The organism is Terriglobus sp. 2YAB30_2, from assembly GCF_052114765.1.
In the GTDB taxonomy this organism is placed as follows: Bacteria; Acidobacteriota; Terriglobia; order Terriglobales; family Acidobacteriaceae; genus Terriglobus.
Window position 1 is genome coordinate 230,687 of record NZ_JBFRFJ010000005.1, and the last position, 57,671, is coordinate 288,357.

Consider the following 57,671-nt stretch of genomic DNA (forward strand, 5'->3'; position numbering starts at 1 on the left):
GATGTTGCGGAGCACTGAGAGGTCGTCCTCGACCTCTACCAGAAGAGCATCCGCCGGTACGCCGCGCCAGTGGTCGGAATCGATGAGCGTAAGCGCGAATTCGGGAGCCAGCAGGGCATGCTGTATAGCGGCTGACGCGGCCTGAGACGCCAGGATGGCGGCCACGCGGGTTGGCAATGTCTGGCTCATGACGAACGGAGTGCTGGAGCATTTTCCCTGTAGGTCCAGAGTAGGGCTTCCGCATCCAGGGGGCGTTTTCTGCAATGAAAACGCCGCTGCACGCCTCTCTGGGATACCCAGCAACCGGGAAATGCTCTAAGCGCATTTTATGCGGAAATACAGAGCGATTGGGAGTTTGTGGAGGGGGCGAATAAGAGTCTATGCATCAATGGCTTGCATCCAAAGCCCAGCGACGATACCATACGCGCGATTAGAAAAATGACTTCTTCCTCACCGAACCTCGCCCTGCAGTCGCTGCGTTCGCGTCTTGGCCGTGTCTGCGTTGCTCTGCAGGGTGCAAGCCCGGCCGAGCTTTTCCAGAAGGCTGAAGCTGCGGCTCCGGAGCATCCGTTTCTGGAGTTCCGGCTGGATTCACTGCCGAATCCCGCTGCCGCATTACCGCGCCTGAAAGCGTTTCTGGAAGCAAATCCTCTAGTGACCGCGATTACTACCTGCCGCCGGAAACCGAATGGCGGTGGATTTACAGGAAGCCTCTCAGAGGAGGCAGAGATCCTGGCAAAGGCAGCGGCAGGCGGAAGCCAGTTGATCGATCTTGAGATCGAGTCGGCCGAAGCGATGAAGCATGCCGACCTGGACAAGCTGCGGGCGGCCGGTGCTGCAATCATCATCAGCTATCACGATTTTGAAACGACCCGCGACCTCGATTCCGTCTATGAACGGATCCAGAAGTTCCAGCCGGACTTCATCAAGGTGGTGCCGACGGCGCGTTCGCTCGCGGATAACCTGACGCTGTTCTCGTTTCTGGAGAAGTACGGTGAGGCGGGGAATGTCATCGGCATCTCGATGGGAGAGTACGGTGTCATCTCGCGTGTGCTGGGTGTGCGTGCCGGCTCAGCCTTTACCTTTGCCGCTTCGAGCGTGGAAGATGCCACCGCTCCCGGTCAGATTCCTGCACGTGCCCTGGTAGAGAACTACAGGATCGATCACATTGCGGCCGGAACCAAGATCTATGGTGTGGCTGGAAATCCGGTGCGGTCATCGCTCTCGCCCCTGATGCTGAATACCGCCTTCCGCCGCGAGACGGTAAACGCGGTCTATCTGGCGCTGCAGACGTCCAAGCTGACCGATCTTTTGAAAATGGTGCAGACGGTACCGATTCACGGGCTCTCGGTCACGATGCCATTGAAGCAGGAGATCCTGGAGCACCTGGAGCGGACCGATCCGCTCTCAGCCAAGATTGGCGCGGTGAACACCATCGTGCGTGCCCAGGACGGGAAGCTCTATGGCTTCAATACGGATGTAGGCGGCATCGTCGGCCCAGTTGAGCGCCGGCGGCCCATCCGCGGGCTCAAGGTGCTGGTGCTGGGCGCGGGTGGGGCATCACGCGCGGCGGTCTTCGGCCTGAAGGAAAAGGGCGCGGATGTAACCATCTACAACCGCACGTTGGAGACAGCACAGAAGTTGGCCAAGCAGGCCGGGGCGAAGACCATCAAGCGCGAGCTGATCGGTAAGACGCACTTCGACCTGATCATCAATTCGACCCCCGCGGGGATGAAGGGCAATAAGCTGACCCACATCCTCGAGCCCGGAGAGATGCACGCGGATCTGGTCTTTGACCTTGTCTACAACCCGGTAGAGACGCCTTTTCTGCGCACGGCGCGGGAGAAGGGCATTCCGGTTATCACCGGTGTAGAGATGTTTGTCCACCAGGGAGCAAGGCAGTTCGAGATCTGGACAGGTAAGCCTGCTCCGGAGGAAGAGATGCTGCGTGTGGTGGTGCATGCTCTGAGGCAACAGCAAGCAGAGGCTCAGGCCCAGGCCCAGGCTGTGGCGAAGGAAGAGCCGAAGCATGTGGAAGCGCCCAAACCTGCAGTGGTGAAGGTGGAACACAAGCCAGAACATAAGCCGCAACCTGCAAAGGTATCGCCGGCCAAAACTCCGGTGACGGCTCCGGTTGCGAAGAAGCCGGCGGCAACGGCCGCGCCGGTCAAAGAAAAGGCTCCTGAGAAGAAGGCTCCGGTGCCGGTGAAGAAGAGCGTAGTGAAGGTATCGCCAACAAAGCCTGCTGTGAAAGCGCCAACAAAGGCTATTGCGAAATCGCCCGTGAAGAAAGCGGCGGCTAAGCCGGCGCCCGCAAAAGCTGCAGCAAAGGGCGCGAAGAAGGCTGTCGCGAAAGCTCCGGCAAAGGCTGCAAAGAAGAAATAGTCTCTAAGGCGTATCGACAAATCCAGCGAGCGAATACACTGGGTGCCCCATCCATCACAACGTGATGGGTGGGATATCTTGGCGCCCGGTGAAAGGTGTGGGTAGAGAAGCAGATTTCTCCACTCCCTGCGGTCGCTACGAAATGACAAACAAAAACCGTCGCGTACCGTGCGAGACAATCCCACCCATCGCGTCGCGATGGATGGGGCACCCGGTGCATGGGTTCTCGCTATGTTGTCTGCGTTGATGGAATACACGTCAGCAGATATCCACGCACGAGCACAAGTAGCTCTTCGCGCAGGGGAGCGAGTTCGCGTTCCGGCGACTTCGCCTCCAGCAGTCTGCGTGAGACTCCGTTGAGCGCCGCCATCACCATGGTGGCGACAACCTCCGGATCTTTGGTGAGACCTTCGCTTGCGGTTGCGAAGAGTTCGGCGACAACGCGGCGTCCGCGTGCGCCGGCGGCCTTGGCGATCGCGAGGCCATCCAGGTCAGAGCTGACGGAGTAGAGCGCTGCGCTCTCTTTAACGTTGTGCATCTTGGCGCTGAGATAAGCACCGATGAGCGCCGTGCCCATCGTGAGCAGGCTGGCGGAACGGTATTCCTTGCAGACGTGATCGACGGATGTGCTGACACCGTGCATATGGCGCTTCAGACTGGCCTGTAGCAGCGCGCTCTTGTTGGGGAAGTACTGATACAGCGTTCCCACGGAGACGCCTGCGCGCATGGCTACAAGTGTCGTGGTCAGCCGTTCCTTGCCGACCGAGACCAAAACCTGAATAGCCGCTTGCAAAATGGCATCGACGGTGGCGGCGGAACGCTCCTGAACGGGCATTTTTCGCGGCTGCAGCGTGCGTGGAGAGGTCGTGGGCAAATGCGAACTCCAAAGCTGAAGGTTCCTTCATCTAAACACACGTCGCAGCAATTTGGAGGGAAAGCATGAGCGAGAGACAGCAGACAACATTCACACTTTCTGGAACCGGCATCACCCTGAACCGCATGGGCTATGGCGCGATGCAGCTTGCCGGGCCTCACGTCTTCGGTCCACCGAAGGATCGCGCCATGGCGGTAACGGTGCTGCGGGATGCAGTGGAGTGGGGTGTGAATCACATCGATACGGCGGATTTCTATGGCCCCCATGTCACCAACCAGATTCTGCGCGAGGCGCTGCATCCCTACACCGGCCTGACGATTGTGACGAAGGTAGGTGGTGTCCGCGGGCCGGCGGGTGAATGGCTGCCGGCACAGGAGCCTGCGGAGCTGGTGCAGGGCGTCCACGACAATCTGCGCAATCTCGGTGTCGATGTACTGGATGTCGTGAACCTGCGTGTGTGGGGCGGCGTGAGCTCGCCGACCGAAGGTTCCATTGCGGAGCGCTTCGAGGCTCTGGCGAAGCTACAGCAACAGGGCCTGATCCGGCACCTTGGATTGAGCAATGTGACCGCCAGGCAGGTCGAAGAAGCGCTGACCATTGCTCCGGTTGTCGGCGTGCAGAACCAGTACAACCTGGCATCGCGGGAGGATGACGCGTTGATCGATGATTTAGCTGCGAAAGGAATTGCCTATGTGCCGTTCTTCCCGCTGGGTGGATTTACGCCGCTGCAATCTTCGACGCTATCGGAGGTCGCGGCAAGGCTGAATGCGACACCGATGCAGGTGGCTCTGGCATGGCTGCTGCATCGCTCGCCGAACATTCTGCTGATTCCAGGAACCTCATCGGTAGAGCATCTGCGGGAGAATCTGGCGGCGGCGGAACTGGTTTTGCCGGAGAACGAGTTGCAGCAGCTTGATGGGATTGGTGCGCTCGCGAAGCAGTGATTTATTGAGGAACTCGCGAAGCAGTGATGTCCTGTGGACACAGAAAAGCCCGGAGCGCTCCGGGCTTTTTTCTATTGTGTCAGCGAGTACTTTGCTAGTAGATCAGTTTGCGGCGGTTGCGAACAACCAGGTAGTTGATGGCGGCGACAACAGTAATGACTGCGATGATGGTCTGGGACCAGACGCAGTAGATGCACCATTTTTCGAGCACAAAGGCTTCGAGATAGCTGAGGATGCCAGCAAAGAACAGGCCGATCTGTGCGGCTTCAAAGGCAAAGAAATCGAGTTTGGTGAGAGCAAGAACGGCGATGAGGAGGTAGCCGCCCAGGCCGAGAACTGCGACTGGAATGTGTTTCCCATGACGCGGGTCCTCTCCGAAGGATGCGGCGGGAAAAACGGCAAAGCGGGAGTGATTGACGGCTCCGCAGTCCCACTTTTCTGTTACGGCACAGGGTGGAGCGGCGTTGGGGTCTTGGAGATGGACACGAAGCGCCAACCCGGAGACCACCATGCCACCTACTGCCAGCAAAGCAATGAGATAACGCAGAAAAGCCATTGCGAACAGGGTACGCCCGTAACCATCGGTAACGCCAGCTTTCTGAGTGGCAACTGTTGCACTGGTAGGCACTTGCGTGCTTTTGGTGATGAATCGCATCAAAGAGAAAGGAGACTCATTTGGAGACGCAGGAGAGTATTGCGGAGAGCCCCAAGAGGCCGGTGCACGGCTTTGGGCCGTTACAGATACCTCTGTTTCGCGACCGCTGGATCGCCTCCACGGTCAGCAATCTGGGGACCTGGATGCAGGACACGGCGGGCACCTGGCTGATGACGGTACTCTCGGCCGGCTCGCCCCTGCTCATCGCGCTGATGCAGACCGCCGCCAGCCTTCCGGTTTTACTGCTGGGGTTGCTGGCGGGAGCCACTGCTGACATCTTTGAGCGGCGCCGACTCCTGATCTTCTGGCAGAGCTGGATGCTGGTGACGGTCGGACTGCTGACGGTGCTGACCTTTGCCGGCGTTGTGGGACCGTATCAGCTGCTGGTTCTTACCTTTCTGATGAATATCGGCGCCGCAATGAACAATCCGGCATGGCAGGCGATTGTGCCGGAGCTGGTGCCGCGCGAACAGATTCCCGACGCCGTCAGCCTGAACTCGGTCAGCAATAACCTGGCGCGTGCTCTGGGGCCTGCACTGGGCGGTTTGATGGTGGCGGCCTTTGTGAAGGCCTCCACCGGTGCGGGATGGGTCTTTGCACTGAATTCAGCATCGTTTGCTGCGGTGATCTGGGTGCTGTGGCGGTGGAAGCGTAAACCGCTGTTCAAGAGCGCTCTGCCGGCGGAGCGGATAGCCGGCTCCATTCGCAGCGGTCTGCGCTATCTGCGCTTTGCTCCGGAGCTGCAGGCAAGCCTGATACGCGCCTTCCTCTTTACCTTCTTTGTCAGTGCCGTATGGGCTCTGCTGGCAGCGATTGCCGCCCGCGAGCTGAAGCAGGGAGCGATGGGATACGGCGTGCTGAATGGAGCCTTGGGGGCTGGGGCCGTGGTTGGTGCGGTGCTGCTGCCACGCATCCGGGCGCGATTCAATGCAGATTCCATTCTGCGCGTCACTTCAGTGGTCTATATCGCCATTCTGCTGCTGCTGGCCTGGGTGCCGATTCCGGCGGTGGCGATTGCCGTGCTACTGGTGGGCGGCTTCTGCTGGACCTCCACGATGAGTACGCTGAACACCAGCGTGCAGCTGGTCTCGCCTGCCTGGGTGCAGGCGCGCGCGCTGGGAGCCTATCTCACGGTCTTTCAGGGAGGACTGGCGCTGGGGAGTGCTGTGTGGGGCTATGTGGCGGAGCACAGCTCGGTGCCCGTCGCGATGACAGCCAGCGCGATTGGCATGGCTGTGACGCTGCCGTTTGCGCTGCGGTTCCATATCCTGCAGGGCAAGCTGCCCGATCTTGGGCCGTACGTATGGCGCCGGCCGGCACGGGAACTTGTCCTCGAGCCGGAGCTCGAGGATGGGCCGGTGCGTATCGTGATTGAGTACTTTGTCGCTCCGGAAAACTACGCCGAGTTCACCCGCTTGATTCACAAGATGGAGAATGTCCGGCTGCGGACCGGCGCCATCCGCTGGGGAGTCTTTCGCGATGCTGCCAACCCGGAGCGCATGGAAGAGACCTTCGTCATGGAGAGCTGGCTCGATCACCTGCGGGCCCGGGAGAGGATGACCGCTGCGGATGCGAAGGTCCGCGATCGCCTATGGGAGCTGCATAAAGGCGAAGCTCCGCCGCGTGTGGAGCACCAGCTCTATGTGAAGGAAGTCACTTCTTAATTAAATGAAGGAATAATTGAATCATTGAATAAGGGGAATGTACGGCTGGTTATTCAATCATTCAATTCTTCAATTAACCAGTTGAATGGTTGAATCGTTGAATAGTTGAATGGTTCTGTGACGAAATGGTTGCGGTATTCCCTGGGAGCGCTGGCTCTTGTGGTCGTTGTGTTACTTGCGAGCTGGCCTTGGGTTAAGGCTCGGCTGCAGGCGGTAGCGGTGTTGAAGACGCTTAGTCATGAGCCGATTCCGTTGCCGGTGAGGGCGGTGACGGCTTCAAATGTTCTGACGCAGGATGTTGCTGTCCCCACGGCAAATGGCACATTGCGCGGGCGGTTGTATTCGCCGGCGGGGGTAAGCGGCGCGCCTGGCATGGTGATTGTGCATGGGGTCCATCACCTTGGGATGAACGAGCCTCGGCTGGAGCTCTTCGCTTCAGCAATGGCGAGTTGCGGGCTGCAGGTGCTGACCCCAGAGCTTCCGGCGATTGCGGACTACCGCATCGGGCCGGAGAGCGTTTCCGCGATAGGTGAGAGTGCGCGATGGTTTGCGCAACAGACCGGCGGCAAGGTGAGCGTGCTGGGACTGAGTTTCTCAGGTGGACTTGCATTGTTGGCCGCGGAGCAGCCCGCGTACGCCGCAGAGATGAAGATGGTCTTCGCTGTCGGGTCGCAGGCCAATATGCAGCGGGTGGCGCGGTACTACCGTACAGGACAGGACATTCGTCCCGACGGATCGGTCCAGACTCTAGCGGCGCACGAGTACGGGCCCCTGGTGATGGAGTACGAACACATGGAGGACTTCGCCTCGGCAGCAGATCGGGTGGCGTTGAGCTCCGTTCTGAAGGAGCACCTCTACGAGGACGACGCGGGGGAGCAGAAAGCGTTGCGGACATTGACACCCGCGCAGCGCGTAGTTGTAGCGCAATTGCTGCGGACAACTGATGCGCGAACAGTCACCCTGCTCGCGGCGAACGAGAGGAAACATGCCCGGGAGATGGAGGTGGTCTCGTCGGACCGCAATCTGCAGGCTGTGCGCGTACCAGTCTTCCTGCTGCATGGTGAGGCCGACAATGTGATTCCGTCGGCGGAGACACTGTGGCTGGCGCAAGGGCTGCGACCCCAGGTGCTGGAGGGTGCTCTGGTCAGTCCGTTGATCTCGCATGTAGAGATGGGGAATTCGCCGGGCGCGACAGATGCGTGGCGGCTGGTGGATTTCATCGCCAGGATGATGCGCCGGGCGGAGCAGTAGACTCTGTAGAGAAGGGGAACGAGAACGATGATCGCGACGGAGTTGATCGGGCTGACGGAGATTGAGGCTGCGCAGAAGCGCATTGCCGGGGTAGCGGTACGGACCGGGCTGTACAAGCTCGAGGGGGAAGCCGCATCGAAACTTCCCTACGAGATCTGGATCAAGGCCGAGAGTGAGCAGCCGATCGGCAGCTTCAAGCTGCGCGGCGCCTTCAACAAGGTCGCATCTCTGGACAAGGAATCCTTGAGCCGCGGCGTCATTACCTACTCCAGCGGCAACCACGCCCAGGGTGTGGCTTATGCCGGGCGGGAGCTGGGATCGAAGGCTGTCATTGTTATGCCGGAGAACGCTCCGATCGTGAAGCGTGAGGCGACCCTTGCTTTGGGAGCAGAGGTAGTGCTGGTCGGTCCCGCCAGCAAAGAGCGCAAGGAGAAGGCCGAGCAGCTCGAGGCTGAGCACGGATACACAATGGTGCCCCCCTACGACGATCCATACATCGTGGCCGGACAGGCGACCTGCGGTGCTGAGATTGTGGAGCAGGCTCCGGATGTCGACGTCGTACTGAGCCCGGTGAGCGGTGGCGGTCTGCTGAGCGGTATCTCCACAGCGGTGAAGCTGATGAGGCCCTCGGCGAAGGTCTTCGGTGTTGAGCCGGAGGTGGCTGGAGATGCTACCGAGAGCTTTGCCAAGAAAGAGCTGGTGGAGTGGCCGGCGGAGAAGACAGTGCGTACCATTGCGGACGGCCTGCGCACGCAGAGCCTGGGCGTGCTGAACTTCGCCCACGTACTGGAATACACCGACAACATCTTCACCGTGAGTGAAGAAGAGATCGTTGCGGCGCTGAAGGTTTATCTGAACGAGACGAACCTGGTACCGGAGCCGAGCGGTGCAGTGACGCTGGCGGGCGCCCTCTTCCACCCGGAGAAGTTGCCAGCCGGGACGAAGAAGGTTGTTGTGGTGTTGAGTGGCGGTAATATCGATCCGGCATTGAAGGCGCAGTTGCAGGGGCGCTAGGGCGCTCTCACCTTGCGTCGGGATGACGTGTGGACCGTCTATAGAGGTATGACGATGAAGCGGCTTGTGATTGGGATGATGATCTGTGCCGCCTCTGTGTGCGGCGCGCAGAAGAAGTCGAAGCTGCCGCCGCAGTACCAGGGCGCGGCGCGGGCGACGGTGTTGCATACGGCGAATGTGTATGTGGCCGCCGAAGATGGATCGCAGCGCGTGAGCGTTGTGACACCCGGACACGAAGTCACCATCATGGACCGTTCTCCGGGATGGGTGCGTGTCTTCGCTAATACGGACGAGCCGGAGCAGAATGACTACGACGCTCCAGAGATTCAGGACGACAGCCAATCGTCGCCGGTGAGCGGATGGATCAAGGACAAGGGAGTCGTCGGTCCTGGGACTCCGAACGGTGACAGGTTGATCTTCGGCGCGGCAGTCATTGCTGAGTCGCAGGCATATGCACCGCATGCGCCGAGGGACGCGGCTGCGGTGGCCCATTTCCTGTACAAGCGCATGTTCGAATATTTCCCACAGTCTCCACTGGCGGGAGAAGCAGCGTGGAGATCGGCGGATATCCGCTGGCAGATACAGAAGGCAGATTTCGCAACGCTGCCGTCGGCTAAGGAGCAGGATCCCAATCTGCGTCCGCGTCTGTATGAGGATGAGCTGAAGAAGGTCATCAAGTACTTTCCCGGTTCGAAGTATGCCGCCATGGCGGCGTATGAGTTGATCGACCAGAAATTATGCGGTGACTGGCAGGGCCTGCCAAAGTGTCCCGATAAAGAGACCGAGCACTACGAGAAATATGCCAAGGAGTATCCGGACGGTCCGAAGACGGCTGAAGCGCTCTGGCAGGCGGTCTATCGTCAAGGTGTCGTGAGCAGCATGTATCTGGCAGAGGAGAACAAGAAGAAGGCCGATAACGCGGCCTCTCATGCCAGCTCGTTGAATGACCAGTTACAGTCTCGCTTTGGCTCGACAGATTGGGCTGCGCGCGGCTCGGCGCTGATCTACAGGTTGCAGCAGGGGATTCCTGTCTACGGAAACGACCGCGATTAAAGCTTTTTCCTGCAGGTGTAGTGTAGGGCTTGCGCATCTATGGGCGTTTTCGGCAATGAAAACGCTGCTGCACTCTTCTACCGGAATACCCTAGCAACAGGAAAAATGCTTTAAGCAGCAGTTAATGCCCTTTCAGGTAGGCTGGAGTGAGAACGATTCACGTACTCTGGCAGCCGGAGGGGCTATTTGAACGATTATCTGTTGAGTGTCATCCTTGGCATCGTCGAAGGATTGACTGAGTTTTTGCCGGTGAGCTCCACCGCTCACCTGCGTATTACAGAGGCGTTGCTGCATATTTCGCTCGATGACGCCTATTGGAAGATGTACACCATCGTGATTCAGCTTGGCGCCATTCTGGCGCTTCTGCTGCTCTTCCGGCATCGCATCATCGGCTACCTGCACACCTTCCCCAAGGGTAAGCGCGGCGATAAGACGGTGCTGACTCATCCGGTCTCACTTACACTGATTGCTTTTGTCTGCACGGCGATTCCGGCAAAGATTCTGGACAAGGTGATTGGAAAGAATCTTGAGAATCTGGCGGTGATCGCCTGGGCGCTGGTGATCGGCGGTGTCGTGATGTGGGTTGTCGATACATGGGCCTCGAAGCAGACCTCACGTACCAACCATGTGGACAATATGTCCCTTGGCCAGGCCATCTGGGTCGGTCTATGCCAGGTCCTCAGTGCGGCTGTACCGGGCACTTCGCGTTCGATGTCGACCATTGCCGCCGGCCAGCTTGCAGGAATGAACCGCGAGACAGCGTTGGAGTTCAGCTTCCTGGTCTCGATCCCGACGATGATCGCTGCGACCGGCTATTCGCTGCTGAAGGCGCTGCATCCCAAGGCGGAGGCCGGCGAGACGCTCACTCCGCTGGTGATGACCGGACACGACTGGGTGGTGCTGGCGATTGGCTTCGTCGTGTCGTTTATCGTTGCGTACGGCGTCGTGGCATGGTTCCTCGCGTGGGTGCGGAACCGTGGATTTACGCCGTTTGCCATCTACCGCATCATCGTAGGTGCAGCACTGCTGGTGTGGCTAAAGATGCACGTGTAGAGCATTTTCCCTGTTACTGGGTATCCCGTGAGGGACGTGCAGCGGCGTTTTCATTGCGGAAAACGCCCATAGATGCAGAATCCCTACACTACACCCACAGGGAAAATGCTCTAGCTGTTCAATAGAGAAGACGAAGGCCCGCCATCGAGCGGGCCTTTTGTCTTCTCCCTTCACATCTTTGTGCAGAAGAAACCGGATATCGGGAGCGAAGGCGATGGCCTCAACAGAAGCAACGATACGGTTGGCGAGCTACGGAACCCTGGCGCCGGGTAAACCCAACCACCACGAACTGGCGGGGCTCAAGGGGCGCTGGCTGACGGGTGTTGTTCGCGGCCATCTTTATGACAGCGGTTGGGGTGCGGCACTCGGCTATCCCGGACTCATTCTCGACAAGAACGGACCGGAGGTTGCGGTGCACATCTTCGAGTCTTCTGATTTGCCCGCTCATTGGGGGCGTCTTGATGAGTTTGAAGGCCCTGGCTATGTGCGCGTCGTGGTGCGAGTGAACACTGACGAAGGAGTTCTTGAAGCGTATCTCTATGCACTTGCCCCGGAGGCATCCGGTCCTCATCGGTAAGGAGTTGACGGAAGGGGGCATCGTCGTCTATTGTCTTCCCCTAAGATGATTAGGGAAGAAAACGCCGATTCCGGCTCACTGCTCCAGGGGACTCTGGAGATGCTTGTTCTGAAAGCCCTCGCGCGGGGACCGCAGCACGGTTATGCTGTCGCGGAGTGGATTCACCATGTCTCACACCAGTTGCTGAAGGTGGAGGAAGGAGCGCTTTATCCTGCGCTCCATCGGCTGGAGATGCGCGGCTTTCTCAATGCAGAGTGGGGCGCCTCTGATAACAACCGCCGCGCCAAGTTCTACCGGTTGACGGCTGAGGGAGCGAAGCGGCTCGATTCGGAGTCGCAGCGTTGGGCACGGCTCTCGGCGGCAGTCGCGTTCGTCATGCAGTCTTCCTGAGGAGGAACTACGATGCTCCCTGCAGTCAGTGCATTTCTTGGGCGTTTGAGTTCTCTGTTCCGAAGGCGTCGTATGGAGAGTGAGATGTCCGAGGAACTTGAGTTCCATCGGGAGCGGCTGCGGGAGAAGTATCTCCGGGAAGGTATGTCGGAGCCCGCGGCAGAACGTGCCGCCCGCGTACGGCTCGGCGATACACATCGATGGCAGGAACGCCTGCGTGAGGTCTGGAGCTTTCGAATTGTCGAAGAGCTCACGCGTGACGTCAGGTTCTCTCTGCGTCTGCTTTGGAAGTCACCTGGATTTACTTCTGTTGCTCTGGCGACCCTTGCGCTTGGGGTGAGCGCGAATACGGCAGTCTTTTCGCTGATCGATAGCCTTTTGTTGCGGCCGTTGCCGGTACCGCATGCCCAGCAGATGGTGGTTCTGAGCACTCAGGAGGGAGGCCCGCAGCCCGGCTACTCCTTCTGCACCCCGTTCTTTCGTGGCCTCGAAGGCAAGGGCGACGTCTTCCAGAATGTATTCGCATTTGTGAATGACACACTCCAGGTGCGGGGAGAGTCGGGGAACATCAATGTCCACGGTGTGATGGTGAGTGGGCAGTACTTTCCTGCCATGCAGATAAAGCCGGTGATGGGGCGTTATCTTACGCCGGTTGACGACCAGGAAGGCGGCGGTTCTTCAGGGTTCGCCGTGGTGATCAGCGAAGACTTCTGGAAGAGCTGGTTCAATGGCGTTCCGGACGTAGTCGGTCGACGTTTGGTGATTGCGAACGCATCGTTTACGGTGGTAGGCGTTATCCCTAAGAGCTTTACGGGAGCAGACCCGACGCACCAACCGCAGATCTACGCACCCCTGTCCGCCGATCCGATCATGGATGCTCCGCGAGACCACCTTCATGGCGGCACACACGCCTGGTGGTTGACGGTGATGGCACGGCTGCAGCCAGGCGTCGATCTACAGAAGGCGAATGCTGCCTTGCAAGCCGTTTCGACGGGGGTTTTGCATGCGTCGACAGGCGAAGCCGACTGGATCAAGGATGAAGAGCAGCATCATTTCCATTTCGCAGCCGAACCCGGATCGAACGGGTTTGCCTATGTCCGCTCCGTATTTCGCAAACCTCTGCTGATGATGTTTGGCATGTGTGGCGGGTTGCTGTTGCTGGCATGCCTTAACCTGGCAAGCCTTTTGTTGGCGCGGGGAGCCGTGCGAGAACGGGAACTGGCGACGAGACGGGCTCTGGGGGCCACAAGATCGCGGTTGATTCGGCAGCTCATGATTGAAAGTCTGTTACTGGCGGCGCTGGGAACCGGGCTCGGCATGGCATTCACTCCGATTGTGGGCCATGTACTGGCGGCGATGCTCTCTGGAGGAAGCGGACCTGACAGCATGGTGCTGGATATCTCTCCGGATTGGCGTCTCTATGGTTTTGCCGCCGCGGTCGCTTTCATTGCTGCTGTCCTGATTGGCCTGATGCCTGCGTGGCGCGCAACCGAAGGAGATCTGAATGAGCAGATCAAAAATGGCCAGCACGCGCAACAACAGCGCAGACAGACGAGATTGATCCCGCGTCTGCTCATGACCTCCCAGGTGGCTCTGGCGCTCATTCTGGTCTCGGGTGCGGCGCTGCTGGCCGCCAGTCTGGTGCGCTTGTATCGCTCGGGCCTTGGATTTGAGCCACATGGTGTGATCAATATCCCTTTCAGCATGGACAAGCAGCAATTGGATGGAGAGCCGTTGATGGAGGTGTATCGGCAGATCTGGGAGGGTCTGAAGACGGCGCCGGGCGTGAAGGATGTGAGCTTCCAATTTATTATTCCCCTTTCGCACAGAGGCTGGAACGGGCGCTATGCAGCTCCGGGTGGCGAACGTCACATGCTCTGGCTGAATAGCGTCGGACCGGATTATTTCAGCACCATGCGCATCCCCGTGGCTCAGGGACGTGCATTTACCTGGACCGATACGAAAGCGTCGGGTTTGAAGATAATTCTGAACCGTTCGGCGGCAAAGCTGTTCTTCCCTCAAGGTGGCGCGATTGGCCGGCAGATCGTGGATAAGGACAAGACCGCGTATGAGGTCGTGGCCGTGGTGGGAGATGCAAAGTATCGCGATGTACGGGGTCCCGCAGTACCGGCTGGATATGTCCCGATGCAGCAGGACCCACAACAAAAGCCTTCCCTCAACGCCATAGTGCGTATCGATGGACCGTGGCAGCCTCTGGTGCAGTTCTCGAGAGAATTAGCGGCTAGGCTTGTGCCATCTATTCCAGCTCCTGTCATCCGTCCTATGGATGAGGTTGTCGACACCTCCATCAGCACGGAGAGGATGATGGCTCTGTTAGGAGTGTTTTTCGCTGGATGCTCGCTGCTGGTAACGGCGATCGGACTCTACGGAACGCTCTCCTATACGACGGCGCGAAGGACCAACGAGATCGGAATCCGCATTGCCCTCGGAGCACAGCGCCGGCGCGTGATGGCGATGATCTTCCGGGAGAACGCAGTGGTGGCCACGATCGGTTGCGGAGCCGGGCTGGCGGTTGCAGTTTCGCTCTCTACCGTATTGACGAGCTTTCTTTATGAAACCTCGACGCGTGATCCATGGATCTTTGCTGGAGCGACGTTTACGCTGGCATGTGTAGCGAGCGCAGCATCGCTGCTTCCCGCATTACGTGCCTCCGGGATTGATCCCATGCAGGCAATTCGCTCTGAGTGAATTGCCTGCATGGGCGGGAGGCTTGTTGAGGTCAGACTTGCACTCCGGCTAGAGCAATTCTCCTAAAGGTGTAGAGCGAAGTGCTGGCTGTTCGCGCCGTTTTCCGCAAAGAAAACGGCATTCGCGGATTTATCCAACACCACAGTATTAGGAGAATTGCTCTAGCGCTTGTTTTCCCCGGCCGGAAGTGCAAATGCGATATACCCCTTCGATGTCGTCGGGTTAGAGACCCCTCCCGGAGGAATGTAAGCGCCCTCGGGATAAGGAGTTCCTCCGCCACTCACGGTAAACAGGACATACTCGCGTCCGTCTGCTTCATAGACAGCAGGCACCCCCTGCGATCCGTTGGGTAGATCTTTAGTGAAGATCACTTTGCCGGTGGCGCTGTCCAGGACGTAGAGCTTCGAGTCATTGCCGGCAAACAGAACCAGGCCGCCGGCTGTGGTGACGAAACCGCTCTTTGGATAGATGTTTCCCCGCAGCTTGTCGCTCGGACCTGCCTGGGGAACATCACCATAAGGCGTCTTCCATTTGATCTTGCCCGTATTTAGGTCGTAGGCGGTGATGGTGCTCCAGGGCGGAGTGATGACGTAAGGCTCGTTGCCGTACCCGGTCTTGTAACGGGATGGAGGACCTTCGACATCATTTGGATAAGGCGGCTCGCCCGTCAGCGTGCGCATCAATGTCTGGGTGGCGGCCGAAGGCGCCGAACCCAATGGCGCGAGATCGGGCTGCTTGAGAAAGGCCATCAGATCATTCATCGCCGGCGCCGGCAGGGAAGAGAAGGACGGCATGGTCGCTCTTCCGCTGGTGATGGTGTTGCGTGTCGCCTCCACGCCAAGCCGGCTGACCACGGTATCGAGTGCAGGTCCGCGATCGCCTTTCAGCTCCGGTCCGTGGCAGAACTGGCAGTTCTGCTCATAGACGGCGCGGCCCATCTGTTCCTGCGTAGGAATGCCGGTTCTGGGACGCACGTTGCGCGGCCGGCTTGGGATCAGACCGCCTGCATTGGCCGTGGTCGACTCGCCGGCACCCACAAGCTTGATGATCGACGGCATGTCTTTGGAAAGCACATAGACCGTTCCGTCAGCCGCGTTTGCTCCGGTGCTGAAGAAGAGAGCACCACCGTTCACGCTGGGAAGATTGATCGTGTCCGCGGTTGTCGATGGAGGCGTGTAGAAGCCGGTTCTCGCCTTGGATAGGCGCTCGCGCCACCAGGGCACCTCTTCCGGCTTCATAAAGCCTTCGTACATATCTTTCACAGTCATGCCCTGGCGGGAGAACGGAGGCACAACGGTGGGATAGGGCTGTGTCTTTGAGGTGACCTCGCCTGGAACATCGCTGGCCGGGACCGGACGTTCTTCGATTGGCCATAGCGGTTTTCCGGTGAGCCTGTCGAAGACATATAAGAAGCCGTTCTTTGACGCCAATGCGACGGCATCGACTGTCTTGCCGTTGTGCTTCACGGTGACGAGCTGCGGTGCAGAATCCGGGTCGTAGTCCCAGACGTCATGGTGCACGGTCTGGTAGTGCCAGAGATGCTTGCCGGTGCGGGCATCGAGGGCCAGCAGGCAGTCGGCATAGAGATTGTTGCCTTTCCGGTCGCCGCCGTAGAGCTCGTATTTAGCGGAGGCAACGGGGAAGTAGGCGATGCCATGTTTAGGATCGACCGTAATCTCACCCCATACATCTACGCCACCCATGTACTTATAGGCGTCCTTCGGCCACGAGTCGTATCCGAACTCGCCCGGTCGCGGAATAGTGTGGAACACCCAGAGAAGTTTGCCAGTCACTACGTCGAAGGCGCGGATATCGCCGGGAGGAGCGAGATATCCCTCACCGGTAGCGCTGCCAAGAATGATGATGTTCTCAAAGACGCGGCCGGGAGTACGGGAAGAGAGCGGGCGGGTAGCGCGGTCGAGCCCGATCTTCAGATCGAGTTTTCCGTGGTCGGCAAAGGAGTCGACGAGCTGTCCGGTGCGCGCATCCAGAGCCTGGAGGTAACCGTTGGCAGAGACGAGCACGCGACGGTCTTTGCGGTCTTTGCTCTCCCAGTAATTGGCGCCGCGCATACCCGCGATGCCGGAGAAACGCGAGGGCGCATTGCCGGGAAGGGTAAAGGCGTGGCTCCACAGCTCCTTGCCGGTGGTCGCGTCAACCGCCACCAGCGATCCCTGCTTCGCCGCCACATAGGCGATGTTGTCGATGACCAGCGGGCTGAAGGTATAGGTCATGTCATCACCGGTCAGATAGCTCCAGGCGACATCGAGCTTATTCACATTGCCGGTGTGGATCTGTTTCAACGGCGAGTAGTGCGCGCTCTCCGGTCCACCGAGATAGTCCTTCCAGCCAATCGGGGCCTGCTGTGCAGATGCAGCGGTACAGACGCAGGTAAGCAGGAGCGCAGTGGTGCTGAGTACGTGACCTGAGACCAAATGCGAAACGTGACTTTGTCTGGAGATTGCCCTCCGTGATATTTGCGGGCCGTGCACTTTTTCCCTCCGTCTGAGAACGCGTGTATTTGCAGGAGAGAATAGTACATTACGCAATATATGTTGCGCATTGTGCAATATGCGAAAGGCCCACTTCTATGAAATAGGCAAGGCACTGGGATGGAATGGTTCTTAGTTGTTGGAGAGGATGGGGGCCATCTGATCGGTGGTGGCATCCTGAACGAATATCTTGAACCAGGTGAGGAAGCCGGCACCCGGAATCTCACTCAGAACTGCACTGGTGAGCATATGAACCCTGATTGTGTCTGGGCCGGCGAGCGTAGCCTCGCTGAGCCGAGTTTGTATGAGTTTGATCCGGGCCAGAGTGAAGCCACGGTTCTGAATCTCCTTCCACTGCGGAGAATCTTCGGTGTCGATGGCTTCAAAGGTGCGAAAGAGCCCTTCCAGTTGCGGTCTCACCTCCGAGGCCCAGACAGATTGAAAGAGTTCTACGTCCTGCCTGATGCGGTTCTCGACCATGTCGTTCACGACGTTCATGATGAATGTCAGCAGAAAGAGAAAGTTGTTCTTGTTTTCGGGGAAGCTCATCCGTCACCTCGATACCGGCCAGCATAGCAAGCCTCAGAGGTAATGGTCGTATCGACAAATGCGACCTCGCTGAAACCTATAGAGCGGGCCTTCAGCCCTTTAATTTCTATGGGGCATCAGACCTGGCGGGTTGCCCTAGGCTGGTATAGAACACGCTTTTCCACCCCACTGAACAAGTTCATTGGGGACCCCGGCCTTCAGCGCTTATCGTTTATATTGCCCGGGTGCCCCGCCCTCGCAACGCTAGGGTGGGCTAGGAATACCCAAAATTCTTAACAACAAATACAAAGCGAATTTTGTCGATATAGCAGGGCGCTAAACCAATGCTGATTCCGATTCGGGGATGCGCTTATGACCGCTGGTGCTTGCTCCTGCATGGGGATGCAGTGCCAGGCTGTCGATGACTGGACCCAGGGCGAAGATTGCCATGAGGACGATGGCCCAGCGGAAGTCGCTAAGATCCGGGTGAGCTGCCGAGTGTCCCTTGGCCATGGCGACGATGCGCAGCGTGATGGCTCCCACTGCGACGCCCATGCCGGCGCTCAGTTGCATGATGGCGCTGAGAAATCCATTTGCTCGGCTCATCCGTTCTGCCGGGATCTCTGCATAAGCCAGGGTTGTCAGGCAGGTGAACTCCAGCGACCGGCAGGCACCGTGGATAAACAGGATGAAGAGCAGCAGAGCCGTAGGCGTGCCCGGTGTCAGCAGAGCGCATAGGCCGATGGTGCCCACGGTGATGAGGCCGTTAACGATCAGCAGGCGGCGGAAGCCGAAGGTCCTCAGCAGCGGCAGCACGATCGACTTCATGCTGAAGTCACCGCCAAAGAGCGCAAGCAGATACAGACCGCTGCGGAAGGCGGTCAGACGGAACGCAATCTGAAACATGAGTGGGAGCAGGAATGGCAGGGCCATGACTCCCACGCGAAAGGCACTCGCTCCATAGATGGAGAGCGAGTAGGTCTTGTTCCGCATCGAATCGAAATCGATGAGAGAGGTCTTTGGCCGCCGGCGCGCATACAGAATCGCAAAGACGCCGCAGGTCAGGCTGAACGCCAACGTCATCGCCGGGGTGACCCATCCGGATTCGCCTTCGCCGAACTTCTCCATGGCGTAGACAGAGCCGGCAGAGGCGATGCCCGCCAGGATGAAGGTTCCCCAATCGAAGGGGTGCCGTTCGTGGACATGGGTGTTTTCAATCCAAAGCACCGCCAGGATGAGAGCCGCGATCCCGAAGGGCACGTTGATCAGAAAGATCCAGTGCCAGCTGAAGTAGGTCGTAATGAAGCCGCCCAGTGGGGGACCGAGCACGAGAGCGGTCAGCCCCGGCCAACTGATGTAGGCGATGGCCTGCGCCAGGCGATCCTTCGGTGTTTCGCGGAGGACAATGAGTCGGCCGACCGGAACCATCATGGCTCCGCCGATGCCCTGCAGAATGCGCATCAGGGTGAACTGCGTCAGGGAATGGGCTCCGGCACAGAGCACGGAGGCTAGGGTGAAGAGCGATACGGCGGTCGCAAAGACTGTGCGGGCACCGAAGTGGTCGGCCACCCATCCACTGATAGGGATCAGTACGGCCAGCGTCAGCATGTAGACCGTCATGCCGATGTTCAGGCTGACAGCGCTGGTGTGGAAGCTCTTCGCCATCTGTGGAAGCGCGGTGGCGATGATGGTTCCATCGAGATTCTCCATGAAGAAAGCCCCCGCGATGAGCGAGGTGACATAGAGAGGAGATCGCGTCTTCATCTTTCTATGATAGGAGGCGCGGCAGGAACGCGTGTTAATCCCGAAAAATCAGTGACATCCCGATATTGATGAGCAAAAAAATACCCCCGGGGATCCGGGGGTGGTTGTAGAAAACTTTGGCTGACGGTGTGAGGCTAGCTCAGCGCGGTCTGGGCGAACTTGCGGACCATGGCCAGCAGCAGCTTGCGGTCGGAGTCGGATAGGTTGGCTGAGTAGCGCTGGATCTGGGTGAGGAAGCGAATCTCGTCTTCGGAGAGATTCAGCGTGCTCATCTCGCGCCCGACGCTGTCTTCGGCGAAGAACTGGCTCAGGGGCAGATCGAGTGCCTGAGCGATCTTTTGCAATGTTTCCAGGGACGGAACCGTGTGCCCGTTCTCCACTCGTGACAGGTAGCAGCGGAGTAGCCCGGTGCGCTTCTCGATATCGCCCTGGGACATGCCCTTCTGCAGGCGGAACCCGCGGATCGTAGCTCCGATGTTCATAGAAGCAGGCTCCGGTTCGGAGGGAAGGGGTGGAAGGATTGTCTGCATGTCAGCCATTGACCACAAAGTAACGACCGGTGACTTTGATAGCAAGAGGTAAAAGCCGTAAACAGGTGAAAAATTAGGCTCCTGTATCTGCCCAGGTTCGTTTCGGGCAGGAAACGAATCTACTTCGCCACCTGCTGGCAGCTCTTTCAAGGAGATGCGCCTTGTCTGAGAAGAAGATGGCGGGGGGAGAGGGGTGGCGGGCTTTGTAACAATGAGCGTATGAGCGAGAGGGGTAGCGGTATGCAGGCACTGGAGTGGGAGCAGGTCGACGTCTTTGCGGAGACGGCGCTGGAGGGGAATCAACTGGCGATCTTTACCGACGCCCGTGGTCTGACGACCGAGCAGATGCAGCGGCTGGCGCGGGAGACCAACCTCTCCGAAACGACATTCATCGTGCCCCGGGACGAAGCGATCGAGCACGAGCGGGGTGTGCTGGTCCGGATCTTTACGACCCAGGAAGAGCTGCGTTTTGCCGGACATCCGACGCTGGGCACAGCGAGCTGGATCTATCGGAACCATCCCGTCCTGCGTGGACAGGAGACCATCACGTTGGATCTCCCGGTCGGACCGATTCCGGTGCGCTTTACGGCGCCTGTGGAGGGCGAGGCGGGTGTCTTTGGGGAGATGAGGCAGCGTGACCCTGAGTTCGGTCAGATGCACGCACGGGAGGCCATCGCGGCCACCCTGGGGCTTACCGTAGACGATCTGCACCCGGAGCTGGAGCCGCAGACGGCGAGCACCGGAATGGCCTTCTGCATCGTCCCTCTACGGTCGGTTGAGGTGGCAGGAAGGCTCGCTGTGAACCAGCTGGTGGCACAGCAGTACCTGGCGTCGTCGGACGCGAAGTTCTTCTACTGCATCGCTCCTGTGGAAAACGGGGACGCAGACTGGCATGCCCGCATGCAGTTTTACAACGGGGAAGATCCGGCTACCGGATCTGCAGCAGGATGCGCCATCAGTTACCTGGTGCGTCACGGAGTGGTCGCTTCCGGCGCCGGCATCGTCATGGAGCAGGGGGTGGAGATGCGGCGGCCGAGCCGGTTACTTCTTCGTGGAGAGGTCCGTGACGGAAAGGTGTGTGAAATTCATGTTGCAGGCCGCACCATTCCTGCTGCAAAAGGACAGTTTTTCCTGTCAATTTAAGCCACATTTCAACATGCAACATCGTAGAAATCTCCAATAGCTGCGGTGGTTCCACCACTTGCGGTGGAACCGCAAGTGGAAAGGCCGCGAATGTTCGCTCTACTTTCGCCATTGCGCCGCACCTTAGAGCTTCGTACTCTTGCCAAGCGTTCGTGGTTCGGAACACCCCGACGCACAGGGTTTCTGATCTGACAAACAACTGAAGCTGAGAGGGGCACTGCGCAGGCCGCAGCGCCGATCCCTGGGGGCCCGAACGCACACCAGCACATGCAGCCGCGGTACGCGGCTGCGACGGCGGCACAAGCGTTTCCACCTTACGGACGACGGTGAAGGGCAACCTGCTTTCGCCTGCATCCCCCTCTCTCCGCGGCCGGGTATGCCTACGGTACGTCACTGTTTTCGCCCTGTGCGGAAGCAGCGGGAGAGTCTTGCCTTTCCCTGAGTCCAAGTGCATACCCGCCGCGGAATCTACCGCACCAACCCGCGCTGCCCCAGCGCCAGAGCAGCTCGTTCGCAGAGCAAGACGAAGGAAACAGTTAAAAAATGCGCCCCAAAAAAACCATCCTTTGCGTCGACGACAATGAACAGTCCCTTTCCGTGCGGAAGTTCCTTCTGGAGACCCGTGGTTACCGTGTACTCGATACCCAATCGCCCCATCACGCATTGGAGATGCTGACCCAGGCCTTGCCGGGTTCGGTAGATCTGCTGCTGACCGACCTGACCATGCCGCAGATGGATGGAAACTCACTCATCCGTCGCGCCAAGGAGATTCATCCCGCGCTGCCCTCGCTGATGGTGTCAGGAACAATCACCAGCGCCGATCGCAACGAAGCCGCCGATGCATTTCTGCCCAAGGGAGCGAACTCGGCATCGGAGCTGCTGGATCGCGTGCGCATTTTGGTCGCCCGCAAGCGTGGACCGAAGAAACACGTCGTGCAGATGACACCGCTCGCGCCGCAACAGCAGCGGACCGAGATGTATCCGGCGACGGCCTGACGGCCGAGTTGCTAGTTGCTGGTTCCTAGTTGCTAGGAAAGGCCATCAAGCACATGGCAACCTATGTAGCACCAGGCCAACTAGCAACCAGGAACTAGCAACCAGCAACTGCTTTTACGCTTCCACCAACCCATAGTGGCGTTGCCAGTGCTGTTTCAACTGGGTGCGGACGGTCTCTTTCTCTTCTTCCGTAGCTTCCGCATTGACGGCGAAGCTTGCTGCTTCGCGCTTGGCCAGCTCCAGGGTTTCGCGGTCGCGCAACAGGCTGGCGACGCGGAATGCGGGCAGGCCGGACTGGCGGGTACCGAAGAACTCGCCGGGGCCGCGCTGCTCCAGGTCGATCTCGGCGAGCTCAAAACCGTTCTGCGAGCGCACCATGGCGTCCAGCCGCTGGTTGGCCTCGGTCGAGACCGTCGATCCGGTCAGCAGAATGCAATAGCTCTTCGCGGAGCCGCGGCCGACGCGGCCGCGCAGTTGATGCATCTGGGCGAGTCCGAAGCGCTCCGCATGTTCGATGACCATGACGGTGGCATTGGGAACATCGACGCCGACTTCGATCACCGTGGTGGAGAGCAAAACGTCGATCTCGCCGCGCTGGAAGCGGGCCATGACGATCTCTTTCTCAGCGGCATCGAGGCGGCCATGCAGCAGTCCAAGACGCAAACCGCGCAACGGCCCGGCACTGAGTTCTTCGTACATCTGCGTCGCGGACTTAAGCTTGGCCTTGAAGAGATCGCCGGGCTTTTTCCGTGAGCCTTTCTTCGGAGCAGCCTCTTCTTCCGGGGGCTGATCGTGCGCGAAATCCAGTTCCGGCTGGTCGTCGTTCGTTCCTTCAATCAATGGGTACACGACATACGCCTGGCGGCCAGCCTGGACCTGTTTCCGGACGAAGTCCCATACCTCCGCCGAACGCTGTTCTTCTACGCGACGGGTGACGATGGGCGTGCGGCCCGGAGGCAGCTCATCAAGGATGGAGACGTCGAGATCGCCATACATGGTAAGAGCGAGCGTACGTGGGATCGGGGTCGCGGTCATGACCAGGACATCGGGCTCGGCCGCGCCGGGCTTCTTCATCAGGCGGAAACGCTGCTGAACGCCGAAACGATGCTGTTCGTCGACGACGATGAGGCCGAGCCGGTCGAAGTCGACCTTTTCTTCAAGCAGCGCATGGGTACCGATCACCAGGTCGGTTTCGCCGCGATAGATCTTGCCGCGCGCCGCTTTTTTCTCCGCAGGCTCAAGCGAGCCGGTGAGCAGGGTGATGCGGTAGCGGCGATTGCCGTCTTCTTTGGTGGCCTTCTGGAGGACTTTGCGGGCGGAGAGATAGTGCTGCGTCGCCAGAATTTCGGTTGGAGCCATTAGAGCGGCCTGGTAGCCGTTTTCCATGGCAACAATGGCGGCTTCCAGGGCAACGATGGTTTTGCCGCTGCCGACGTCACCCTGCAGCAAACGGCGCATGGGCTGCGGATGTTGCATATCGGCGACGATCTCGCCTAGAACTCGCTTCTGCGCGGTCGTGGGGTGGAAGGGGAGAATCTGTTTCAACGCCTCGCGAACGTCGGTGCCGGTCTGGAAGGCGATGCCTTCACGCTCACGCATCCGCCGGCGTTTGAGTTCAAGGCCGAGTTCCAGATAGAAGAGCTCTTCAAAGACAAGGCGGCGGAGTGCCGGTGTGCGGGCATAGGTGAGGTCTTCCAGACGGGTGCCTTCGCTGGGGAAGTGGACCTCGCGCAGAGCTTCCATACGTCCCGGAAGCTTGAGCCGTTCGCGCAGGGCAAGTGGCAGAGTTTCCGGCGCATCTTTGACCTCGGCGAGCAGATCCCACAGCACCCGGCGCAGCCACTTGCTGCCAAGTTTGGCGCCCCAGGCCGTGGTGCCGCCGAGCGACTCATAGACGGGGACGATGCGCCCGACCTCAAGACCGGCGAACTCGGCGTCTTCGCCGGTGGCAGAGGCGTCCGGCAGGAATTCGAACTGCGGCTGGATCATCTTGAAGGCGCCCGCGCGGCTGCTGGAGGCCTCGACCTTCCCATAGAGCGCGACCATCTGGCCGGCCTTGAACTTCCCTTGCAGATAGGTCCCGCGGAACCACAGGCATTTGACTGTGTCGAGGCCCTGGCCGACCGTAACCTCGAAGATGGGCATCTTCTTGGTGCGAAGGAGTGCGGCGCCGCGGACCTCACCGATGACAGAGGCCATCTCCCCCGGCTTGAGCTCACGGAGATGCCGCGGATGCAAGCGGTCTTCATAGCGGAAAGGAAGATGGTAGAGCAGGTCCTCGACCGTCTGCACCCCGCGCTCTCTCAGAGCTGTGGCGATGCGCTCGCCCACACCCTTGACGAACTTCACGTCCGTGGCGAATGTCTGGGCTTCACGCGGGGGCTGGCTGGTTCGTGGGCTGGCGGGCTGGGTCTTCATCACCGGGGACATCAGGTCTTATCGCATTGTAGGTTGCCGGCTGCCGTTTATCCTGCGTGCCCGCCGCTGGTCCTGAGGAAAGCGCAAACGATACAGTTTGCGGCCTCGAAATCAGCCAACTAGTAAACTTCCCTTAGGAACATCATGTCTATTGTTCAACTCGAACACGTTCGTAAGGTTTATGACAAAAAGGTCGCAGTCGAGGACCTCTCCTTCTCCATCGAACCCGGAACCATGTTTGGCCTGTTAGGGCCAAACGGCTCGGGGAAGACCAGCACCATCCGCATGATGGTAGGGATTACGATGCCGGACTCTGGCGTTGTCCGGCTTTTCGGCGAGCCGTTCAAGCGCGACGTTCTGAAGCGAGTCGCGTATCTGCCCGAGGAACGCGGACTCTACAAGAAGATGAAGGTCATCGACCAGCTCGTCTTTCTTGGACAGCTGCGCGGATTGGATGAGGCGACGGCGCTGAAGCGAAGCCACGAGTGGTGCGAGCGGCTGCAGATTACCGAGGCGATTCCCAAAAAGACGGAAGAGCTCTCCAAGGGCATGCAGCAGAAGATCCAGTTCATCGCAACGCTGCTGCATGAGCCGGAGCTGATCATCATGGATGAGCCGTTTAGCGGTTTGGATCCTGTGAATGCGACTCTGCTGATCGAGACGATGTTGGACCTCCGCAGGGAAGGCCGGGCGATCCTGTTCTCGACGCACCGCATGGACCAGGTCGAAAAGATGTGCGATGCCATTTGTCTGATCTCACGTGGCAGGCCGGTGCTGAGCGGAACCATGCGTGAGGTGAAGTCGCGCTATCCGCGCAACCGGGTGCAGATGACCTTCGAGGGAGATACGGGCTTCCTGCGTGACCCGGCGATTGAAGAGGCGAAGCTCTATAACGGTTCCGCTGAGATCAGGCTGAAGGATGAGAGCGGAGCGCAGCAGCTTCTCGCGCAGGCGGTGAACGCCGGAACACGCATTACCCGTTTTGAAGTCATGGAGCCCACCCTGGAAGAGATCTTTATTCAGGAAGTCAGCGCAGGAGGCAATGTCGATGCCTAGCAATACATTTCTGATCGCCAAGCGCGAGTATCTGGAACGCGTCCGCACGAAGTCTTTTCTGGTTACGACGATGCTGATTCCGTTGTTGATGGGCGGAGGAATCCTGTTCTCCGTAGTTAAGTCCAGGCACTCGAAAGCTGCGTCGCATATCGCCGTGGTTGCGGCCGATACCGACCTCGCGTTGGCGCTGCAGGACGAGCTGGAGCACGGCAAGGATTCTGCGATGCAGGTCGATGTTATCTCGCCGCCGACGGGCAATACCCGCCAGGCCGTCGTGGACGAGACCGCGGAAAAGCAGATCGATGGCTTCGTGTGGATCGATGTGAATCAGGGCAAGCCGAAGGCGACCTATACCTCGATAAGCACCGCCGACATTTCGACAATGCAGACGATTGAATCGGCTTTGCGCCGCGCCATCGTGCGCGAGGGTATGCAGCGCAAAGGCGTGGATGCCGGAGAGATCAAGCTGATGATGGCGCCGGTGGATCTGGAAACCGAAACCATCAGGAACGGCGAGATCTCGAAGTCGGATACCATGACCGCATTCTTTGGAGCCTACGTCCTGTTCTTCCTGATGTACATGGCGGTAATGCTTCATGGCATGAATGTGGCTCGCTCGATCATTGAGGAGAAGACCTCGCGTGTCTTTGAAGTCATGCTGGCAACGGTACAGCCGCAGGAGATGATGGCCGGCAAGCTGCTTGGTGTAGGTTCGGTCGGTCTGACGCAGATCGGGATCTGGGTGTTGGCAGCGCTCGGATTGTCGGCGGTCCCGATGGCCTCGGCAGTAGGCGCTGGCGCAATCCACATCAGCTTCTCGGCAGGCCAGATTATTGCGTTTATCGGTTACTTCGTCATGGGCTTCCTACTGTACTCGGGGATGGCCGCTGCAATCGGAGCAATGGTGAACTCGGAGCAGGAACTGCAACAGTTCAACATGGTGATCGCGCTGCCGATGGCGGTGTGCATGTTTGTGCTGGTGCCGGTGATCTCCAACCCCAACTCACCCTTCTCCCGCATCATCTCGCTGATTCCTACGTGCACGCCGCTGATCATGTATCTGCGCATCGCGATCTCGAATCCGCCGTGGTATGACATTGCCGCTTCAGTGGTGATTCTGCTGGCAACCATCTACGGCGTGCTGTGGCTTACCGCCCGCATCTACCGTGTAGGTATCCTGATGTACGGCAAACGGCCGACACTGCCCGAGATTCTGAAGTGGCTGAAGTACAGCTAGGAATTGAATGATTGAAGAACAAAAGCAAAAGGCCTCCGCTTCAGGAGGCTTTTTTGCTTATTCAATCATTCCATCATTCAATCATTTGATATCTCGCCAGTTATTGCCTACTCCGGTGTCGGCCACGAGTGGAACCTTGAGCTCGATCACGCTTTCCATCTCGTGCTTGACCATGGCTTCTACCTCCTTGGCTTCTTCCGGAGGGACATCGAAGAGGAGTTCGTCGTGTACCTGCAGAGTCATCTTCGCCTTCAGTTGACGGCGGGACAGCTCAGCATCGATATGCAGCATAGCGACCTTGATGAGATCCGCGGCTGTACCCTGCAACGGTGTGTTGACCGCGGTGCGTTCGGCGAAACCGCGCATATTGGCATTGCGTGACTGGATGTCCGGGATAGGACGTACACGGCCAAAGAGCGTTTTGACCTTCTGCTCTTCGCGCACGGTCGCCAGTACGCTGTCGATGAAGGCGCGGACTCCCTTATAGCGGTCAAAGTAACGCTCGATGTAGAGCTTGGCTTCCTTCTGCTCAATCCCTAACTGTGCCGCCAAGCCGAAGGGTGAGATGCCGTAGACGATGCCGAAGTTGACGGCCTTGGCGCGGTTACGCGTCTCCTTGTCCATCGTCTCGGGGTCTACTCCAAAGACCTCACTGGCGGTGAGCGTATGAATGTCTTTGCCTGTGCGGTAGGCATCAACCAGCAAGGGGTCATCAGAGAAGTGCGCCATCAGCCGGAGCTCAATCTGCGAGTAGTCGGCTGAGAGCAGTACGTTGCCGGGAGCCGCAATGAACGCAGCGCGGATCTCCCGTCCCAGCGCAGTACGAACGGGAATGTTCTGCAGATTGGGATTGACCGAGGAGAGCCGGCCGGTCGCTGTGCCTACCTGATTGAAGGTCGTATGAATACGGCCTTCGTTGTCGGCGAGCTGCGGCAGCTGGTCAAGATAGGTGGATTTCAGCTTCGCAAGCTGGCGGAACTCAAGGACCAGGCGGGGGACCTTGTGGTGCTCTGCGAGCTCTTCCAGAACATCCTGCGCCGTAGAGATGACCTTGCCCTTGCCGTACTTCAACGGCTTAGGCAGCGCCATTTTATTGAAGAGCACATCCCCGAGCTGCTTGGGTGAGTTGATATTGAAGCGATGGCCGCTGGTCTCGTAGATGCGCTCACTCAGCGAATCGATCTCGACCGCGAGACGAGAAGACATATCGCTCAGAACTTCGCGATCAATGCGTACACCCGCGCGCTCCATCTTGAGGAGAAGTGGGACGAGCGGCTTATCGATCTCGTCATAGACCTTCATCGTTTCAGCCTGGGTGACGTCGTCCCGCATCGGCTTCGCGAGGCGAAGGACGGCGTCGGCAGATTCGACCAGTAACGTGTTTGGATCTTTACCGAGAGCGCGGCTGGAGAAGCGAGCCGCAATGTCGGCCAGCGTATGTGAGCCGTGCGTCGGATTGATGAGATAGCTGTAGAGCATCACATCATCCACCACGCCACGTAATGCAAAGCCGCAGGATTCGATTGCGCGCAGAGCCGACTTGAGATCGTGTACAGACTTCGGCACGTTTTCGTCTTCGAGCAAAAATTTGAGCGGTTCTGCCTCCTGACGCGCCATATCGACAAAGGTCACATCGTGACCTTCCACCGCAAGGCCGAGGCGTAACGATTGCGAGGAGGGCGGGATGGGTGCCGCAGGGGCTACCGGAGGTGGTACAGCGAAGAGACTGCCGGTCTCAGGAGGTGGAGGTTCAGCCTCGTCCTCTTCGGGAACGCTGACTTCCGAAGCAATAGCCGCAGCGTTCTCGAAAACTGCCAAAGCAAAGCCTTTTTTCGCGGAGGTAAGCAAGGCTGTGAGCTGTTCCGGCGTGGGGTCGAGGATGTAGGTCGCCGGTTTGGCATCTTCCGGCGGAGCGAGCTCCTTGAGCAGCGTGGTGAACTCAAGTTCGGTAAAGAGCTCGCGGCAGGCAATGGGATCAATCGCCTGTGTCTCCATCGCGGCCAGGTCGTACTCTACAGGCACGTCCTTGTGGATGGTGACCAGCTCCTTGCTGAGCATGATGTTGTCGCGATTGTTCTGCAGACTCTCGCGATAGGTCTTACGTTTGACCTCTTCAGCACGATCAAGGGCGGCTTCCACCGTGCCGAACTGCTGGATCAGTTCCACCGATCCCTTGTCGCCGATGCCGGGGGCGCCGGGGATATTGTCGACCGAGTCACCCCGCAGGGCCATCACGTCGATCACCTGTTGTGGTGGCACGCCGAGCGTCTCTTCGACTTTCTTCGAATCGAGGATGAGGTTGTCCTTCGTCGGGTTGAGGATAAGCACATCGTCGTTGACGAGCTGCATCATGTCTTTATCCGAGGAGACGACATAGACCTTGTATCCCTGCGCTGCAAACTTGCAGGAGAGTGTGCCGATCACATCGTCGGCTTCGAAGCCTTCGTGGAGCAGGACAGGGATGCGAAAGGCATCCAGGGAGCGGCGGATGTAAGGCATCTGCTGCAGCAGGTCGGGCGGAGTCTCAGTTCGCGTGGCCTTGTAACCCGCGTAGTCGACCTCTTCAAACTGCTGCGTTTTGATATTCCACTTGCGGACGGCCTTCATCTCGCGGGCGCGCTCGTCGCGAAAGACGGGGCCGGGCGGATCGTAGATGGCGGCGAGGTACTTCGGCTGGAAGTCGCGGCGCAGCTTGTTGATCATGTTCACGAAGACATAGGTCGCCGCCGTGGGAATACCGGTACGCGTGGACATGGGGCGCTGCCGCTGCATGGCGTGGTAGGCGCGGAAGATGAACGCCATTGCGTCCAGCAGGTAGATTGCGGGTTTCTGCTCGTCAGCCATCCTTTGAAGGATACGCGTTTAGATGGTTGCGAGTTGAATTGTTGAATAGTGCTTTGGATTCGTTTGCAGGGAGACAATTCCTCGCCATAGAAACGTGTAACGGATGGATTTTCAGGCGATGAACATGCAGTCGCCATAACTGAAGAAGCGATAGCGTTCCGCTACAGCGTGATTGTAGGCCCGGAGGACATTCTCACGGCCTGCGAAGGCGCTCACCAGCATCAGCAACGTCGATTGTGGCAGATGGAAGTTGGTCACCAGGGCCTGTACGAGTTTGAACTCCGCTCCGGGAGAGAGAAAGATGTTGGTCTCTCCGGAATGAGGTTCGAGTGAGGTGCGGGCGCAGTGTTCCAGGGTACGAACCGTTGTGGTGCCGGCGGCGACGATTCGTCTGCCCTCCCGCTGTGCAGATTGGATCGCTTGTGCAGTCTCTTCCGGCAGCGTGTAGTGCTCGGTGTGAAGTCTGATCTCGTCCAGCCGTTCCACGCGCACCGGCTGAAAGGTTCCGAGGCCGACATGCAGCGTGATCGTAGCGATCTGGACTCCGCGGGCTTTGATCTCATCCAGCACGCGGGGCGTGAAGTGCAGACCGGCGGTTGGTGCTGCCGCCGAGCCTGGCTGCTGGTTGTAGACCGTCTGATAGCGTTCGCGATCCACGGCGTCATCAGGACGGTGCATGTAGGGCGGGAGTGGAATATGGCCAATGCGGTCGAGACGAGCGAAGAAGTCATCGACCGGTGCAAAGCGCAGCGTACGCTCGCCGAACTCACCGGCGGCAATCACTTCGGCTTGAAGCTGGTCGGCGAAGACAAGTGTTGTTCCTACGCGAACCTTCTTGCCAGGACGAACTAGAGCTGTCCACTCCAGCGGTGCAGTCTGCTGGGTGAGCAGCACCTCAATCTGTCCGATAAAGCCGGAGCGGGTGGCATACAGACGCGCTGGAATAACGCGGCTGTTGTTCAGTACCAGAAGGTCCCCGGGCTGCAAGAGTGAGGGCAACGAACGGAAGCTGTCATCACGAAACGCACCGGTATGGCGATCGAGCACGAGCATGCGCGACGCATCGCGTTCGGGCAGCGGCTGCTGCGCGATAAGCTCCTCGGGGAGATGGAAGTCGAAATCGGAGACCAGCATCTAGATGTCTCCTGTGTGCGGTTTTGCCATGCGCACCGCCTCATCCAGCGTTGCCTGCGTCGCTTCCGGAGTGGGAGCAGCTGAGGTGTGCGGCGGCCAGGTGACAGCGACACGGCTGAAGGGTTTGGGGATGAGGAAGCGGTCCCAGGAACGCAGCACCCAGGCGCGTTGCGGCTGCAGATGAAATGCGCCGACGTTGGCTCCAACCCGATTCGCGAGCGCAGTCACACCAGGTTTGGCGATCATGTTTGGACCGCGAGGCCCATCGGCAGTGAATGCGCAGATGTGGCCATCGCGGTAGGCGGTCTCCATGGCAAGCAGACCAACTGCCCCACCGCGTGAGCTGGAGCCTCGTATCGCCTTGAAGCCGAGACGTTCCACGGTGCGTGCGATCAACTCGCCATCGAAGGACTGAGAGATAAGGATGGCGATCCTAAGATTGCGGAAGCGGTAGGCGGCCATCAACAGGGAACGGTGCCAGAAGGCGAAGACGCTGGGAGCAGGCATGCGGTCGCCCGGGATAACACCGGCAGCGCATATCTCCTCAAAGCGAAGCGTGCAGCCAAGAAGGCGGATGAGGAAGGCGGCGAGGCGCGGGATAAGAAAGAGCAGTATCCGTTGTTTGGCCGTCCATTTCATCCGTGTTCTTGTTAGATTCCGAGTTCGTTACGGATAGAGCTGGCGATCGCCTCGGCGTGGTGCTTCATGCGAGCTTCGTCTTCCGCCTCGATCATCACGCGGGCAAGAGCTTCGGTGCCGCTGTAACGGATGACGACACGGCCACTGTCTTTCAGCTCATTTTCGGCTGCGGCGATGGCGCTGACGATGGTGGGGAACTGATCGAGCGGCTTCTTCTCACGCACCTTGACGTTGACGATCACCTGTGGGAAGACCTTCAGATCTCCGGTTAGCTCTGCCAGCGATTTGCCATTGCGGTGCAGCACATTCAGCACAGCGAGCGCGGTCTGCAGGCCATCGCCGGTGGTAGAGAGAGCCGGGAAGAGGATATGGCCGGACTGCTCGCCTCCGAGCGATGCGCCAGTAGCCAGCATCTGCTCCAGAACATATTTGTCGCCCACCGGCGCGCGCAGCATACGGATGCCGGAGCGCTTGAGTGCTGCTTCCAAACCCATGTTGGACATGGTTGTGGCAACGACGAGATCGTTGGCAAGCTGTCCGCGCGCCTTCAGATCCCGTGCTGACAGCAGCATGACAGCATCGCCATTTACGACCTGGCCGTACTCGTCGGCAAAGAGAGCGCGGTCGGCATCTCCGTCGAAGGTGATGCCCATGGATGCGCCCGAAGCTGTCACTTCGTCGGCGACGATCTCCGGGTGTAACGCGCCGCATCCCTCATTGATGTTGCGGCCGTCGGGAGAGGCGTGGGTAATACGGATCTCTCCGCCAAGCTCGGCGAAGAGCTGTGCCGCGACGGAAGATGCTGCGCCGTTGGCGCAGTCGAGAACGATGGTCTTGCCATCGAGAGAGAGACCGGGAACCTGTCCGAGAAGAAATTGGATGTACTCGGCACGATAAGCTTCGTCGGCTTCAGGCAATGCATTGGCAGCGATCGAGTCATGAACAAGGCTGCCAAGGTGCCGGAAGATCTCCTCTTCCATGGCAAGTTCTGTGGCATCGGGAAGTTTGTAGCCATCAGGACCGAAGAGCTTGATGCCGTTGTCCTGCCACGGATTGTGCGAGGCCGAAATGACAACGCCTGCACCGAAGCCGCGTTTGCGCGTCAGATGCGCCACGGCCGGCGTGGTGATGATTCCGGCCAGATGCGCAACGGCTCCCCCCGCCGTAAGACCGGCGACGAGCGTGGCGGCAATCCACTCAGAGCTCTCGCGAGTGTCCATGCCAAGCAAGACATCTTTCGAGTCCCGCAGGGAGTGTGCCAGTGCCAGGCCGACGGCGTAGATGGTCTTCGGGTCGAGCGGAGATTCGCCGGCGACAGCACGGATGCCATCGGTTCCAAAGAGCTTTCGCATATTGAATCTGAGGGTAACAGCTTGCCGTCAGGAACGCTTGCCAGTGACGGTAGCCTCCAGCGAGCCCTTGTGCAGTCGAGCGGTAACGGAGCTTCCGGGAGTGGCCTCGGCGGCGTCGCGCAGCAGTTTGCCCTCGGCGTCATACACAAGGGCATATCCACGCTGCAGTACGGCAAGGGGCGACAGCGACTGAAGCGCGGTCGATGCGGCCTGCACACGGTTCCGTTCGCTTGAAAGGCGATCGCGATGAGCGGTCAGCAAGCGGGATTCAGCGATAGAAACGTGATGACGTGCCTGAGAGAGCTGCCGGGTCAGGTCGCGTGCAGCCAGACGCTGATGCAGCGCAAGCAGACGGCGCTCATTGCGCTGAAGTCCAGTGTTGACGGCAGAATTAGCGCGCCATGCAAGTTCGTCCAGGCGCTGATAACGGCGGCTGATGGCATCTTCCACGCGGTAGAGGATTGCCTGTGCATTGATGCGAGCGAAACGCTGACCAGCCTGCATGGTGGTATAGCGAGCCGCACGAACCAGCCGTTGGCTGAGTGTGGCTACATGGTCTTCAATGCGATGCTGGGCGGCTGTGATGAGTTCTGCGGCGGCCGATGGAGTAGGCGCACGTAGATCCGATACAAAGTCGGCGATGGTGAAGTCAGTCTCGTGTCCGACCGCAGAGACGATGGGAAGCTCACTGCCCGCAATCACACGGGCGAGCGCCTCATCGTTGAAGCCGGCAAGGTCTTCGGCAGAGCCGCCTCCACGGGCAAGAAGGATGAGGTCCACGCCGTGGGGAGTTCCGGTTGCCTGGTTGAAGTAGCGGATACCGTTGGCGACTTCCAGGGGGGAACTGGCTCCCTGTACGGCGGCGGGGTAAACCAGCAGATCGAGGCAAGCGTGCCGACGCCGGATGACATTGGCGATGTCACGGATGACTGCGCCGGTAGGCGAGGTGACGATGCCGATGCGTGTCGGAAAAGCTGGCAGAGGACGCTTACGGTCGGCATCGAAGAGCCCTTCGGCCTGCAGGCGGGCCTTGAGCTGTTCGAAGGCAAGCTGCAGCGCTCCGGCTCCGCGGGGCTCAACCGATTCGGCGATGAGCTGAAGTTGCCCGCGCGATTCGTATACAGAGACACGGCCGCGGACCAGGACCTCCAGACCGTCTTCGATGCGGAACCGGTGTGTCTGTGCCTGGCGGCGGAAGAGCACGACGGGAAGCTGTGCCTCACCATCTTTCAACGTGAAGTAGACGTGGCCGGAGGTGGCGGGGCGGCAGTTGGAGACCTCTCCGAAGACGGAGATATTGCCATATCCCTTTTCGAGCTCGCCCCGGATGAGCGAGACAAGTTCAGCGACGGAAAAGGTGGTGCGCCGTGGCGCCGGCCGGGCCGCAGGTTCAGCCGGCTGAGACGCAGCTTCGGGTTCTTCGAACGCGAAGCCAAGCTGGGGTGCGGTATCCGAGGTACGGCCGGAGCGGAGCTGTGCCAGCGTGGGCATAGCCTCTAGGTTATCTCCGGAGGTGGCTGAGGAGATAGAGAACCAGCGAGAGGACAATGCTGATAACGATGCTGGTCCCTAAAGGGATGAAAACCTGCCAGTTACGTCCGCGAAAGCTCAGATCGCCGGGAAGACGGCCCAGGGGGAGCGAAAACTTCCCGGCAATCAGGAAAATAAGACCAGCGAGAATTAACAGGCAGCCGGCGGCGATCAGCATGCGGCCAACGGAGGTCATTGGTTCAGGGCTAGGCCAACATTTCGTTGGCTTCGCGAAGCAGATCGGTTGGATGAAGTGGTTTGGTCAGGACGGACCACGGCTGCGGCTGCTCTCTCGAGCGGTCCATCAGACTCTTCATCAGGGAGTAGTAGCCCGTAAAGAGCAGGACACGGCAGTCCGGCTGCTCTTCCGTCAGGCGTGTGGCCAGGGCGACACCGTCCTCTCCGGGCATATTCACATCGCAGAGAAGGAGGTTAGGGTGAAAGTCACGTGCTGTGGACAAGCCATCTTCCGCTGTATAAACAGCGCGTGCATCGAAGCCATTTTCCCGAAAAATAATTCGCAGAGTGTCGGCTACGAGATGCTCATCATCAACAACCAGGATACGGCGCATAGGTATCTCCTGCTTCGGTGGAATGCAGGGCAGGTGAAATGCCACAAGAACGACAGCGTTTCCGAAGTACTTGGGGGTATATTGCGCCGTGCCGGCGCCGGAAATCCAATTAAACCTTCCTAAGAATTCTGGATTTCCGGCCCGGTACTGAAATGGGATTTAGAGCGTTTTCCCTGTTGCTGGGTATCCCGGAAGGGTGTGCAGCGGCGTTTTCATTGCGGAAAACGCCCATAGATGCGGAAGCCCTACAGTACACCTACAGGGAAAATGCTCTACTGACGCGCGCCCGGATTCAGACGCTGATCGGCGATCGAGCCGGCAGCAGTCTTGGCTTCCTTGTCCTTGAGCTGTGCGTAGATCTTGCGAGCCTCGGCCTGCTGGCCCTTGGATTCGTAGAGGGAGGCGAGCTGCAGTTGGGCGGTTGCGGCCGGAACCGAGTGATTCGGCTTGGCGATGAGCTGGTTGTAGATGTCGATTGCCTTCTGGTCCTGTCCATTCTGGCGATACAGGCTGGCCAGGGAAAGCTTCGCCAGTGAGGCGAGGTCGCTGTTCCAGGAGCCGGCAACCTTTTCCAGGGTGGCCTGCGCCGTGGAGGTCTGGTTCGCTTCGATGGCAGTCAGGCCGGCGAAGTAGAGGGCGAGCTTGCCGCTGGAGGTCATGCCGTAGCTGTCAGCCACCTGCTGGAACTTCTCATGGGCAGCCTTAGCGCGCTCCTGTGCCGATGGGAAGGTCTTGACTCCCTGCTGCGGCGGAACACCGGGTTCGGCGATGTCCGACTGGTAGACCCCCATGGCCTCGCCGAAGGCGGCATTGGCGGAGTTGGAACGCACGTTGTAGATCACCAGGCCGCCAATAACGACGAGCAGAACGGCAAGAATACCAACGATATAGCGAATCACAGCGCTGCGATTCTGCTGGGCCCACTTCAGGCCGTGCTCGGTTGCGGCGACGTAGGCGTCTGGCTGCTTCAGGGAGTGGCGGGTCTGGCTGTCCAACGTGATGTTCCTTAGGTCTCGGTAGAGGTGCCGTGCCCGGAACGGGCACGTAATTTCTAAGTTTAGACCATAACGCTCTCAAAAGGGCTCGTGAATCAGTTGTTGCGAAGCAAGCTTCCCGTCGTGACCGTAGTGGAGCTCGATGACCCAGTTGAAGACATCGTCCGGCCAGTGCTCGCCGCCGAGCAGCCGTGTGGAATCCGCCCCGAGTTTAGTGAGCAGTCCGGGGATACCGCCGTGCCTCCAGGAGACGAGAATGACTTTGCCGTGCGATTCCTTCTGGAGCTCGGTGACGAAATCATCGTTCTTCTTCTCGACGAAGTGCGTGTCGATGGGCTTGCCAATGGCGGTGCTGAGCGGCTCCACGGTCAAACGCGGGCGCAAACTGTTTTTGCTGTCGGTGGCGGCGAAGATCGTGTCGATAGAGAGATTCTGGCCATTGGGATCGACAAAGGGGGCGAAGTAGGCCGCATACCGTTGCGCGCGAGCCTCGCCGGCAGGAGTCAGGCGGTCGCCCACGACAGGCTTCTCCGCATGCCGGATGATGAGCAGCGTTGTATCACGCAGACCCTCCTGCGCTTGGCAGAGAAGGGATGAAGCGCCCATGAGGGCGGCACACAGGAGCGAGCGGCGAAGCAGCATGGCTCCAGCGTGCCGCAGGAAGCTTAAGGACGAATGAAAATCTACTCGGAGAGCGGGATCTTATGAGGCTCGCCCGGAAGGGCAAAGTCGAGTTCGGCCGGGTGCGAGTCGCTATTCACGAGCGGGAGCTGCGGCAGCTTGGAGGTATGTCCGGCTTCGCGGACCACCTGGTCAACGTGCTGCAACACCTCGTCGATGGACATGGTGTACATCTCGCGGCCATTGTCGTAGCCGGTCTCGATGATGGACTTCAGGTAATATCCCGCAGCCTGCGCCGCCAGATAGTCCGTAATGATGTGACCGTTCTTGGCCTTCTGCTGCACCYACGCCTCATTCGGCATGGCGATCCACACGGGGCGGCCGTTCACAGCGAAACGGATATCGGTGGCGTCGGCATGACGCGTTGCGATGGCGACGACCGTGCCCTTCCAGGTGCAGTGCAGGTCTTCCCCGGTAAACCGGTCGCGGGCGTGAAAGTCCTCGTACATATCTACGAGCTTAAATGAGGGGTGGTGCCGGGGCAAGGTGGACCGGTTCAGAGTTCTACCAGCCTGCGATGGCGAGATTTGAGAGCGAGTTTGAGGAGTCGTTCGCTCCCGGGCCCAGATACGCGTTCCATCCGGAGAGGAAGCCGGCAGTGGAGACCTGGTTCATCTCTGGCCGGTAGACGCTGGTGATGAAAGAGAAGTCCGTTACCCGACCATCCACGAGGCACGGTGGATACGTACGGTGCTTCATCTCCTCAGCGACATAGCCCTGGGTGAGGGTGTCGGCCCGCGATAGGACACGGATGTTGTCCGGTTTACCATTGCGGTCGACGTGAACATACGCCTGTAGCCGGGGAGTGTGAGACTGCGGCAGGCCAACGGGGCTGTATCCTCCCTGGTCGCACGCGGCTAGCTCAGCGCCATGGGCCGGATGCAGGTGACTGTCAGAGGGTGGGGCGTCCAGGGGATGATCGAGGGGTTCAAGCAGGGTGACCGTCAGCTCGGCAATCTTTCCCTCTTCGCCGAACACAGTAATGCGGCCGGGGACGCGATGTTCGCGGAGCGTATTCCAGTCGAGGATTGCAGTCACGATGCCGTTGCGCTTTACAGCTCGCAGTTCTCCGCTGGTGGCCTGGAAGCAGGTTGTGGGCGCGTCAACCAGAGAGACCGCATACATACCGGACTCATCCGTTCGTTGAGTGCCGAAGCAGGCCAGGGTGCCATGACCGGGAGCATGTTCGCTCAGGAAGCGGTCACGCGGAAGCACATCGGGGACCCCAGTCTCTCCAAGTCCGGCGAGGGCGAGCAGAAGTGCTGGTGAAAGAGAGATATTGCGGACGTCGACGAAAGCTCCCTCGGCGGTCGTGTAGGTCGTGAAGTGCTGCTTTGTGGAGGTAAATACCCGGCGCTGGCTGCCAGGGGAGCTATAGAAGTCTTCGACCGTTCCGGCCTGGGTCGAGTGTCCCTGTTGGTCGTAGAGCTGGAAGCTGACAATGCGATGCCAGGGCTGCCGATAGGCCTCACGGACTTCGAGACGCTGTGCCCGCAGCATGTCGGCGGGCTTCCATGGTTGTTCCGCCAGGGCCCCCGTGACCGCGATTCCGCAGAGAGCGAAGATCAGCGTCCGCATCATGCCGAACATCATAGCCCCGGTGCGCCATGGTTGGTGGAATGGTTATCTACTTAGAAGCGGGAAAACGGTCCTTTTCGGAACCGAAAGCGGTCTCTTGCCCACCAGAGCGCCGTCAGGCCATAGTCTGTAGCTTTTCCGGAGATTACGCATGGAGCGTATGTTTTTTTCCGGATCTCATCCTGTGCCTCTCCCTCAAATAAGCCAGAGGCGGAAGCGATAACGGACGTGCGGTCGGCCTTCCCCTGTTCATTGATATGAACATCCAGCAGCACACCGCGTGTGCCGAGCGAACTGGAAGCAGATGCGGTTATTTCGGTTCCTCCGGAATCGCATGGGCTGATCTCAGATCGCTCCCCCGGATAGATCGCTTCCGAAGGCTTCCGGATGGTTCCGTTTTCGGGAAGTGATTCCAGCAAGACGGTCTCAAGCGAGACGAGGGAACTCCCCTCAGTCGCGATCAGGACACGAGAGGGAACATATTTCTGATTGAGTAGTAGCTGGGCATTAACCGCGGTCATGATGTGTTCCAGTGTCACAGCGCGCAGTATTCCATTTTGATCGAAGCAGAATGAGGGAACGCTTCTGCTGCTGAATGCGATGAATCCGGAATCGTCCCGCCTGTCGATCTGGTAGCAGCTGAAGTGAGTGTCAGGGAGAGCCGCAATAGCGAGAATGCGGTCCTTAGCTAGGAGCTGCGGCACAAGTTGAGGGGACATACCTTGTAAGCCGAAGCGAAGCATTCCAGGAAGGATCGCGTTCTTGCGATCCGTAAATGTTCCTTCCGGAAGCGTATAGATCGAAAACGATTCCTTGGCGGAGCTGTAGGTGCGTTTCTGGTGAAACGGAGAATAGACGGTATCTTCTACCGTGCCGGCGATCTCTTTCTTCTTATCTCCGGGAAAAAGAATGAAGTGAACGATGCGATGCCAGGGTCTTGAATAAGCAGTGACGAATGCATCTCGTTCGGCAGCGAGCAGGCTCTGTGGAGAGGGCTGAGTCCCGATCAGCGAGGCTGACGATAGCAGGAAAACGCCAAGGAGAACTCGCCTCAATCGAACCTCCATTCAGTCGACCCCAATTGAAGGGCTCGATCATCTCACTTGACGACAAGCAGGGCAATCATCAGGGCGATGGCGGCGAGCAGCAGCGCAAGCAGGATCCAGAACCAGCTCTGGAAGCTGTGCAGCTGATGCTCCAACTGATCGATCTGGCGGCTGCTGGCTTCCTGGTGGGAACGGAGTTCGGCGGAGAGATGCTCGATCCGCTGATTCAGGTCTTGGTGTGTCTCAAAGATCTGCTTGCTGAGCGAGACGTGAGAACGGGCAACCTGGCCAAGTTCGGCTTTGAGTGATTCCGTGGCCTCGTTGAGCGGAGTGAGGTCGAGTTCAGCGGGCGCGGCGGCGGGTGCAGCCAGACGAGAAGCGACCAGCGACTCAAGCAAGGGGATCAGCCGGAGGAGCTTGGGAAGGTGTTCCGTCAATTGGAGAAGAAGCTTGGGCCACATAGGTTTAGGGTGCCGGGTATCGCCGGGAATCGCAAGTCCTAACGCCGGTTGAGGCTGGCTACCAGCTTCGGCAGGATCGAATCCAGTTTCTTCTGACGGGTCCGGAAGTTGGAGGCCAGTTGCCGCCTAATCATGGCGGACGAGGCGACGGCCATAGGGGGAGTGAACTCGATGTCGTCAGTGACCCGGGTGCCGTGAATCGGAACTCCCGCTTCATTGGCGCGGGTCTCTTCGCTGACGCTGTGCGTGTGCCGCCAGTAACGGAAGGGACCGCGAAGCTGAACGTCTGTGAAGTGATGGTTCCACGCGAACTCAGTGATCTCGACCTCCCAGGGGACACGGAAGTTGATCAGCGGCAGCGGAACCAGGCAGGCTGACACCGTAAAGCGGCTTCCTGCACCCGCGGCGATGCTCTTCAGGCGCAGGGCGGGGTCTGGCGCTACCGGTCGTGAAGGTGGCGGAGCCAGCGCGGCTTCCTCGATCCGGACCTTGAAGAACTTCGGCATCAGCAGCGGCAGATTGTATGGATTCGCAAAAAAAGCGAAGACCAGCTCGACCGGGTAGGGGACCCACTGCTCGGTATGAAATGTGGCCGGCACGGCTTTCAGAGTACTCGAACGATTACCGACCGAAACAGTCGGAAATATTTCTCAATTAGGACTTGAAAGGTCGCCAATTGCGATATGCTGCCTATATCGGACTGAAAAAGTCGCTGATCTCCTTCAGAAAGCTTCTGAAGGGAGAAGGTGTGCCGCGAACGGTTGAGGGGCTGCTTCGGGGCGGAAGACAAGAGTGGAAGCGTGTGCAGGTGAGGGCCTCCGCGCTGACCTAAACCCTGGAGGATTGGCATGAAGAGGCCTTTGAATCGTTGGAAGCTTTGGCAGAAGCGTAGTGCGAAGGTGGTGGCAGTAACCCTTGCGGCGTATGGCGCCGGCGAGGGAGCGGTCGCCCAAGAAGGTCATGGGCATGATCATTCGCATCACGCGCCCATCTCGCAGGGCGTGGTGAAGTTCAATATCCCAGCCGGGCAGATGGATGAGGCGCTGCGGAGCTTCGAGTCACAGAGCGGCAGCAAAGTGACCCTGAAGGTTCCCGCCGAGACGGTGGCCGGCTTCCGCACCAAGGGCATTAGCGGCATGATGTCCGCCGAGCAGGCTCTGCGTGCGTTACTGGGAGAGACCGGCCTGGGCGTGAAGGTGGTGGGCGACTCCACCTTTGAGATCGGCGTGCAGAATTCCGAGCAGGTGGATGTAACCACGCAGTCGACGACCGTCGCGCTGACGCAGTTCACTCAGCCATTGCTGGATACCGCGCAAACCGTCAACGTGATTCCGCAGTACATCATGCAGGAGCAGCAGGTCACCACGTTGCGTGACACGCTGCGTAACTCGCCGGGTATCTCGATCGCAGCCGGAGAGGCTGGAGCACAGGGCGACAACCTGACGATCCGCGGCTTCTCCGCGCGTAACGACATGTTCCTCGACGGCATTCGCGACTTCGGGAGCTACTACCGCGATGCCTTCGACTACGATCAGGTGGCGGTGCTGCAGGGACCGGCAAGCGTGCAGTTCGGCCGTGGATCGACCGGTGGCGTCATCAACCAGGAGACAAAGCAGCCGCAGGCGGATCAGTTTGCCCGTGGATCACTACAGCTCGGTACGAACCTCATGCGCCGTGTTGCGGGCGATATCAATGTGCCTTTGAATGACACCCTTAACGGCGCGGCCTTCCGTATGAATGTGGTTGGAACGCAGAGCAAGGTCGCGCAGCGCGATTATGCGGAGACACGTCGTTTCGGCATTGCTCCATCGCTTATCTTCGGTCTGAATTCGCCGACGCGCTTCAGCCTTAATTATCTGCACGAAGCCGAAAACTCCACTCCGGATTACGGCCTGCCTTACTTCGGACCGCGTGTGGCGCAGGTGAATCGCAAGAACTACTACGGCTTCGCCAATGACAACTTCCTGCGGACGAATCCCGATGTCGTCACTGCGAAGGTGGAACATGACATCGGCACGCGGGCAACGCTGCGCAACATTACCCGCTGGGGCAACTACCCACGCAATGTGGTGATCACCGAGCCTCAGATCCTGACGGCGGGAACGCTGACTGCGATCAAAGACTCCACAGGGAAGATTACCGGGTATAACGCAACCTGCGCTCCGACCAATACGACTCCCTGTTATCCGGTAACGACTTCTTTGAGCAATGTGCAGGTCACCCGTGCGCAGATCCCGGTCAACAGTACGGAAGACGTCATCTGGAATCAGACCAGTGCTGTCGGCCACTTCTCGCTCGGTCATATTGAGAATGACGCCGTGATTATGGCCGAAGGTGGTCGTGAGCGTTCGATGCCCCAGCGTACTGCTCGAACGGTAAGCACGACGAATGCGCTGAATCCGACGCAGGATGTGTATGCCGCAACCTATTCCACACCTCCGGGCCGGACACACGTTACTTCATGGAGCTATGGCGTCGGCTTGAACGACACGTTGAAGCTTACGCAGTGGCTGATGCTCTCCGGCGGTGTGCGCTTCGATCACTTTGAGACGCAGTCTGACCAGGCCACTAATGGTGTGTTTCCATGGCGGGCGGACGACAAGCCGACTTATCGTGCTGCTGTGGTGGCGAAGCCCCGTCCGAACGGCAGCGTGTATTTCGATTGGGGTACAAGCTTCAATCCTTCCGCAGAAAGCCTGAGCCTCAGCGCCAATAACGCAACGCAGGCGCCGCAGGAGAATGAGACCTACGAAGCCGGTGCGAAGTGGGCCTTCATGCGCGATCGCCTCAACGTCAACGGAGCTTACTTCCGCACGACGAAGTCGAATGTATATGAGACAGATCCGTTCGACACCACCCAGGTGCGTAATGTCGGAAACCAGCGTATCCAGGGTGTGCAGTTCGGCGTGCTGGGACATCTGCCACAGCATTTCGACATCCTCGCGGGTTATGCCTACCTGTCCGGACGTGTCACAGCTACGGCACTGAATGCGTCACCGTTTGCAACCCAGGCCGCGGCGATTGCCGCGCAGGGAGATGCAGCGAGTCTCGCGTTGTCGCGTTCGGCGCCTTTCTATATCAATCCGGTAGGTATGCCATTCGCCAACGTCCCGAAGAACACCGGCAACCTGTGGGTGACGCACGATATCGGATGGGGCTTCGTCGGCGGCTTTGGCACCAACTACACAGCAGCACGCCGCGCCAGCACTGGCGCCCTGATTGCGGTCTATGACACGACCGCGGCCACCAACGTGAATAACGTTCGTCTGGATTACAAAGGCATTCCTGATTACTGGATCTTCTCGGCGATGATACGCAAGCCGCTCAGCGATCGCCTCGATTTCCAGGCAAATCTCAACAACCTTGGCAACAAGTTCTATATCGATCAGCCCCATCCGAATCACCTGATTCCAGGAGAAGGCTTCAACGCGCAGTTTGGTTTCAACGCGCGCTTCTAACCCGGAGTGCAGGGCTCGCGGATGCCGGGTCCTGCGCTTATTCAGCAAGGAGTAACACAAACCGATGTTAGTTACGATTCCTGATGTTCTTACCCCGGAGCAGGTACGTCAGATGCGCTCCATTCTTGATGCCGCCGATTGGTCGGATGGAAAAGCAACCGCCGGCTATCAGGCCCAGACGGTAAAGGACAATCAGCAGCTCACGGAGACGCACCCCGTTGCACAGCAGCTAGGGGAGATCGTTCTCAACGCGTTGGGTTCCAATCCGCTGTTTCTTTCAGCAGCCCTGCCGCTGAGAGTCTTTCCACCGATGTTCAACCGGTATGCGGGCGGCGGTCATTTCGGCACGCATGTCGATACGGCTGTGCGTCCGATTGGAAATACGGGATTCCGTATTCGTACCGATCTCTCGTGCACGCTCTTTCTTACTGAGCCCTCAGAGTATGACGGAGGCGAGCTCAGAATCGAAGATGTGTATGGCGTGCAGAGCGTGAAGCTGCCTGCAGGCTCGATGATCCTGTATCCGTCGACGAGTCTGCATCATGTCACACCGGTGACTCGTGGAGCTCGTGTTAGCTCGTTCTTCTGGCTGCAGAGTATGGTGCGCCAGGATGGGCAACGTACGTTGCTCTTCGATCTCGATACCTCAATCCAGAGACTGGCTGTTGATCATCCTGAGCACCCTTCAACGGTGCAATTGACGGGCGTGTATCACAACCTGCTGCGGCAGTGGGCTGAGCTGTAGGAAGTGTTCAGGATGGGCGCGCCTGCCTTGCCTCGGAACATCGCAGGTGCGCCCCGAAGGGTCCGAAGCAAAACACACACGGTGCTTCGGGCAACACGCAGGTGGAGCTGGTCGCCCTCACGACCAGGCTCCATCTGCCGTGGCACGCCCTAGTTTGGCATCACAACCGTGTCGATGACGTGGATCACACCGTTCTTCTGAAAGACGTCTGCTGTGGTCACCGTGGCCATGCCTCCCTTTTCATCGGTCAGCATCACCTTGCCATTGTTCATCCATGCGGTCAGGGTTTCTCCTTGAACGGTCTTCATGGAATACTTCCCGCCGTTCTTCTTGATCCATGCGGTCAGTTCTTTCGCAGTGATCTTTCCAGGGACGACGTGATAGGTCAGGATCTTGACCAACATGTCTTTGTTCTCGGGCTTCACAAGATTTTCCACTGTGCCGGCAGGAAGTTTGGCGAAGGCATCATCTGTAGGAGCGAAGACAGTGAAGGGCCCAGCGCTGTTGAGTGTGTCGACCAGTCCCGCGGCTTTGACCGCGGCGACCAGCGTCTTGTGAATCGGAGAGTTGACCGCGTTCTCGACGATGGTCTTTGCGGGATACATCGCAGCTCCACCGACATCGGGATTCTTCATCTGCCCCTGCGTGGAGAGTGTGAGTCCGGCGAGCACCGTGGCAAAACAAGCTGTCAGAAATGTCTTCATGGGGTGTCCTTTCCTCGAACGGCCTTGATGGCGTGTTCATGCAAAGGACGAAGGAAGAGAACGTGCCAGATTGGTGTTGCCCCTCGGTTGGCTTGCGCGGGATGAAAGGCATATTTGCGCTCTGCACAATCCAGAACTGGTTGTCGTGCGTAAAGGTTTCTCTAGAAATGGCCGATAACCGGTGCATGAGGACGCGTGCGTATTTATCGTCTGTTCTCTCGCGTGGGTTTGACAGTCCGGTAGTCTTGCCTCGAAGCTGGAAGTCAGGCCTCCTCGCGCGTATGAACGGCACGCAGTCCCATCCTGTAGCAAAACACCATGACTCTGGTCTGCTGGCCATCGGCATCCTGAAGGTGTTGGAAGCGGCACTTTCCGTAGCCGTCGGTCTGGGCGTGCTTCATCTGCTCAATAAGGATCTCAATGACGAGCTCACAAACCTGGTGCGCTATCTCCACCTGAACGAAGATGGCCGGCTGGTCTCACTCGCCTTCGACAAGATCGACCTGATCGACAATCACCGCCTGAAACAGATTGGCGCTTCCGCTTTTGCTTACGGCGCGCTGAAGCTGGTAGAGGGCGTGGGCCTGGTGCGGGAGAAGGTTTGGGCAGAGTATCTGACAGTGATTGCCAGCCTGGTCTTTCTACCCTGGGAGATCTATGAGCTGGCACGTCACCCCAACATCTGGAGGCTGGGGATCCTCATAGCGAACCTGCTCATTGTGGCCTATTTGCTATGGACTCTGTCGCGGATGCGGCGGCGGAAACAGCAGGATTGACGCGGTTCCGGTCCACTTTCGCCTAATTTTCGCTTACCACGGATTTCCTCAGCCGCGCTACCCTTCCGCACCAATCTTCTAAACACTATGGGTAGGGGTATACCCTTTGGTTACCCCCACAGCGTGAGTTTTCCACAGCCCATTCTGGAACTGCCAATGTTTTCCGCAATTTAGGGACTTGTATTAGGGCAACTTATGGGAGATTCTGTGGGTCGAAGTGGTAAGAAGTGGAACAAAAGGGTTGAAGATTGCTCAGATGGCATGATTCTAACCCCGGAACGGATGCGAACAGCAAGATTCGCACCGTAACCAACTTGGGCTCCTGATTAGTTCTTGGGTTCTTGCTGGCAGTGAGGAACGATGTTTCGCGGAAATCATCCAGCGCGTGTTGACGAAAAGGGCAGGCTCAAGCTCCCTGCCGAGTTCATGCGCCGTTGCAAGGATGTGTATGGCGACCAGTTCTACATCACCAGCAAGGACGGCAAGCGGGCTGAGATTTATCCGCTGAAGGAGTGGGAAAAGATCGAGGAGAGGCTGGCGCAGATCCCCTCCATGAACCCCCACAAGAAGAAGTTTCTGGACGTAACGAACTATTACGGCCAGATGGCGCAGATGGACGAGCAGGGACGAGTTCTGATTCCGGCCATTCTGCGGCAGGCAGCAAGTGTGAAGGGCGAGGTGGTGGTTCTGGGATCGCAGACCTACCTGGAGCTGGTGAACCACGATGCCTTCAAGGCTGAGCTTGAGAGCCAGCCACTCACGATGGACGACCAGGCTGCACTGGCTGACCTGGGTCTGTAACGGTTTGAGCTCCCAAGGGAGCCACATGGGGGATGAATGATTGCATCGCTTCATGTGCCGGTTCTTTTTGAAGAGGTTTTGAACTTCCTGAATGTGCGGCGCGGCGGAAACTACGCTGACGCAACGCTTGGACTCGCCGGGCATACGAGCGGAATCGCTCGCCGCCTGGGGCCACATGGAACGCTGCATTGTTTCGACCGCGATCCGGACGCCATGAAGTTGGCGAAGGAGCGGCTGGAGCATCTGGCGGCAGAGCTGAAGGCGACGATGCCGAAGGTCGAGTTTCATGCACGGGCTTTCAGCGAGGCGGACCAGGTGGTTGCGCCTGGAACGCTCGATGGCATCCTGGCGGACTTTGGCGTAAGCAGTCTGCAGTTGGACACACCGCACAGAGGATTCAGTTTCAGGCACGACGGTCCGCTTGATATGCGGATGAACCCCAAGGTAGGGGTGAGTGCCGAACAGGTGGTAAATCAGATCGACGAAAACGAGCTCGCCGACCTGATTTACGAATTCGGAGAGGAAAGGAGTTCGCGGAGAATCGCCAGAGCCATTGTCAGGGCCCGGCCGATTACGACGACGGGGGAGTTAGCCCGAGTGGTAGCGGCCGCGGCCCCAGCAATGAAAGGCGAGAAGATTCATCCCGCGACCAAGACCTTTCAGGCGCTCCGGATTTACGTGAATGACGAGCTGGGGGAGATCCGGTCGCTGCTTGGAAGCGCGCCATCTCTTCTGAAGCCCGGTGGCCGGCTGGCGGTGATCAGTTTTCACTCGCTGGAGGACCGGTTAGTAAAAGACGACTTTCGCGAGCGATCGCGGACAGGCGAGTACGAGGTTTTGACGAAGAAGCCGGTAACGGCGACTGAGGACGAGATGGAACGCAATCCGCGGGCACGCAGCGCCAAGCTGCGGGTAGCGGAGAAGAAGTGAGAAGGGAGCACGGCAATGGCAAGCGTGGCGCAGACAATTGATGGAATGGGACGGCGGAAGTGCCGCACCGAGTCGCCGGCCGAGCGGAATCGCCGTGTCTATGAGACGCAGCGCGCGGCACGCCGCGGACCGACACCCGAGGTTCTCTTCCACAAGTACCTCGACAACTCGCGCATCGTGAAGGCCGATGATCCGGTCCGCAAGCGTGAGATGCGTACCTTCGGTTCTGCCTGTGCGGTGTTGTTCGTGCTGGTGATGGTGTACGTTTGGCAGCACTTCAGCGCGATTGAAGCGGGTTACCGGATCGAGGCTGCCAAGCAGCAGGTTCAGCAGATGCAGGAGCAGAATCGCCAGCTCCGTCTGCAGGAGGCCCAGTTGACCGATCCTGAGCGGATCCACACGATGGCCGCGCAGCTTGGCCTGTCAGCTCCGCTCCCTGGTCAGGTGGTTCGTCCGGATGGTGTGAACGATCCGAACGCTCCGGTCGTGGCGCAGGTTGCCACGCATTAATAGTTTGTCGTTCTGTTGTTTCTCTGGATGCTGAGGTTGAAGTAGATGCATACTGTGGCGCCCCCACGTCAGACGCTAACCGCACCGATCAAGCGTGTCCGGTTCGTCTACGTGGCGGCGTTCTTTCTTTTCTGGACAATAGTCATCTCGGGCCGTCTGGTCTGGCTGCAGATCATCCGCCATTCACACTATGTAGAGAAGGCGGCGAGTCAGCAGGAACGCAGTGTGACTGTGGCTCCGCGACGTGGTCTGCTGTATGACCGCAATCTGCGTGAGCTGGCAATGACTGTCTCCGTCGATTCGATCTACGCCGTCCCCAAGGAGCTGGGCAGCAACGCTGCCGATGCCGCCAGTCTGCTGGCGCATGTGGTGCACGACGATCCGGATGATCGCTTTACCTCCGAACAGAGCATCCTGGGGCGTTTTACTGCCTCGCACAACTTTGCTTGGGTCGCGCATCGTGTGACGCCCGAGATCGCGGAGCGGGTTAAGGACCTTAACCTCAAAGGGGTCTACTTCCAGAAGGAGTTCAAGCGTTTCTACCCGAACAACGATCTGGCCTCGCAGGTGCTGGGTTATGTCGGGGCCGAGGATGTCGGTCTGGGCGGTCTGGAGCGTGAGTTTGAGGAAGATATGCACGGCACACCGGGGAAGGTGCGCACCGCGCTCGATGCCCGCCGCAAGGTGCTGGGCAGCATTGAGCAGGAGCCGCTGCCGGGCGAAAACCTGGTGCTGAGCATCGACGCCAACATTCAGCACATCGCCGAGCGAGCCCTGGACGAACAGGTGGAGAAGACCAAGGCGCTGCATGGTGTTGTTGTCGTGCAGGATCCACGCTCAGGGCAGATTCTCGCACTTGCGGTGTCACCGCGCTTCAATCCGAATGAAACGCGGCATCTCGATCCGAAGGCGCTGTCGAACCTGGCAGTGAGCGATGTTTATGAGCCTGGCTCGACCTTCAAGCTGGTGACGTATGCCTCGGCGCTCGATGGCGCCAACGTAAAGCCGGAAGACCTGGTGGACTGCCAGGGCGGTGCGATTACGATCTTTGGCCGAACGATTCACGACGACATCTCCGATCGCGGCATGGGCGTGGTTACGGTGCAGCGTGCCCTGGAGAAATCCAGCGATGTCGCGGCAGTGAAGCTCGCCATGAAGCTCGGTAATGAGCGCTTCTACAAATACATGCGCGGCTTCGGTTTCGGCGATCGCTCCGGTATCGAGCTGCCGAGCGAGACCCGCGGCCTGCTGCGCCCGGTCCGGAAGTGGGATCCGGCATCGATCGGGTCGCTGGCCATCGGTCAGGAGGTCGGCGTAACGCCGATCCAGTTGGTGACGATGGTCTCCACGATTGCCAACGGCGGCATGTATCTGCCGCCGCACATCATTCTCTCCGAGACGGAGAAGATGAAGGGCGATGCTGAGCTAAAAGCAACCCCATTCCGTCCGCAGAACGAACTTCCGAAGAATCTGCCGGATGGGTCGCACCGCGTGATCACTGAACTGACCGCTGCGAAGATGCGCAGTATGATGCAGTCCATCGTGGTGAATGGAACTGGAACACTCGCGGCATTAAACGGATATTCCAGCGGTGGCAAGACGGGAACGGCGCAGAAGATCGATGCAGCAACGCACACCTATTCCAAGACCAAGCACGTTGCCAGCTTTGCCGGCATTGCTCCCGTGAGTACGCCGGCGATCGCGGTTGCGGTAGTGATCGATACGCCTACAGCGGGGCCTTCTTACTACGGTGGCTCGGTCTCCGCGCCGGTCTTCGCCGAAGTGGCGCAGCAGGTGCTGGAGTACCTGGGCATACCGCACGATCAGCCCTTCAACCCCAAGAAGCATGCTGACGAGATAAAGCTGGCAAAGGTCGAGCACGACGATCATCCCGAGGACAGTAATGCCGATCTGAATGCGATGTTTGCCGAGGCCAATGCGCTACCGGACGACGATCCGCTGAAAGGGACAGCCAACGCCGGTCCGGCCAAACCCGAGCCTGAGCCCGCGGCGTCACAGCCGGCGAAGAGGTCTGTGCTGAATCTGCTCCCGGAGAAGGTGCTGGCAGCCTTCCGTGCCAATGGAGGAGCGAACACCATGGCCGACGCGGCGGATAACAAGCCCCTGACCGCGCCAAAGGTTGCTCCGCTGGCACAGCGTAAGGAAGATGGCGGCGTGATTGTCGACGCGACAAAGCGGGTGGCGGTGCCGGCGTTCAATGGAGCCGCGCTACGCCAGGTCGTGCAGCAGGCGAACTCGGTAGGACTACGTGTACAGCCGGTCGGCAGCGGTCTGGCGAGGGAGCAGGTGCCGTCGGCAGGTACCATGGTTCCTGTGGGCACGCAGGTGGTTGTGCGCTTCCTGCGCTAGGCGTCCCTTTAAAGACTTTCATTTTCGCAGTCAAAGACCCATATTTCTCAGTCAAAGATCCTTATTTCTAAGTCTCTCTATATGCTTTTTTCCGAAGTAGTTGCAGGTATCGAGCTCGACGAGCAGACGCATGGCTCGTGCGAGATTACGGGTGTCGAATACGACTCGCGCCGTGTGCGTGAAGGTTCGCTGTTTGTGGCGATGCGAGGCGGCACAACCGACGGCAATAAGTTCATCCGCCAGGCCATGGATAAAGGCGCAGGTGGAGTTCTTACCGATTCAAGGGAGAGCTTCACCAATGCGCTGTCGCGTTGGCCACATCTCTGCATCGGATTGATGGAGCATGGACGTCGCGCTCTGGCAACGGCAAGCGCCAACTTCTTCGGGCATCCCGAGCAGAAGTTGAAGCTTACGGCCGTTACCGGAACGAACGGAAAGACGACGACCACCTTCCTGGTAGAGGCGATGCTGCAGGCTACGGCGCGCAAGAGCATTCTTGTCGGCACGATCGAAGTGCACCTGGCAGGCGAGGTACGTGAGTCTCCTCATACCACTCCCGAAGCGCGCGATCTGTTGGCGCTGTTTGCCGAGGGCATCCAAGCGGGAGCGAGCGAGACGGTGATGGAGATGAGCTCCCACGCGCTCGATCAGGAGCGCGTGTGGGGCATGCCGGTGGATGTGGCCATCTTTACCAACTTGACGCAGGACCATCTGGACTATCACGGCACGATGGAGAAGTACTTCGCCGCCAAGCAACGCCTGTTTGCGGGCGTGGGGTCGCCGCCTCCGCGGGTTGCCGTTATTAACGCAGAGGACGAGTACGGTCATCGCCTGGAGAAGTTTGCGCTACGTGAAGGGACGGTCGTGGCCACCTACGGCATGACGAAGGGCGAGTGGCGTGCAGAAGAGGTTATATTGCGCGCCGGCGAGACGCGCTTTGTGCTGAAGTCGCCTGCGGGAGAGATTCTGTTGCGGACGAGTCTGACCGGACGTGTGAATGTCTTGAATACGCTGGCGGCGTCGGCTGCGGCGTATGCACGCGGTGTTTCGCTGGAACAGATTGCCGCGGGCGTCGCGGAGCTTCCGTTCGTTCCAGGCCGCTTCCAGACAGTCCCGAACGATCGAGACATCACGGTGGCAGTGGACTATGCACACACCGACGATGCGCTGTTGAACCTGATCAGGCTGGCTCGGGAACTCGCGGGGAAAGAGCATCGCGTGATCACACTCTTCGGCTGCGGCGGTGATCGCGATCGTACGAAACGGCCGAAGATGGGGCGTGCCGCAGGCCGGGGAAGCGACCTGGTGGTGTTGACCAGTGATAATCCACGTTCGGAAGATCCCGGCATCATCATCGAGCAGGCGCTGCGTGGTGTGGAGGAGACAGGAACGGACTGCATCGTCGAGGCTGACCGCGAGCAGGCCATTCGCCGGGCACTGGCGGCAGCGAAGCCGGGTGACATTGTGCTGCTGGCAGGCAAAGGACACGAGAAGACCCAGGTACTGGCCGACCGCACGATTCCGTTCGATGACGCCGAGGTGGCCGTACGCGTCTTGAAGGAGATGGCATGAAGCTGACGCTCGGCCAGATTGCGGATTGGATTCATGCCGAAGGCGACTTCGATGACGATGCCGTGGCCTATGGCTACTCGATCGACTCGCGCACCATCGCCGCCGGTGATCTATTTTTTGCGGTCAAGGGGGAACGGCTGGATGGTCACGACTTCGTAGAGACGGCGTTGAAGGATGGCGCTGTAGCTGCCGTGGTGAGCATGCACTGGATCGTTCCCGCGACCGTCGATGAAGGTAAGCTGCTTCGCGTGCCCGAAGGCGAGGACTGTGTGTTGGCGGCGATGCAGAAGCTCGCAACCGCTGTGCGGAGGCACTGGGGCAAACGTGTGATCGGCATTACCGGGTCAGCAGGCAAGACCACAACCAAGGAAGCTGTGGCTGCCGTTCTGGGAGCGAAGTTCACGGTATTGAAGTCTGCCGGCAATCTGAACAACAACTTCGGTGTGCCGCTGCAGGTGTTGCGCCTGGAGCCGGAGCATGAGATTGCCGTCCTTGAGATGGGCATGAATCATGCCGGTGAGATCACCCTGCTGGCGAAGATCGCTGAGCCCGACTGGGCCGTGGTGTCGAATGTCGCTCCGGTGCACCTGGAATACTTCCCGGATGGAATCGCCGGCATTGCCCGCGCCAAGTACGAGCTGGTGGAGGCCTTGCCCACCGATGGCATCGCTATTCTGAACGCCGACGACGAGTACGTCAGCACCTTCGGTAAAGGAATGGGCAGTCGCGCTGTCTTTTATGGCCTGGGCGAAACAGCGACGGTACGGGCAGAGAATGTACACGAAGCCGGTGCGGAGGGCATGACTTTCACGTTGGTCGCCGGGGGAGAGCGTGCTGAGGCAAAGCTGGCGCTTTTGGGACGCCACAATGTCTACAACGCACTTGCCGGCATCGCCGCCGGACTGCAGTGCGGCATGAGCTTGGCGGAATGCGTGGAAGGGCTAGGCGAGCTGCAGCCTTCGGACAAGCGCGGCGAGGTTTTGCACTGGCGTGGAGCGACATTGATCAACGACTGCTACAACTCCAACCCGCGGGCTCTGGACGCGATGGTGGAAGCGCTGCTGGCGGTAAAGGCGGGGCGGCATATCGTGATCGCCGGCGAGATGCTGGAGTTGGGCCCGGAAGGGCCGGCTCTGCATGAGGCCAGTGGACGGACGATGGCGCAGCTCGGGATCCGGCATGTGATTGGAGTGCGTGGTCTGGCAGAGCACCTGGTTGCCGGGGCAAGGGCAGAGAGTGCCGACGCGATCTTTGTGGCTACGCCGGAGGAGGCAGGCCAGTGGCTGCAGGCCAATCTGCGAGCCGGTGACGCTGTGCTGTTGAAGGCATCACGCGGGGTACGTCTGGAACGTGCATTGGCGGGGATACACTAGAGCAATTCTCCTAATACTGTGGTGTTGGAGAAATCTGCGAATGCCGTTTTCTTCGAAGGAAAACGGCGCAAACTGCAAACGCTTCGCTCTACACCTTTAGGAGAACTGCTCTAGGCGCACATGCTTTACTGGCTGCTCTATCAGAAGTTATTTCCATATTTCCGGCTGTTCCGGATCTTCCGTTATCTTACGTTCCGGACCGTCTTTGCCTCCCTGACCGCTCTATTGATCGGGCTGATTATCGGCCCCTATGTGATTGAGCGGCTGCGCGAGTTCCAGATCGGCCAGTACATCCGCGAAGAGGGGCCGCAGAGTCACCAGAAGAAGAAGGGCACGCCGACGATGGGAGGCGTGTTGATCTGCATCTCCATTCTGGTGCCGACACTGCTGTGGAGCGATCTGTCGAATCCGCTGGTCTGGATTACCATTCTTTCGACGTTTTTTTTTGCGGCGATCGGATTTGCGGACGACTACATCAAGGTCGTCCATAAGCGGAACCTTGGCCTGACCTCGAAGCAGAAGTTTGCGCTGCAGTTGCTGGTCAGCCTGGGAGTCGCACTGGCGCTGTGTGTGCTGCAGCATAAGGGTTTCTACTCCACCCGGCTGGTAGTTCCGTTCATCAAGCGCTGGAGGCCCGACCTGATCATCGGAGCCTTGATGCACAACCATTCATTGTGGTGGCTGGGATTTGCTCCGTTCGTGATCTTTGTCATGCTGGTGCTCACCTTCAGCTCCAACGCGGTAAACCTGACGGACGGCCTGGACGGCCTGGCGATCGGGTGCACGATTATTGCTGCCGGAGCGCTGACGGTGCTGACGTATGTCAGCGGTCATGCGGTGTTTTCGGACTACCTGGAGCTCTCACGCATGCCGCTGGCCGGAGAGCTGAGTATCTTCTGCGGGTCGATGGTGGGCGCGTCCATTGGATTTCTTTGGTACAACGCGCACCCGGCCGAGGTCTTTATGGGGGACGTGGGTTCCTTGGCGCTGGGCGGGGCCATCGGGACGGTCGCCGTGCTTATCAAGCAGGAGTTGCTGCTGCCCTTTATCGGCGGTGTCTTCATTCTGGAGGCGCTGAGCGTGATGCTGCAGGTGGGCAGTTATAAACTGCGTAACGGAAAACGTATCTTCAAAATGGCTCCATTGCACCACCACTTCGAGCTGCTGGGGTGGAGCGAGAGCAAGGTAATTGTCCGGTTCTGGATTGCAGCCCTGGTCTTTGCTCTGTTCGCTCTTACGACCCTGAAATTAAGATAGTGTGCTCTCCGGGACGGTAGTTCATCGTCCATTCTTTTGGCGGCCGGCAAATGAGGAGGCCGGATGTCCCTTTTGTCTTGATACCCAGGGCTAGGTGAGGTGGTAGCCTTGATTGCAATCTCCTGACAGACCGCACCAAGAGCGGATATTTGCTCATTGCGGGATGACAAACAAGAACGGCGAATTTAAGTAGAAACGATGATCGAGCTGAAGAATAAACGTGTCCTCGTTGTTGGTCTTGGGAAGTCAGGCCTGGCTGCCGCTCACTTTTTGAAAGAGCAGGGAGCACTTGTAACCGTCTCGGACTCCCGGTCGGCTTCGGCTTTGTCAGCGGAACTGCCGGCGCTGTTGGAGGCGGGGATCGCGGTCGAGACGGGGGGGCACGGTGTGCTGACCTTCCGGCGGCAGGATCTGCTGGTGGTTTCACCCGGAGTCCCGTTGAACACGGAAGAGATCGCATACGCCATGGCTGCCGGCGTGCCGGTGATTGGAGAGGTAGAGCTTGCCTCGTACTTCCTGAAGGGGCAGATCATCGCCATTACCGGGTCGAATGGGAAGACGACGACCACTTCGCTGATCGGTCACATTCTGAAGACCGCCGGTCTGCCGACTCTGGTGGGCGGCAATATCGGAACTCCGGTCTTGAACCTTCGCCGCGTCTCCACCCATAAGCACTGGGTGGTGTTGGAAGTCTCGAGCTTCCAGTTGGAGACGGTGACCCGTTTCCATCCGAAGATCGCCGTGGTCCTGAACATCACGCCCGACCATCTGGACCGTCATGGCACTTTTGAGGCCTACGCCGCGGCAAAGTACCGCATCACCATCGCGCAGGATCCCTCGGACTTCCTTGTATTGAACGCCGAAGATGTGCCCACGCAGTTGACTGCATCGCACACCAAGGCTGGTATTTATTGGTTCTCGCCCTCGCGTCAGATCAAGCAGGGAGCGTTTGTCCACGGCGACGGCATCTACTTCAAACAGAAGGAAGGCCATCGGCCGGAGCCAATCATGCCGACCAGCGAGATCCCCCTCAAGGGCGCGCACAATATTGAGAACGTCCTCGCAGCCATTACTGCAGCCAGGCTTGCGGGCGTCTCCAAAGAACAGGTCCGTGCGGGTGTAGCCAGCTTCAAGGCGGTAGAACACCGCCTGGAGTTCGTGCGCAAGGTGAACGGTGTGGACTACTACAACGACTCGAAGGCCACCAATGTGGATGCGACGGTGAAGGCGCTGGAGTCGTTTCCGAAGGGAATCCACCTGATTCTCGGAGGCAAGGACAAGGATTCGGACTACCGCGCGCTCGTGCCCCTGCTGAAAGACCGGGCTGTCGCTGTTTACACCATTGGTTCAGCCGCGGAAAAGATCGAGTCGCACCTTAACAAAGTAGTCAACATAGTTTCAGCGGGAACTTTGGAAAACGCACTCGCGCAGGCAAAGGAAGCTGCCCAACCAGGAGAAGTCGTCTTGTTGGCGCCTGCATGTGCGAGCTTCGACCAGTTCCAGAGTTACGAACACCGCGGCCGCGTCTTCAAGGAGACGGTAAACGGCTGGGCGGAGTAGGCCGGCACGACGGCGAGCCTGCCCGCTTCGGATGAAGGCAGGAAATGGCAAAGCGCGTCGGCGTCGATAAATGGTTGTTCTTCGTGGTGGTGCTGCTGGTCCTTATCGGGCTGGTGATGGTCTTTTCCGCTTCGGCGGTGATGGCCAAAGAGCGTTACGGCTCGCCTTATACCTTCGTCAGCAAGCAGGCGATGTGGGCCTTGCTTGGCCTGGGCGCACTGCTGGTGCTGATGCGCGTGGACTACCGCAAGTTCAATAACCCCAAGGTTGTTCTGCCGTCGGTCGCGATCACGATGCTGCTGTTGATCGGCGTCTTCGCGATGCGCGACTCGCACAATACGCATCGCTGGTTCAAGATTGGTCCGTTCTCCCTTCAGCCCTCTGAGATCGCCAAACCGGTGCTGGTGTTGTTTCTCGCGTGGTTTTTGCAGAACCGCATGCACTGCATGGACGATCTGAAAGGGACCATTCTGCGGGCGGCAACCCCGCCCTTGCTGATGATCGCCCTCGTCCTGAAGGAGCCCGATCTTGGCACCGCGCTCGTGTGTGCAGCGGTGCTGGCGCTGATGCTGTATCTCGCCGGTGCGCAGATGCGCTACTTCGCCATTGGAGCAGCGCTGGCTTCGCCGGTGATGTACTTCATGCTCTTCCATGTGGCCTGGCGCCGCGCCCGCATGCTGGCGTATATGGATCCCGAGAAGGATCCACGCGGAACGGGATTCCACATTCTGCAGTCGCTGATTGCCGTTGGCACCGGCGGCTTCCATGGGCTTGGCCTGATGGAAGGCCGGCAGAAGCTGTTCTACCTCCCCGAGCCGCACACGGACTTTATCTATGCCAATGTCTGCGAGGAGCTGGGACTGCTGGGGGCGCTATTCGTGGTCGCGCTCTTTGTCGTCCTCGGGTATCGCGGACTGCGTACAGCGTTTCTCTCGACCGACCCGTTTGCCCGGTTCCTGGCGTTTGGGCTTACCTGCGCGATCATCATCCAGGCCTTCTTCAATATCAGCGTGGTGCTGGCGCTGCTGCCCACCAAAGGCATCCCGCTGCCGTTTATCTCCTCGGGAGGCACAAGCGTATTTATCACCCTGGCCAGTATGGGTGTGCTGCTGAACATCTCGCGCGAGACCGATTAGAAACGATATAGGGATATAAGAATCAGATGAAAGTACTGATTGCCGGTGGCGGCACGGGTGGTCATGTTGTTCCGGCGCTCGCCATCGGACGTAAATTGCGTGATGCGTTTGGAGCCGAGGTGCGTTTTGTCGGCACCGAGCGTGGGCTTGAAACAAAGCTGATTCCGGAGGCTGGCTTCCCGCTGGAGCTGGTAAAGTCCGGCCAGTTGAAGAACGTCAGCGTGATGACACGTCTGAAGACCTTGACGGACCTTCCCCTCGGTGTGCTGCATTGCATTCGGCTCATCCGGAGTTTCCGGCCGGATGTCGTGGTGGGTGTCGGCGGCTATGCCAGCGGGCCGGCCATGGCCGCAGCGGTCTTGCTGAGGGTTCCCACGCTGGCCTATGAGCCAAACGCCTTGCCCGGCATGACCAACCGCCTGGTGGGCAAGTATGTCAGCGCTGCGGCCGTTGCCTATGAGCAGACGACGCACTATTTCCGCAATGCAACGGTGACCGGCGTGCCCGTCAGGCCGGAGATTTTTGACCTTCCTCGGAAGCCGGAGGGGGCACCCCCGCGGCTGCTGGTGACGGCTGGAAGCCAGGGAGCTGCAGTCTTCAATGAGTTCGTTCCGAAGATCGCTGCGCGTCTGCTTGAGACGATTTCGGGGCTGACCATCGTGCACCAGGCCGGAGCACGAAACCTGGAGAAGGCACGGGAGGCTTTTACGGCGAGTGGAGCGGATGGTACACGCATCGCCGTGGAGGCTTTCCTGAACGATATGCCGCAGCAGTACGCGGCAGCGGACGTCGTCCTGGCTCGTTCGGGGAGCACGGTTTCGGAATTGTGCGCGGCGGGCAAGCCGTCGCTCCTGGTGCCGCTTCCGCGGGCGGCCGACGACCACCAGCGGAAGAACGCCGAGGTGCTTGCAAAT

General features: G+C 59.0%; 50 protein-coding genes (2 of these 50 running past the window's edge). 27 read left to right on the plus strand and 23 right to left on the minus strand.

The features are described from left to right. Window positions 1-189 carry the 5' end (the start) of a sigma 54-interacting transcriptional regulator gene (locus AB4Y89_RS10310; protein WP_442300841.1) on the minus strand. It extends 1,215 nt beyond the left edge of the window, so only the first 189 of its 1,404 coding nucleotides appear in the window; it begins with the start codon at window positions 187-189; the stop codon falls past the left edge of the window. A 249-nt stretch (window positions 190-438) separates the two neighbouring features. On the opposite strand from AB4Y89_RS10310, the gene aroE reads away from it, so the two are divergent. Further along, the gene (gene aroE / locus AB4Y89_RS10315) at window positions 439-2,385 is read left to right on the plus strand and encodes a shikimate dehydrogenase (protein WP_442300842.1); all 1,947 of its coding nucleotides are present in this window, start codon (window positions 439-441) and stop codon (window positions 2,383-2,385) included. A gap of 229 nt (window positions 2,386-2,614) precedes the next feature. On the opposite strand, the gene AB4Y89_RS10320 is transcribed toward aroE, so the two are convergent. Next, entirely contained in the window at window positions 2,615-3,259 is a 645-nt protein-coding gene (locus AB4Y89_RS10320; RefSeq protein ID WP_442300843.1) for a TetR/AcrR family transcriptional regulator, read from the minus strand. 65 nt (window positions 3,260-3,324) lie between these two features. Here AB4Y89_RS10320 and AB4Y89_RS10325 point away from each other — a divergent pair, with 65 nt between their 5' ends. Next, window positions 3,325-4,203, plus strand: a complete 879-nt coding sequence (locus tag AB4Y89_RS10325; protein ID WP_442300844.1) for an aldo/keto reductase family oxidoreductase — start codon at window positions 3,325-3,327, stop codon at window positions 4,201-4,203. Between the two features lie 94 nt (window positions 4,204-4,297). On the opposite strand, the gene AB4Y89_RS10330 is transcribed toward AB4Y89_RS10325, so the two are convergent. Continuing rightward, entirely contained in the window at window positions 4,298-4,831 is a 534-nt protein-coding gene (locus tag AB4Y89_RS10330; protein ID WP_442300845.1) for a vitamin K epoxide reductase family protein, read from the minus strand. 47 nt (window positions 4,832-4,878) lie between these two features. On the opposite strand from AB4Y89_RS10330, the gene AB4Y89_RS10335 reads away from it, so the two are divergent. The 8 genes from AB4Y89_RS10335 (at window position 4,879) to AB4Y89_RS10370 (ending at window position 14,569) form a co-directional block, all read left to right on the plus strand. Continuing rightward, window positions 4,879-6,522, plus strand: coding sequence for an MFS transporter (locus AB4Y89_RS10335; protein WP_442300846.1), 1,644 nt, complete (start codon window positions 4,879-4,881; stop codon window positions 6,520-6,522). 117 nt (window positions 6,523-6,639) lie between these two features. Further along, window positions 6,640-7,773 (plus strand): CocE/NonD family hydrolase, encoded by a 1,134-nt coding sequence (locus AB4Y89_RS10340; RefSeq protein WP_442300847.1) that lies wholly within the window; start codon window positions 6,640-6,642, stop codon window positions 7,771-7,773. A 27-nt stretch (window positions 7,774-7,800) separates the two neighbouring features. Next, window positions 7,801-8,787 carry a threonine ammonia-lyase gene (locus AB4Y89_RS10345; RefSeq protein WP_442300848.1) on the plus strand — a complete coding sequence of 329 codons (987 nt, stop codon included), beginning with the start codon at window positions 7,801-7,803 and terminating at the stop codon, window positions 8,785-8,787. A gap of 54 nt (window positions 8,788-8,841) precedes the next feature. Then, a complete protein-coding gene (locus tag AB4Y89_RS10350) occupies window positions 8,842-9,840 on the plus strand; it encodes a hypothetical protein (protein WP_442300849.1) in 999 nt (332 codons plus the stop codon). A gap of 186 nt (window positions 9,841-10,026) precedes the next feature. After that, a complete protein-coding gene (locus tag AB4Y89_RS10355) occupies window positions 10,027-10,893 on the plus strand; it encodes an undecaprenyl-diphosphate phosphatase (protein WP_442300850.1) in 867 nt (288 codons plus the stop codon). 214 nt (window positions 10,894-11,107) lie between these two features. Next, window positions 11,108-11,470, plus strand: coding sequence for a gamma-glutamylcyclotransferase family protein (locus AB4Y89_RS10360; RefSeq protein WP_442300851.1), 363 nt, complete (start codon window positions 11,108-11,110; stop codon window positions 11,468-11,470). Window positions 11,471-11,515: 45 nt separating this feature from the next. Then, window positions 11,516-11,860, plus strand: coding sequence for a PadR family transcriptional regulator (locus AB4Y89_RS10365; RefSeq protein ID WP_442300852.1), 345 nt, complete (start codon window positions 11,516-11,518; stop codon window positions 11,858-11,860). Between the two features lie 12 nt (window positions 11,861-11,872). After that, on the plus strand, window positions 11,873-14,569 hold the full coding sequence (locus AB4Y89_RS10370; RefSeq protein WP_442300853.1) for an ADOP family duplicated permease: 2,697 nt from the start codon (window positions 11,873-11,875) through the stop codon (window positions 14,567-14,569). Window positions 14,570-14,730: 161 nt separating this feature from the next. Here AB4Y89_RS10370 and AB4Y89_RS10375 read toward each other — a convergent pair whose 3' ends face one another. The 4 genes from AB4Y89_RS10375 to AB4Y89_RS10390 all read right to left on the minus strand — a co-directional run bounded on the left by AB4Y89_RS10375 (window position 14,731) and on the right by AB4Y89_RS10390 (window position 19,835). Then, window positions 14,731-17,004 carry an outer membrane protein assembly factor BamB family protein gene (locus tag AB4Y89_RS10375; RefSeq protein WP_442300854.1) on the minus strand — a complete coding sequence of 758 codons (2,274 nt, stop codon included), beginning with the start codon at window positions 17,002-17,004 and terminating at the stop codon, window positions 14,731-14,733. Window positions 17,005-17,193: 189 nt separating this feature from the next. Next, window positions 17,194-17,610, minus strand: coding sequence for a hypothetical protein (locus AB4Y89_RS10380; protein ID WP_442300855.1), 417 nt, complete (start codon window positions 17,608-17,610; stop codon window positions 17,194-17,196). 315 nt (window positions 17,611-17,925) lie between these two features. Continuing rightward, window positions 17,926-19,353 carry an MFS transporter gene (locus tag AB4Y89_RS10385; RefSeq protein ID WP_442300856.1) on the minus strand — a complete coding sequence of 476 codons (1,428 nt, stop codon included), beginning with the start codon at window positions 19,351-19,353 and terminating at the stop codon, window positions 17,926-17,928. A 134-nt stretch (window positions 19,354-19,487) separates the two neighbouring features. Beyond that, the gene (locus tag AB4Y89_RS10390) at window positions 19,488-19,835 is read right to left on the minus strand and encodes a helix-turn-helix domain-containing protein (protein WP_246153652.1); all 348 of its coding nucleotides are present in this window, start codon (window positions 19,833-19,835) and stop codon (window positions 19,488-19,490) included. 267 nt (window positions 19,836-20,102) lie between these two features. On the opposite strand from AB4Y89_RS10390, the gene AB4Y89_RS10395 reads away from it, so the two are divergent. Together AB4Y89_RS10395 and AB4Y89_RS10400 are read left to right on the plus strand one after the other, a co-directional pair. Then, window positions 20,103-21,026 (plus strand): PhzF family phenazine biosynthesis protein, encoded by a 924-nt coding sequence (locus AB4Y89_RS10395; RefSeq protein ID WP_442300857.1) that lies wholly within the window; start codon window positions 20,103-20,105, stop codon window positions 21,024-21,026. Between the two features lie 543 nt (window positions 21,027-21,569). Then, window positions 21,570-22,022: a response regulator gene (locus AB4Y89_RS10400; RefSeq protein WP_442300858.1), complete on the plus strand. Its 453-nt coding sequence runs from the start codon at window positions 21,570-21,572 to the stop codon at window positions 22,020-22,022. Window positions 22,023-22,136: 114 nt separating this feature from the next. On the opposite strand, the gene recG is transcribed toward AB4Y89_RS10400, so the two are convergent. Then, the gene (gene recG, locus AB4Y89_RS10405) at window positions 22,137-24,440 is read right to left on the minus strand and encodes an ATP-dependent DNA helicase RecG (protein ID WP_442300859.1); all 2,304 of its coding nucleotides are present in this window, start codon (window positions 24,438-24,440) and stop codon (window positions 22,137-22,139) included. Between the two features lie 144 nt (window positions 24,441-24,584). On the opposite strand from recG, the gene AB4Y89_RS10410 reads away from it, so the two are divergent. Then, window positions 24,585-25,496, plus strand: coding sequence for an ABC transporter ATP-binding protein (locus AB4Y89_RS10410; RefSeq protein ID WP_442300860.1), 912 nt, complete (start codon window positions 24,585-24,587; stop codon window positions 25,494-25,496). Next, complete coding sequence (locus tag AB4Y89_RS10415) at window positions 25,489-26,733, plus strand: ABC transporter permease (RefSeq protein WP_442300861.1); 1,245 nt, start codon at window positions 25,489-25,491, stop codon at window positions 26,731-26,733. Before AB4Y89_RS10410 ends, AB4Y89_RS10415 begins: the two co-directional genes overlap by 8 nt. Before the next feature lie 81 nt (window positions 26,734-26,814). On the opposite strand, the gene polA is transcribed toward AB4Y89_RS10415, so the two are convergent. The 14 genes from polA to AB4Y89_RS10485 all read right to left on the minus strand — a co-directional run bounded on the left by polA (window position 26,815) and on the right by AB4Y89_RS10485 (window position 40,164). Then, window positions 26,815-29,577: a DNA polymerase I gene (polA, locus tag AB4Y89_RS10420; RefSeq protein WP_442300862.1), complete on the minus strand. Its 2,763-nt coding sequence runs from the start codon at window positions 29,575-29,577 to the stop codon at window positions 26,815-26,817. 111 nt (window positions 29,578-29,688) lie between these two features. Beyond that, entirely contained in the window at window positions 29,689-30,711 is a 1,023-nt protein-coding gene (gene queA / locus AB4Y89_RS10425; RefSeq protein ID WP_442300863.1) for a tRNA preQ1(34) S-adenosylmethionine ribosyltransferase-isomerase QueA, read from the minus strand. Then, window positions 30,712-31,350, minus strand: a complete 639-nt coding sequence (locus AB4Y89_RS10430; protein WP_442300864.1) for a lysophospholipid acyltransferase family protein — start codon at window positions 31,348-31,350, stop codon at window positions 30,712-30,714. It lies immediately after the preceding gene. An 11-nt stretch (window positions 31,351-31,361) separates the two neighbouring features. Further along, window positions 31,362-32,702 (minus strand): phosphoglucosamine mutase, encoded by a 1,341-nt coding sequence (glmM, locus tag AB4Y89_RS10435; RefSeq protein WP_442300865.1) that lies wholly within the window; start codon window positions 32,700-32,702, stop codon window positions 31,362-31,364. A gap of 27 nt (window positions 32,703-32,729) precedes the next feature. Further along, window positions 32,730-34,193 carry an exodeoxyribonuclease VII large subunit gene (xseA, locus tag AB4Y89_RS10440; RefSeq protein ID WP_442300866.1) on the minus strand — a complete coding sequence of 488 codons (1,464 nt, stop codon included), beginning with the start codon at window positions 34,191-34,193 and terminating at the stop codon, window positions 32,730-32,732. Window positions 34,194-34,203: 10 nt separating this feature from the next. After that, window positions 34,204-34,410 carry a DUF2905 domain-containing protein gene (locus tag AB4Y89_RS10445; protein WP_442300867.1) on the minus strand — a complete coding sequence of 69 codons (207 nt, stop codon included), beginning with the start codon at window positions 34,408-34,410 and terminating at the stop codon, window positions 34,204-34,206. A 28-nt stretch (window positions 34,411-34,438) separates the two neighbouring features. Beyond that, on the minus strand, window positions 34,439-34,804 hold the full coding sequence (locus AB4Y89_RS10450) for a response regulator (protein ID WP_442300868.1): 366 nt from the start codon (window positions 34,802-34,804) through the stop codon (window positions 34,439-34,441). A 272-nt stretch (window positions 34,805-35,076) separates the two neighbouring features. Next, on the minus strand, window positions 35,077-35,799 hold the full coding sequence (locus AB4Y89_RS10455) for a tetratricopeptide repeat protein (RefSeq protein ID WP_442300869.1): 723 nt from the start codon (window positions 35,797-35,799) through the stop codon (window positions 35,077-35,079). A 78-nt stretch (window positions 35,800-35,877) separates the two neighbouring features. Continuing rightward, window positions 35,878-36,441 (minus strand): hypothetical protein, encoded by a 564-nt coding sequence (locus tag AB4Y89_RS10460; protein ID WP_442300870.1) that lies wholly within the window; start codon window positions 36,439-36,441, stop codon window positions 35,878-35,880. Between the two features lie 41 nt (window positions 36,442-36,482). Beyond that, entirely contained in the window at window positions 36,483-36,929 is a 447-nt protein-coding gene (locus AB4Y89_RS10465; RefSeq protein WP_442300871.1) for a hypothetical protein, read from the minus strand. A gap of 55 nt (window positions 36,930-36,984) precedes the next feature. After that, window positions 36,985-38,061: a hypothetical protein gene (locus AB4Y89_RS10470; RefSeq protein WP_442300872.1), complete on the minus strand. Its 1,077-nt coding sequence runs from the start codon at window positions 38,059-38,061 to the stop codon at window positions 36,985-36,987. A 50-nt stretch (window positions 38,062-38,111) separates the two neighbouring features. Further along, on the minus strand, window positions 38,112-39,113 hold the full coding sequence (locus AB4Y89_RS10475; protein ID WP_442300873.1) for a hypothetical protein: 1,002 nt from the start codon (window positions 39,111-39,113) through the stop codon (window positions 38,112-38,114). A gap of 44 nt (window positions 39,114-39,157) precedes the next feature. Then, on the minus strand, window positions 39,158-39,565 hold the full coding sequence (locus AB4Y89_RS10480) for a hypothetical protein (protein ID WP_442300874.1): 408 nt from the start codon (window positions 39,563-39,565) through the stop codon (window positions 39,158-39,160). 38 nt (window positions 39,566-39,603) lie between these two features. Next, entirely contained in the window at window positions 39,604-40,164 is a 561-nt protein-coding gene (locus AB4Y89_RS10485; protein WP_442300875.1) for an SRPBCC family protein, read from the minus strand. A gap of 249 nt (window positions 40,165-40,413) precedes the next feature. On the opposite strand from AB4Y89_RS10485, the gene AB4Y89_RS10490 reads away from it, so the two are divergent. Further along, a complete protein-coding gene (locus tag AB4Y89_RS10490) occupies window positions 40,414-43,023 on the plus strand; it encodes a TonB-dependent receptor domain-containing protein (RefSeq protein ID WP_442300876.1) in 2,610 nt (869 codons plus the stop codon). Between the two features lie 64 nt (window positions 43,024-43,087). Beyond that, window positions 43,088-43,768 (plus strand): Fe2+-dependent dioxygenase, encoded by a 681-nt coding sequence (locus AB4Y89_RS10495; RefSeq protein ID WP_442300877.1) that lies wholly within the window; start codon window positions 43,088-43,090, stop codon window positions 43,766-43,768. Between the two features lie 149 nt (window positions 43,769-43,917). On the opposite strand, the gene AB4Y89_RS10500 is transcribed toward AB4Y89_RS10495, so the two are convergent. Next, the gene (locus AB4Y89_RS10500) at window positions 43,918-44,472 is read right to left on the minus strand and encodes a fasciclin domain-containing protein (RefSeq protein ID WP_442300878.1); all 555 of its coding nucleotides are present in this window, start codon (window positions 44,470-44,472) and stop codon (window positions 43,918-43,920) included. Window positions 44,473-44,753: 281 nt separating this feature from the next. Between AB4Y89_RS10500 and AB4Y89_RS10505 the strand changes: the two genes are divergently transcribed. The 11 genes from AB4Y89_RS10505 to murG form a co-directional block, all read left to right on the plus strand. Beyond that, the gene (locus AB4Y89_RS10505; RefSeq protein ID WP_442300879.1) at window positions 44,754-45,248 is read left to right on the plus strand and encodes a DUF2127 domain-containing protein; all 495 of its coding nucleotides are present in this window, start codon (window positions 44,754-44,756) and stop codon (window positions 45,246-45,248) included. Between the two features lie 360 nt (window positions 45,249-45,608). Continuing rightward, window positions 45,609-46,049 (plus strand): division/cell wall cluster transcriptional repressor MraZ, encoded by a 441-nt coding sequence (locus AB4Y89_RS10510; RefSeq protein WP_147647281.1) that lies wholly within the window; start codon window positions 45,609-45,611, stop codon window positions 46,047-46,049. A gap of 36 nt (window positions 46,050-46,085) precedes the next feature. Then, window positions 46,086-46,979: a 16S rRNA (cytosine(1402)-N(4))-methyltransferase RsmH gene (rsmH, locus tag AB4Y89_RS10515; RefSeq protein WP_442300880.1), complete on the plus strand. Its 894-nt coding sequence runs from the start codon at window positions 46,086-46,088 to the stop codon at window positions 46,977-46,979. Between the two features lie 15 nt (window positions 46,980-46,994). Next, entirely contained in the window at window positions 46,995-47,489 is a 495-nt protein-coding gene (locus AB4Y89_RS10520) for a cell division protein FtsL (RefSeq protein WP_442300881.1), read from the plus strand. A gap of 45 nt (window positions 47,490-47,534) precedes the next feature. Then, window positions 47,535-49,859, plus strand: coding sequence for a penicillin-binding transpeptidase domain-containing protein (locus AB4Y89_RS10525; RefSeq protein ID WP_442300882.1), 2,325 nt, complete (start codon window positions 47,535-47,537; stop codon window positions 49,857-49,859). 81 nt (window positions 49,860-49,940) lie between these two features. Further along, complete coding sequence (locus AB4Y89_RS10530) at window positions 49,941-51,431, plus strand: UDP-N-acetylmuramoyl-L-alanyl-D-glutamate--2,6-diaminopimelate ligase (protein ID WP_442300883.1); 1,491 nt, start codon at window positions 49,941-49,943, stop codon at window positions 51,429-51,431. Next, entirely contained in the window at window positions 51,428-52,804 is a 1,377-nt protein-coding gene (locus tag AB4Y89_RS10535; RefSeq protein ID WP_442300884.1) for a UDP-N-acetylmuramoyl-tripeptide--D-alanyl-D-alanine ligase, read from the plus strand. The genes AB4Y89_RS10530 and AB4Y89_RS10535 overlap by 4 nt, the downstream gene beginning before the upstream one ends. A gap of 120 nt (window positions 52,805-52,924) precedes the next feature. Continuing rightward, window positions 52,925-54,061 carry a phospho-N-acetylmuramoyl-pentapeptide-transferase gene (gene mraY, locus AB4Y89_RS10540; RefSeq protein WP_442300885.1) on the plus strand — a complete coding sequence of 379 codons (1,137 nt, stop codon included), beginning with the start codon at window positions 52,925-52,927 and terminating at the stop codon, window positions 54,059-54,061. A 201-nt stretch (window positions 54,062-54,262) separates the two neighbouring features. Then, window positions 54,263-55,621 carry a UDP-N-acetylmuramoyl-L-alanine--D-glutamate ligase gene (gene murD, locus AB4Y89_RS10545; RefSeq protein ID WP_442300937.1) on the plus strand — a complete coding sequence of 453 codons (1,359 nt, stop codon included), beginning with the start codon at window positions 54,263-54,265 and terminating at the stop codon, window positions 55,619-55,621. 44 nt (window positions 55,622-55,665) lie between these two features. Beyond that, entirely contained in the window at window positions 55,666-56,757 is a 1,092-nt protein-coding gene (gene ftsW, locus AB4Y89_RS10550; protein WP_442300886.1) for a putative lipid II flippase FtsW, read from the plus strand. A gap of 26 nt (window positions 56,758-56,783) precedes the next feature. After that, on the plus strand, window positions 56,784-57,671 hold the 5' portion of the coding sequence (gene murG / locus AB4Y89_RS10555; RefSeq protein ID WP_442300887.1) for an undecaprenyldiphospho-muramoylpentapeptide beta-N-acetylglucosaminyltransferase. 192 nt of this gene lie beyond the right edge of the window; the window shows 888 of its 1,080 coding nt (coding positions 1-888); its start codon is at window positions 56,784-56,786; its stop codon lies beyond the right edge, outside the window.

Bases quoted from the DNA above. Each gene is read 5' to 3' on its own strand.
- AB4Y89_RS10480 (WP_442300874.1), bottom strand. From the start codon at position 39,565: ATGTGGCCCAAGCTTCTTCTCCAATTGACGGAACACCTTCCCAAGCTC.
- AB4Y89_RS10490 (WP_442300876.1), top strand. From the start codon at position 40,414: ATGAAGAGGCCTTTGAATCGTTGGAAGCTTTGGCAGAAGCGTAGTGCG.
- ftsW (WP_442300886.1), top strand. From the start codon at position 55,666: ATGGCAAAGCGCGTCGGCGTCGATAAATGGTTGTTCTTCGTGGTGGTG.
- AB4Y89_RS10495 (WP_442300877.1), top strand. From the start codon at position 43,088: ATGTTAGTTACGATTCCTGATGTTCTTACCCCGGAGCAGGTACGTCAG.
- AB4Y89_RS10530 (WP_442300883.1), top strand. From the start codon at position 49,941: ATGCTTTTTTCCGAAGTAGTTGCAGGTATCGAGCTCGACGAGCAGACG.
- AB4Y89_RS10415 (WP_442300861.1), top strand. From the start codon at position 25,489: ATGCCTAGCAATACATTTCTGATCGCCAAGCGCGAGTATCTGGAACGC.
- AB4Y89_RS10510 (WP_147647281.1), top strand. From the start codon at position 45,609: ATGTTTCGCGGAAATCATCCAGCGCGTGTTGACGAAAAGGGCAGGCTC.
- AB4Y89_RS10445 (WP_442300867.1), bottom strand. From the start codon at position 34,410: ATGCTGATCGCCGCCGGCTGCCTGTTAATTCTCGCTGGTCTTATTTTC.
- AB4Y89_RS10325 (WP_442300844.1), top strand. From the start codon at position 3,325: ATGAGCGAGAGACAGCAGACAACATTCACACTTTCTGGAACCGGCATC.
- AB4Y89_RS10520 (WP_442300881.1), top strand. From the start codon at position 46,995: ATGGCAAGCGTGGCGCAGACAATTGATGGAATGGGACGGCGGAAGTGC.
- AB4Y89_RS10370 (WP_442300853.1), top strand. From the start codon at position 11,873: ATGCTCCCTGCAGTCAGTGCATTTCTTGGGCGTTTGAGTTCTCTGTTC.
- rsmH (WP_442300880.1), top strand. From the start codon at position 46,086: ATGATTGCATCGCTTCATGTGCCGGTTCTTTTTGAAGAGGTTTTGAAC.
- AB4Y89_RS10380 (WP_442300855.1), bottom strand. From the start codon at position 17,610: ATGAGCTTCCCCGAAAACAAGAACAACTTTCTCTTTCTGCTGACATTC.
- mraY (WP_442300885.1), top strand. From the start codon at position 52,925: ATGCTTTACTGGCTGCTCTATCAGAAGTTATTTCCATATTTCCGGCTG.
- AB4Y89_RS10365 (WP_442300852.1), top strand. From the start codon at position 11,516: ATGATTAGGGAAGAAAACGCCGATTCCGGCTCACTGCTCCAGGGGACT.
- polA (WP_442300862.1), bottom strand. From the start codon at position 29,577: ATGGCTGACGAGCAGAAACCCGCAATCTACCTGCTGGACGCAATGGCG.
- AB4Y89_RS10525 (WP_442300882.1), top strand. From the start codon at position 47,535: ATGCATACTGTGGCGCCCCCACGTCAGACGCTAACCGCACCGATCAAG.
- aroE (WP_442300842.1), top strand. From the start codon at position 439: ATGACTTCTTCCTCACCGAACCTCGCCCTGCAGTCGCTGCGTTCGCGT.
- glmM (WP_442300865.1), bottom strand. From the start codon at position 32,702: ATGCGAAAGCTCTTTGGAACCGATGGCATCCGTGCTGTCGCCGGCGAA.
- AB4Y89_RS10395 (WP_442300857.1), top strand. From the start codon at position 20,103: ATGAGCGAGAGGGGTAGCGGTATGCAGGCACTGGAGTGGGAGCAGGTC.
- AB4Y89_RS10410 (WP_442300860.1), top strand. From the start codon at position 24,585: ATGTCTATTGTTCAACTCGAACACGTTCGTAAGGTTTATGACAAAAAG.
- AB4Y89_RS10345 (WP_442300848.1), top strand. From the start codon at position 7,801: ATGATCGCGACGGAGTTGATCGGGCTGACGGAGATTGAGGCTGCGCAG.
- AB4Y89_RS10470 (WP_442300872.1), bottom strand. From the start codon at position 38,061: ATGATGCGGACGCTGATCTTCGCTCTCTGCGGAATCGCGGTCACGGGG.
- AB4Y89_RS10385 (WP_442300856.1), bottom strand. From the start codon at position 19,353: ATGAAGACGCGATCTCCTCTCTATGTCACCTCGCTCATCGCGGGGGCT.
- AB4Y89_RS10350 (WP_442300849.1), top strand. From the start codon at position 8,842: ATGAAGCGGCTTGTGATTGGGATGATGATCTGTGCCGCCTCTGTGTGC.
- queA (WP_442300863.1), bottom strand. From the start codon at position 30,711: ATGCTGGTCTCCGATTTCGACTTCCATCTCCCCGAGGAGCTTATCGCG.
- AB4Y89_RS10500 (WP_442300878.1), bottom strand. From the start codon at position 44,472: ATGAAGACATTTCTGACAGCTTGTTTTGCCACGGTGCTCGCCGGACTC.
- AB4Y89_RS10360 (WP_442300851.1), top strand. From the start codon at position 11,108: ATGGCCTCAACAGAAGCAACGATACGGTTGGCGAGCTACGGAACCCTG.
- AB4Y89_RS10460 (WP_442300870.1), bottom strand. From the start codon at position 36,441: ATGCTGCTTCGCCGCTCGCTCCTGTGTGCCGCCCTCATGGGCGCTTCA.
- recG (WP_442300859.1), bottom strand. From the start codon at position 24,440: ATGAAGACCCAGCCCGCCAGCCCACGAACCAGCCAGCCCCCGCGTGAA.
- AB4Y89_RS10450 (WP_442300868.1), bottom strand. From the start codon at position 34,804: ATGCGCCGTATCCTGGTTGTTGATGATGAGCATCTCGTAGCCGACACT.
- AB4Y89_RS10535 (WP_442300884.1), top strand. From the start codon at position 51,428: ATGAAGCTGACGCTCGGCCAGATTGCGGATTGGATTCATGCCGAAGGC.
- xseA (WP_442300866.1), bottom strand. From the start codon at position 34,193: ATGCCCACGCTGGCACAGCTCCGCTCCGGCCGTACCTCGGATACCGCA.
- AB4Y89_RS10400 (WP_442300858.1), top strand. From the start codon at position 21,570: ATGCGCCCCAAAAAAACCATCCTTTGCGTCGACGACAATGAACAGTCC.
- AB4Y89_RS10390 (WP_246153652.1), bottom strand. From the start codon at position 19,835: ATGAACATCGGAGCTACGATCCGCGGGTTCCGCCTGCAGAAGGGCATG.
- AB4Y89_RS10430 (WP_442300864.1), bottom strand. From the start codon at position 31,350: ATGAAATGGACGGCCAAACAACGGATACTGCTCTTTCTTATCCCGCGC.
- AB4Y89_RS10505 (WP_442300879.1), top strand. From the start codon at position 44,754: ATGAACGGCACGCAGTCCCATCCTGTAGCAAAACACCATGACTCTGGT.